This is a genomic window from Enterobacter sp. C3_dUdeg (genome assembly GCF_057536195.1).
Window position 1 is genome coordinate 57,062 of sequence record NZ_BAAKFX010000014.1, and the last position, 44,383, is coordinate 101,444.

At 57.0% G+C, this 44,383-nt stretch carries 38 protein-coding genes and 1 riboswitch (1 of these 39 only partly in view); of the genes, 17 read left to right on the forward strand and 21 right to left on the reverse strand.

The genetic code is table 11. The annotated features are described in order from the left end of the window. A protein-coding gene (locus AC27FC_RS20870) for a CDP-diacylglycerol diphosphatase (RefSeq protein WP_058841956.1) crosses the window boundary here: on the forward strand, positions 1-682 show its 3' portion. 62 nt of this gene lie to the left of the window's left edge; only the last 682 of its 744 coding nucleotides appear in the window; its start codon lies beyond the left edge, outside the window; the stop codon is at positions 680-682. 73 nt (positions 683-755) lie between these two features. After that, positions 756-2,060: an SLC13 family permease gene (locus AC27FC_RS20875; RefSeq protein ID WP_039264211.1), complete on the forward strand. Its 1,305-nt coding sequence runs from the start codon at positions 756-758 to the stop codon at positions 2,058-2,060. A gap of 99 nt (positions 2,061-2,159) precedes the next feature. Here AC27FC_RS20875 and tpiA read toward each other — a convergent pair whose 3' ends face one another. Beyond that, on the reverse strand, positions 2,160-2,927 hold the full coding sequence (gene tpiA, locus AC27FC_RS20880) for a triose-phosphate isomerase (RefSeq protein WP_014172206.1): 768 nt from the start codon (positions 2,925-2,927) through the stop codon (positions 2,160-2,162). Positions 2,928-3,038: 111 nt separating this feature from the next. Next, complete coding sequence (locus AC27FC_RS20885) at positions 3,039-3,635, reverse strand: DUF1454 family protein (RefSeq protein ID WP_023309692.1); 597 nt, start codon at positions 3,633-3,635, stop codon at positions 3,039-3,041. A 112-nt stretch (positions 3,636-3,747) separates the two neighbouring features. Between AC27FC_RS20885 and AC27FC_RS20890 the strand changes: the two genes are divergently transcribed. Beyond that, entirely contained in the window at positions 3,748-4,167 is a 420-nt protein-coding gene (locus AC27FC_RS20890) for a DUF805 domain-containing protein (RefSeq protein ID WP_023293600.1), read from the forward strand. Here the strand turns inward: AC27FC_RS20890 and fpr are convergent, their stop codons facing one another. The 4 genes from fpr to AC27FC_RS20910 form a co-directional block, all read right to left on the reverse strand. Further along, positions 4,168-4,914, reverse strand: a complete 747-nt coding sequence (fpr, locus tag AC27FC_RS20895; protein ID WP_029739198.1) for a ferredoxin--NADP(+) reductase — start codon at positions 4,912-4,914, stop codon at positions 4,168-4,170. It abuts the gene before it with no gap. 96 nt (positions 4,915-5,010) lie between these two features. Beyond that, complete coding sequence (gene glpX, locus AC27FC_RS20900; RefSeq protein WP_032662725.1) at positions 5,011-6,021, reverse strand: class II fructose-bisphosphatase; 1,011 nt, start codon at positions 6,019-6,021, stop codon at positions 5,011-5,013. Between the two features lie 153 nt (positions 6,022-6,174). After that, entirely contained in the window at positions 6,175-7,683 is a 1,509-nt protein-coding gene (gene glpK, locus AC27FC_RS20905) for a glycerol kinase GlpK (protein WP_023309688.1), read from the reverse strand. Between the two features lie 21 nt (positions 7,684-7,704). Next, positions 7,705-8,550, reverse strand: coding sequence for an MIP/aquaporin family protein (locus AC27FC_RS20910; protein ID WP_087822921.1), 846 nt, complete (start codon positions 8,548-8,550; stop codon positions 7,705-7,707). Positions 8,551-8,960: 410 nt separating this feature from the next. On the opposite strand from AC27FC_RS20910, the gene zapB reads away from it, so the two are divergent. Beyond that, positions 8,961-9,200, forward strand: coding sequence for a septal ring assembly protein ZapB (zapB, locus tag AC27FC_RS20915; RefSeq protein WP_010436935.1), 240 nt, complete (start codon positions 8,961-8,963; stop codon positions 9,198-9,200). A gap of 585 nt (positions 9,201-9,785) precedes the next feature. Here the strand turns inward: zapB and rraA are convergent. The 7 genes from rraA to priA all read right to left on the reverse strand — a co-directional run bounded on the left by rraA (position 9,786) and on the right by priA (position 17,754). Then, complete coding sequence (gene rraA / locus AC27FC_RS20920) at positions 9,786-10,271, reverse strand: ribonuclease E activity regulator RraA (RefSeq protein WP_032662736.1); 486 nt, start codon at positions 10,269-10,271, stop codon at positions 9,786-9,788. A gap of 92 nt (positions 10,272-10,363) precedes the next feature. Continuing rightward, complete coding sequence (gene menA, locus AC27FC_RS20925; RefSeq protein ID WP_069303426.1) at positions 10,364-11,284, reverse strand: 1,4-dihydroxy-2-naphthoate polyprenyltransferase; 921 nt, start codon at positions 11,282-11,284, stop codon at positions 10,364-10,366. Positions 11,285-11,352: 68 nt separating this feature from the next. After that, positions 11,353-12,687 (reverse strand): ATP-dependent protease ATPase subunit HslU, encoded by a 1,335-nt coding sequence (hslU, locus tag AC27FC_RS20930; RefSeq protein WP_023309685.1) that lies wholly within the window; start codon positions 12,685-12,687, stop codon positions 11,353-11,355. Between the two features lie 9 nt (positions 12,688-12,696). Then, a complete protein-coding gene (hslV, locus tag AC27FC_RS20935; protein ID WP_008501802.1) occupies positions 12,697-13,227 on the reverse strand; it encodes an ATP-dependent protease subunit HslV in 531 nt (176 codons plus the stop codon). 94 nt (positions 13,228-13,321) lie between these two features. After that, on the reverse strand, positions 13,322-14,320 hold the full coding sequence (gene ftsN / locus AC27FC_RS20940; protein WP_058841957.1) for a cell division protein FtsN: 999 nt from the start codon (positions 14,318-14,320) through the stop codon (positions 13,322-13,324). A 93-nt stretch (positions 14,321-14,413) separates the two neighbouring features. Then, on the reverse strand, positions 14,414-15,439 hold the full coding sequence (gene cytR / locus AC27FC_RS20945; RefSeq protein WP_023309683.1) for a DNA-binding transcriptional regulator CytR: 1,026 nt from the start codon (positions 15,437-15,439) through the stop codon (positions 14,414-14,416). 119 nt (positions 15,440-15,558) lie between these two features. After that, the gene (gene priA / locus AC27FC_RS20950) at positions 15,559-17,754 is read right to left on the reverse strand and encodes a primosomal protein N' (RefSeq protein ID WP_112778132.1); all 2,196 of its coding nucleotides are present in this window, start codon (positions 17,752-17,754) and stop codon (positions 15,559-15,561) included. 200 nt (positions 17,755-17,954) lie between these two features. Between priA and rpmE the strand changes: the two genes are divergently transcribed. Then, entirely contained in the window at positions 17,955-18,167 is a 213-nt protein-coding gene (gene rpmE, locus AC27FC_RS20955; protein ID WP_003862040.1) for a 50S ribosomal protein L31, read from the forward strand. 48 nt (positions 18,168-18,215) lie between these two features. Here the strand turns inward: rpmE and metJ are convergent, their stop codons facing one another. Next, entirely contained in the window at positions 18,216-18,533 is a 318-nt protein-coding gene (metJ, locus tag AC27FC_RS20960; RefSeq protein WP_007369220.1) for a met regulon transcriptional regulator MetJ, read from the reverse strand. Positions 18,534-18,809: 276 nt separating this feature from the next. On the opposite strand from metJ, the gene metB reads away from it, so the two are divergent. The 4 genes from metB (at position 18,810) to katG (ending at position 25,847) form a co-directional block, all read left to right on the forward strand. Next, the gene (gene metB / locus AC27FC_RS20965; protein ID WP_196355206.1) at positions 18,810-19,970 is read left to right on the forward strand and encodes a cystathionine gamma-synthase; all 1,161 of its coding nucleotides are present in this window, start codon (positions 18,810-18,812) and stop codon (positions 19,968-19,970) included. A 2-nt stretch (positions 19,971-19,972) separates the two neighbouring features. Further along, the gene (locus AC27FC_RS20970; protein WP_032662744.1) at positions 19,973-22,405 is read left to right on the forward strand and encodes a bifunctional aspartate kinase/homoserine dehydrogenase II; all 2,433 of its coding nucleotides are present in this window, start codon (positions 19,973-19,975) and stop codon (positions 22,403-22,405) included. 226 nt (positions 22,406-22,631) lie between these two features. After that, a complete protein-coding gene (gene metF / locus AC27FC_RS20975; protein WP_033146931.1) occupies positions 22,632-23,519 on the forward strand; it encodes a methylenetetrahydrofolate reductase in 888 nt (295 codons plus the stop codon). Between the two features lie 147 nt (positions 23,520-23,666). Continuing rightward, the gene (gene katG, locus AC27FC_RS20980; protein WP_232960312.1) at positions 23,667-25,847 is read left to right on the forward strand and encodes a catalase/peroxidase HPI; all 2,181 of its coding nucleotides are present in this window, start codon (positions 23,667-23,669) and stop codon (positions 25,845-25,847) included. An 83-nt stretch (positions 25,848-25,930) separates the two neighbouring features. Here the strand turns inward: katG and gldA are convergent, their stop codons facing one another. The 5 genes from gldA to argE form a co-directional block, all read right to left on the reverse strand. Further along, positions 25,931-27,034: a bifunctional L-1,2-propanediol dehydrogenase/glycerol dehydrogenase gene (gldA, locus tag AC27FC_RS20985; RefSeq protein ID WP_039264224.1), complete on the reverse strand. Its 1,104-nt coding sequence runs from the start codon at positions 27,032-27,034 to the stop codon at positions 25,931-25,933. 12 nt (positions 27,035-27,046) lie between these two features. Then, the gene (gene fsa / locus AC27FC_RS20990; RefSeq protein ID WP_196355204.1) at positions 27,047-27,709 is read right to left on the reverse strand and encodes a fructose-6-phosphate aldolase; all 663 of its coding nucleotides are present in this window, start codon (positions 27,707-27,709) and stop codon (positions 27,047-27,049) included. A gap of 128 nt (positions 27,710-27,837) precedes the next feature. Then, positions 27,838-28,602 carry a helix-turn-helix transcriptional regulator gene (locus tag AC27FC_RS20995; RefSeq protein ID WP_064673070.1) on the reverse strand — a complete coding sequence of 255 codons (765 nt, stop codon included), beginning with the start codon at positions 28,600-28,602 and terminating at the stop codon, positions 27,838-27,840. A 94-nt stretch (positions 28,603-28,696) separates the two neighbouring features. Continuing rightward, complete coding sequence (gene ppc, locus AC27FC_RS21000) at positions 28,697-31,348, reverse strand: phosphoenolpyruvate carboxylase (protein ID WP_143347709.1); 2,652 nt, start codon at positions 31,346-31,348, stop codon at positions 28,697-28,699. Positions 31,349-31,619: 271 nt separating this feature from the next. Next, entirely contained in the window at positions 31,620-32,771 is a 1,152-nt protein-coding gene (gene argE, locus AC27FC_RS21005) for an acetylornithine deacetylase (protein ID WP_023309677.1), read from the reverse strand. Positions 32,772-32,859: 88 nt separating this feature from the next. Between argE and argC the strand changes: the two genes are divergently transcribed. From argC to oxyR, 4 genes are all read left to right on the forward strand, one after another. Further along, positions 32,860-33,864, forward strand: coding sequence for an N-acetyl-gamma-glutamyl-phosphate reductase (argC, locus tag AC27FC_RS21010; RefSeq protein WP_032662767.1), 1,005 nt, complete (start codon positions 32,860-32,862; stop codon positions 33,862-33,864). Between the two features lie 6 nt (positions 33,865-33,870). After that, on the forward strand, positions 33,871-34,647 hold the full coding sequence (gene argB / locus AC27FC_RS21015) for an acetylglutamate kinase (RefSeq protein ID WP_090420882.1): 777 nt from the start codon (positions 33,871-33,873) through the stop codon (positions 34,645-34,647). A 78-nt stretch (positions 34,648-34,725) separates the two neighbouring features. Continuing rightward, entirely contained in the window at positions 34,726-36,099 is a 1,374-nt protein-coding gene (gene argH, locus AC27FC_RS21020) for an argininosuccinate lyase (protein WP_033146923.1), read from the forward strand. Between the two features lie 327 nt (positions 36,100-36,426). Beyond that, positions 36,427-37,344, forward strand: coding sequence for a DNA-binding transcriptional regulator OxyR (oxyR, locus tag AC27FC_RS21025; protein WP_023309664.1), 918 nt, complete (start codon positions 36,427-36,429; stop codon positions 37,342-37,344). Here the strand turns inward: oxyR and sthA are convergent. Continuing rightward, a complete protein-coding gene (gene sthA / locus AC27FC_RS21030) occupies positions 37,327-38,727 on the reverse strand; it encodes a Si-specific NAD(P)(+) transhydrogenase (RefSeq protein ID WP_008501785.1) in 1,401 nt (466 codons plus the stop codon). The genes oxyR and sthA overlap by 18 nt on opposite strands. 196 nt (positions 38,728-38,923) lie before the next feature. Here sthA and fabR point away from each other — a divergent pair, with 196 nt between their 5' ends. Both fabR and AC27FC_RS21040 read left to right on the forward strand, forming a co-directional pair. Continuing rightward, entirely contained in the window at positions 38,924-39,562 is a 639-nt protein-coding gene (fabR, locus tag AC27FC_RS21035; protein ID WP_008501784.1) for an HTH-type transcriptional repressor FabR, read from the forward strand. Between the two features lie 9 nt (positions 39,563-39,571). Beyond that, on the forward strand, positions 39,572-39,931 hold the full coding sequence (locus tag AC27FC_RS21040) for a YijD family membrane protein (RefSeq protein ID WP_008501783.1): 360 nt from the start codon (positions 39,572-39,574) through the stop codon (positions 39,929-39,931). An 80-nt stretch (positions 39,932-40,011) separates the two neighbouring features. Here the strand turns inward: AC27FC_RS21040 and trmA are convergent, their stop codons facing one another. Then, positions 40,012-41,112: a tRNA (uridine(54)-C5)-methyltransferase TrmA gene (gene trmA, locus AC27FC_RS21045; RefSeq protein ID WP_094935297.1), complete on the reverse strand. Its 1,101-nt coding sequence runs from the start codon at positions 41,110-41,112 to the stop codon at positions 40,012-40,014. A gap of 104 nt (positions 41,113-41,216) precedes the next feature. Continuing rightward, positions 41,217-41,392: riboswitch (cobalamin riboswitch) on the forward strand. A gap of 66 nt (positions 41,393-41,458) precedes the next feature. Here trmA and btuB point away from each other — a divergent pair. Together btuB and murI are read left to right on the forward strand one after the other, a co-directional pair. Beyond that, on the forward strand, positions 41,459-43,306 hold the full coding sequence (btuB, locus tag AC27FC_RS21050) for a TonB-dependent vitamin B12 receptor BtuB (protein ID WP_094935298.1): 1,848 nt from the start codon (positions 41,459-41,461) through the stop codon (positions 43,304-43,306). Next, the gene (gene murI, locus AC27FC_RS21055) at positions 43,251-44,102 is read left to right on the forward strand and encodes a glutamate racemase (protein WP_023309660.1); all 852 of its coding nucleotides are present in this window, start codon (positions 43,251-43,253) and stop codon (positions 44,100-44,102) included. The genes btuB and murI overlap by 56 nt, the downstream gene beginning before the upstream one ends. Positions 44,103-44,383 lie beyond the last annotated feature (281 nt).

Consider the following 44,383-nt stretch of genomic DNA (forward strand, 5'->3'; position numbering starts at 1 on the left):
GATGAAGGCGGGTAATCCGAATGCGTTGCGACATATCGTTCTCGACCAGTGCGTGCCGAATCAGATCCAGAACCGTAACCCGGCACCGTGTGCGCAGGTGAAAACGGATGCAGGCTATGTGGTATTTAAAGATCGCAACGGGCCGCTGCAATACCTGCTGATGCCGACATATCGCATCAACGGCACCGAGAGCCCGCTGCTGACCGAAGCTCATACGCCGAACTTTTTCTGGCTGGCGTGGCAGTCGCGCAGCTTTATGACCCTGAAGCGTGGATCCGAGGTGCCTGACAGCGCCATTTCGCTGACGATTAACTCCCCGACAGGGCGTACGCAGAACCATTTCCATATTCATATCTCCTGCCTGCGCCCGGACGTGCGCGAGAAGCTCAACGCGGCACAGGGAGAAATCAGCACCCAGTGGCTGCCTCTTCCGGGGGGGCTGGAAGGACATGAATATCTTGCTCGCCGCGTGACGGAGAATGAACTGGTCCAGCGCAGCCCGTTTATGATGCTGGCTGAAGAGTTGCCGGAAGCGCGCGACCATATGGGGCGCTTTGCCCTGGCGATGGCGCAGCAGTCGGACGGCTCTTTTGTTTTGCTGGCGACCGAGCGTAACCTGCTCACGTTTAACCGCGCGTCCGCGGAGGAACTGCAGGATCATCAATGCACTATCCTGAAGTAACCCCACCATAAATCGCGTTTACTCGGGCTGCCTGTCACCGTAGACTTGCTGAAAAATTCTACAGGAGACAGGTATGTCGCTCTGGTTAACGTATCCTTTGCTGCTGCCCTCACTGATCGTTGGCGTCACCATCGTGCTGTGGGCGACGTCGCTATTGCCGGAATTTATCACCGCGCTGCTGTTCTTCACGGCGGCGATGACCGCCAGAATCGCCCCGCCGGAGGTCATCTTCGGCGGTTTTGCCTCGTCGGCTTTCTGGCTGGTATTCAGCGGCTTTGTGCTCGGCGTGGCGATCCGTAAAACCGGACTGGCGGACAGGGCCGCCCGGGCGCTGTCGGCAAAGCTCACCGACTCCTGGGTGTTGATGGTGGCGAGCGTGGTGCTGCTGAGCTACGCGCTGGCGTTTGTGATGCCGTCGAACATGGGACGTATTGCGCTGCTGATGCCGATTGTCGCGGCGATGGCAAAACGCGCCGGTATCGCCGACGGCTCCCGCGCCTGGTTCGGGCTGGCGCTGGCGGTGGGGTTCGGGACTTTCCAGCTTTCGGCGACGATCCTGCCTGCTAACGTCCCTAACCTGGTGATGAGCGGTGCGGCGGAAGGCTCGTACGGCATCCATCTGAACTATGTCCCGTATCTGCTGCTGCACACGCCGGTGCTCGGTATCCTCAAAGGCCTGATTCTGATTGGCCTCATCTGCTGGCTATTTCCCGGCAGCCCAAAACCGCCGAAGGAACAGGCGCCGTCTGATCCTATGGGGCGGGATGAAAAGCGTCTTGCCTGGCTGCTGGCGGTGGTGCTGGGGATGTGGGTCACGGAGAGCTGGCACGGCGTAGGGCCCGCGTGGACGGGGCTGGCGGCGTCGGTCATCGTTATGCTGCCGCGCATTGGGTTCATTACCGGGGAAGAGTTTTCTGCGGGGGTGAATATGCGTACCTGTATTTACGTTGCGGGCATTCTTGGGCTTGCGATCGTGGTGACGCAAACCGGTATCGGAACGGCCGTGGGCGAGGCATTGCTTCGCATTATGCCGCTGGATGCAGACAGACCGTTCACCAGCTTCCTGGCGCTTACCGGTATTACCACGGCGCTCAACTTCATTATGACCGCCAACGGCGTGCCGGCGCTTTACACCACGCTGGCGCAGAGCTTCTCGGACGCGACCGGTTTCCCGCTGCTGTCGGTGATCATGATTCAGGTGCTGGGCTATTCCACGCCGCTGCTGCCGTATCAGGCGTCGCCGATTGTGGTAGCAATGGGGCTCGGGAAGGTGCCTGCAAGGGCGGGGATGGTGCTCTGTCTGGCGCTGGCTATCGCAACGTATCTGGTACTGCTGCCGCTGGATTATCTGTGGTTTAGTTTGCTGGGGAAAGTGTAGTTCGGTGCGAGCGGTTTCCCCTCACCCCACCCCTCTCCCTAAGGGAGAGGGAGGAGAAGAGCGGCGGGTAAGCGCAAGCGCCACCCGCCACAAAGGCAATTACGCCTGTTTAGCCGCTTCTGCTGCCTTAACGATCACCGCGAAAGCGTCAGCTTTCAGGGATGCACCGCCAACCAGCGCGCCATCGATGTCTGGCTGGGTGAACAGCTCAGCAGCGTTGGAGGCGTTTACGGAACCGCCGTACTGGATAATCACTTGCTCAGCGACCTTCGCGTCGGCTTTAGCAATGTGGTCACGAATGAATTTGTGAACCGCCTGAGCCTGCGCAGGGGTTGCAGATTTGCCGGTACCGATCGCCCAGACTGGCTCGTATGCGATTACTGCGCCTTCGAACGCTGCCGCGCCCTGGGTTTTCAGCACTGCGTCGATCTGACGTGCGCACACTTCTTCGGTTTTGCCCGCTTCGTTTTCCGCTTCGGTTTCACCGATGCACAGAACCGGGATCAGACCCTGCTCTTTCAGCACGGCAAATTTCTTCGCGATGAACTCGTCGGATTCTTTGTGATAGGTGCGACGCTCGGAGTGGCCGATGATGATGTATTTCGCGCCGATATCTTTCAGCATTTCAGCGGAGGTTTCACCGGTGAACGCGCCAGACAGGTTAACGTCAACGTTCTGCGCGCCCAGAATGATGTGGCTGCCGTCAGCGGCGTGTTTAGCCAGATCCAGGTACATATCCGGCGGAGCGATAGCAACCGCGCAGCCCGTCACGCCAGCCAGCTCTTTACGCAGGTTCGCAACCAGTTCGTTTACCATGTGGCGGCTGCCGTTCAGTTTCCAGTTACCCATCACTAAAGGATGTCGCATTTCAATTCTCCACGCTAAATAAGCGAATTAAGGAATATGGCCACCCTGTCGGGCAGCATGGTCTGTGAATCAGTATAGAGATTTTCCCTCGAAAGGCTTTGCTTTTTGTCATTAATTCGCCCCGCCGAGGGTGTCAGATAGTGCCAGCTTAATCGGTTCAACAGCGAAGGTCAGTCCTTTTTCGCCGTTGTCCGCCACAACATAGCGGATCGCGCCTTCGGTATCGGCGTAATAACGCTTGTTTTTCCCGGCGGTAAGGAGTTTTTGCAGCTTTTGCTGGCTTTGCTTTTTCGTCAGCGCAGGGGTAAAGGCCTGCAGTACCGCGCTCATGTACTCCAGCGCTTTCGCCTTAGCGGCTTTCTGCTCTGGCCCCTGTATCGGCAGCCAGGTGATTTGCATGCTTTTGATTTTTAACGTACCGCGCTCCAGCGCCGTGGAAGCATACAAATTCTCGTTAATCTTGCTTGCCGCACGGGTCAATGTGGGGGTATCGCGTGAGCCATCAATGGCGCGAAACTCATCCAGCGGCAGCGTGGGGTTGGTCTGATTAAAGGTTTCACGAAACTGGCTGATGGACTGATCGAAGGACGGTGCGCCCGCCAGCAGATAGGGTGCTGTGGTCGGGGCTGTGGTTTCGGCGGCGTGCAGGGGATAACCCGCGCTGAGCAGCGCTAAACACAGGAAAAGAGAACGTGCCGAACTTTTCATCAACATTGCCCCTGGCCGTAAGTGCTCATGATTAAAACGATATCTGGTCGGCTTGTCAAAAGGTCACAACTCCAGGGTAAAATACGCGCTATACGATAATAAGGAACCTTACATGACCATACAGCAGTGGCTGTTTTCATTCAAAGGGCGTATTGGACGCCGTGATTTCTGGATCTGGATGGTGACGTGGGTTGTCGCCATGCTGCTTCTGTTTTTCGTGGCTTACAACGCCTGGCTGAGCACGCAAACGGCGGCCTTCGCGCTGGTCTGCCTGCTATGGCCAACGGCGGCGGTTGTCGTAAAACGGCTGCACGATCGCGGGCGTTCCGGCGCGTGGGCATTTCTGATTATTCTGGCGTGGATGCTGGTGGCGGGAAACTGGGCGATGCTGCCGTCCATCCTGCCATGGGTTGTGGGCAGGCTGCTGCCGTCGGTCATCTTCGTGATGATGATTGTCGATCTGGGCGCGTTTATTGGCACCCAGAGCGAAAACAAATACGGTAAAGATACCGTTGAGGTGAAATACCGCTGATCACCAGTAGTGTTCGGCGGTCATATGGCCCGGTCGGCGGCGAAGATGTTTCGTCATCTGCCGGGTATCCTTCAGAAGCTGCTGCGTGTCACGTACCATCTGCGGGTTGCCGCACAGCATGACGTGGCTGGTTTCAGCGTTCAGCGGCAAACCCACCGCATCTTCCAGGGCTCCACTCTCAATTAACGCCGGCACGCGGCCGGTAAGCGCTCCTGCTACGGTTTCGCGGCTGACCACCGTCTGAATCTTTAGCTTTCCGCCGTACTGCTGCTCCAGCGCCTGCATTTGCGGCAAATAGCTCAGGTCTGCGGCGTAGCGCGCAGCGTGAACCAGCACGATGTTTTTAAAGCGCTCCAGATCTTTGCCGTACTGCAAAATAGAGAGATAAGGGCCGATGGCCGTACCGGTTGCCAGCATCCAGAGCGTGTCACAGTCAGGGATCTCTTCGAGCACAAAGAAGCCTGCCGCTTCACTCACAATTTGCACCTCGTCGCCGGGCTTAAGAGCGGCAAGGCGCGGGCTGAGCTTACCGTCAGGAACGGTGACCAGATAGAACTCGAGATCCGGGTTATCAGGTGCGTTAACGTAAGAGTAGGCGCGCTGCACGCGCTCGCCGTCGACATCCAGTCCCAGCTTCGCAAATTGCCCGGCTTTAAACGGGTGAACGGGAGCATGTACGGTGAGACTAAATAGCGCATCGGTCCAGAACTGTACCTTTGTGACTTTACCTGTTACCCAGTCCGCCATGATCTTCTCCTGTGCTGTTTCTCTGTTCTATCTTCCGTACTTGTGGTGATAATTTCCAGCCCGTCAGGGCCGGAAAGCTCTATCGATCAAACGGTTTTACAGAATGTGCGTCTGCACGTCCGGGTCTTTGCGGTCGAGATAGTGGATAGACTGGATGCGGCGAATGGTGCGTGATTTACCGCGAATCAGCAGTGTTTCAGTGGTGGCCATATTGCCCTTGCGGGTGATGCCGTCCAGCAGATCGCCTTTGGTGATGCCGGTCGCCGAGAAGACAACGTTATCGCTACGCGCCATCTCGTCCAGAGCCAGCACTTTATTGGCCTCGATGCCCATCGCTTCGCAGCGCGCCAGCTCGTTTTCCCCGATACGGCGGTTCTCTTCGCTGTCGCCTTTCACCTCATGGCGGGGCAGTAGACGGGCCTGCATATCGCCATCCAGCGCGCGGATCACTGCCGCGGAGACCACACCTTCCGGCGCGCCACCGATGCCGTACAGCACGTCGACTTCGCTGTCCGGCATGCAGGTCAGGATCGAGGCGGCAACGTCACCGTCAGGGATAGCAAACACGCGCACGCCGAGCTTTTGCATTTGCGCGATAGTGGCGTCGTGGCGCGGTTTCGCCAGAATGGTGACGGTGAGTTCGCTAAGGGGTTTGCCCAGGGCTTTGGCGATGTTGTGCAGGTTCTCTTCCAGCGGCAGGCTAAGGTCGATTGCGCCTTTTGCGCCAGGACCGACAATCAGCTTTTCCATGTACATATCCGGCGCGTTGAGGAAGCAACCCTTATCGCCCACGGCCAGCACCGCTAACGCATTGGCCTGACCCATCGCCGTCATGCGGGTGCCTTCGATCGGGTCAACCGCGATATCCACGGCATCGCCTTTGCCGGTACCGACTTTTTCACCGATGTAGAGCATCGGCGCTTCGTCGATCTCGCCTTCGCCGATCACGATGGTGCCGTCAATGTTGACCTGGTTAAGTACAATACGCATGGCATGGACGGCTGCGCCGTCTGCGGTATTTTTGTCGCCACGGCCCAGCCATTTATAGCCTGCAAGTGCGGCCGCTTCGGTGACGCGGGAAAACTCGATAGCAAGTTCACGTTTCATGAGGTACTCGTGCAATCAAAAGGAATTGCACGAAGTTTATCACAGAGTGGGGAGGGGTGAGGGGGCCGGTGCGGTTGGAGCCCCTCTCCCCAAAGGGGCGAGGGGACTTAAAACACCCTCTCCCCTTTGGGGAGAGGGCCGGGGTGAGGGGAATTACTCTTCGTGCTCTTCCCACGCCAGGGCGCGTTTCACCGCTTTTTTCCAGCCGCTGTAGCGGAAGTTACGCTCGGTGGTTTCGATGCCCGGACGGAATTCGCGTTCGATAACCGCTTTTTCCTGCAGCTCGTCCAGGTTCTGCCAGAAGCCTACCGCCAGACCGGCAAGGTATGCCGCGCCCAGCGCCGTGACTTCACGCACTTCAGGGCGTTCAACGCGGGTGCCCAGAATGTCGGACTGGAACTGCATCAGGAAGTTATTCGCTACCGCACCGCCGTCCACGCGCAGGGCGTGCAGACGAATGCCGGAGTCAGCCTGCATCGCTTCCAGCACGTCGCGCGTCTGGTAGGCGATGGATTCGAGAGTAGCGCGAATAATGTGGTTAGAGTTCACACCGCGCGTCAGGCCGAAAATTGCGCCGCGTGCATACGGGTCCCAGTACGGTGCGCCCAGACCGGTGAACGCAGGCACCACGTACACGCCGTTGGTGTCTTTCACTTTGGTCGCGAAGTACTCGGAGTCGAACGCATCGCTGATCAGCTTCATCTCGTCGCGCAGCCACTGAATGGATGCACCCGCCATGAACACCGCACCTTCCAGCGCATAGTTCACTTCGCCGCGCGGGCCGCAGGCGATGGTGGTCAGCAGGCCGTTTTCTGATTTCACCGCCTTCTCGCCGGTGTTCATCAGCATAAAGCAGCCGGTGCCGTAGGTGTTCTTCGCCATCCCTTCCTTGACGCACAGCTGGCCGAACAGCGCCGCCTGCTGGTCGCCGGCGATACCGGCGATAGGAATACGGGTGCCGCCTTTACCGCCGATGTTGGTCTGGCCGTATACTTCTGAAGACTTACGCACTTCAGGAAGCATCGCGCGCGGAATGTCCAGCGCGTCCAGCATCTTGTCATCCCACTCAAGGGTGTTGATGTTGAACAGCATGGTACGCGAGGCGTTGGTGTAGTCGGTCACGTGAACGCGTCCCTGGGTCATCTTCCAGATAAGCCAGGTATCGACGGTACCGAACAGCAGCTCGCCGCGTTTAGCACGCTCGCGTGAACCTTCTACGTGGTCGAGGATCCATTTCACTTTGGTGCCGGAGAAATACGGGTCAACCACCAGACCGGTGGCGCTGCGCACATACTCTTCCATACCGTCGCGCTTCAGCTGTTCGCAGATCTCGGATGTACGGCGGCACTGCCAGACGATAGCGTTGTAAATGGGCTTACCGGTTTCACGTTCCCAGACAATCGTCGTTTCACGCTGGTTGGTAATACCAATCGCGGCAATCTCGTCGGAACTGATATCGGCTTTCGCCAGCACTTCGACCAGCGTGGAGCTTTGTGACGCCCAAATCTCCATTGGGTCATGTTCTACCCAGCCTGGACGAGGATAAATTTGCTCAAATTCGCGCTGTGACACGCTGACGATGTTCGCGTCATGATCCATTACGACAGCGCGGGAGCTGGTAGTGCCCTGGTCGAGCGCAACGATATATTTTTTTTCGGTCATGGTATGTGTCCCGTAGTCAGATTACAGCGAAGCTTTTTGTTGTGCGGTAGAAGTCGTTTCCTTCTCCTCTTCCACACAGGTGTCGCACGGTAAGTGGCGACCAATTAATTTGCGGTAGCTAAACGCACCCAGCGCAGCCCCGACAACCGGCGCAAACAGCGGTACCAGGAAGTAAGGAATGTCTTTGCCACCGGTGAAGGCGACGTCGCCCCAGCCAGCGATAAAGGCGAAGGTTTTTGGTCCGATATCACGTGCCGGGTTCATCGCGAATCCGGTCAGCGGGCCCATGGATGCACCAATCACCGCAATCAGCAAACCAATCAGCAGGGGTGCCAGCGGGCCGCGCGGAATGCCGTTTCCGTCGTCGGTCAGCGCCAGGATAACGCCCATCAGAATAGCGGTAATCACCATTTCAACTGCGAACGCCTGCACAAAATTGATATGCGGGTTAGGGTAGGTTGAGAAGATGCCTGCCAGATCCAGACTTTCGACGCTGCCGCGTACCATATGATGCGTCTGTTCGAAGTCGATGAAAAGATTGTAATAAAGCCCGTAAACTAACGCCGCTGCGCAAAACGCGCCGGCAAACTGAGAAAGAATGAAAGGAACAACTTTGCGTCCGTCGAAGCACGCGAACAGCCACAGTGCGATTGTCACCGCCGGGTTAAGATGTGCACCAGAAACCCCTGCAGTCAGGTAGATGGCCATCGCCACGCCCAGACCCCAGATGATACTGATTTCCCACTGACCAAAACTGGCACCCGCCACTTTCAGTGCAGCGACACAGCCCACTCCGAAGAATATCAACAACCCGGTACCAAGGAACTCGGCAATGCACTGGCCTTTTAAGGTTGATGTCTGACTCATAATCGGAATCCTGAAGAAATTGATGTTTATTGTTAGCATGGCCGCCCGTGACAGCCACGATGCCCTGTAGACATAGTGTTAATTTATCGTTAACGAGCAAAAACGAGAAATATCGAAATCAAAATGTGTGGTCTGTGTCAATAAAATGAGCGTTTTCGCGCCATAAAGCACATTTTTGCATCAGTACAGGATCAGTACAGGAATGTGAGCTGAATCATTTCATTAACGAATCAGTTAACAATTTAGGGGTATATGATGCGAACACACCAGGACCAGACCTAAAAGTGTTGCAAACCGCGATCTGCGCGGTGTGTCGCTGGACACAGAGCGCCGCGCTCCATACAATCGACGGTATATGTCGTGCGCGTTTATGTTAAAGCGTCGCCTTGCAATTCAGGAGAGGTAGCATCATGTCTTTAGAAGTGTTTGAGAAACTGGAATCGAAAGTACAGCAGGCGATTGACACCATCACCCTGCTGCAGATGGAAATTGAAGAGCTGAAAGAAAAGAACAACAGCCTGGCGCAGGAAGTTCAGAACGCTCAGCACGGCCGCGAAGAACTGGAGCGCGAAAACAACCAGCTGCGCGAACAGCAGAACGGCTGGCAGGATCGCCTGCAGGCGCTGCTGGGACGTATGGAAGAGGTCTAATTCCCTACGGGATGAATTGAACAGGCCGGGTAAGGCGAAGCCGCCACCCGGCTTTTTTATGATTTGATGTCAGCCGGGGCTCACCATAAAAAAGGCCGCCAAAGGCGGCCTTAACGCTACTTGTCCTGCGCTGTCATAGCAAAAGCAACGAACACATTCGGTTCATCACTCTTTACAACGAGTACGCTGGCGACAATGAACGCGATACATAAATAGCGTTTCATTATGCGGTCCCTGCAGCTAACCGCTCCACCGTTCACCACCGGTGATAAGTCGGTGGACACAAGCCCTGGTATTAGCCTGCTTTACGGTAGTGAATACACCTTTCCCTGGACCGATGCCCATTTGCGAGATGGCGGAAAGGGACGCTTCATCATAATGAGCATCAACCGTGGAGTTAAGGTATTCATAGACAATTAGGATTTTATAAAGGTTCTGAGGGGTTGCCCAAGGTTTGGACGAGAGTATGATGAAACTCCCTGGTGTTAGTCTGCAAAACTTCCCAACGGACCGCGAATCCTGAGGGGACAAAAAAACCGCCACATTGCTGTTGGCGGTTTTTTTATGGTTCTCGCTGACTTTTAACTACTCGATATCCAGCGCATCTTCCGACAGGATAATGCCGGTATTATCGGCGTAGAGATGGTCCCCGGAGAAGAAGGTCACGCCGCCGAAATTGACGCGCACGTCGCTTTCGCCGATGCCGTCACCCGCCGCCCCTACCGGTATGGCAGCGATGGCCTGAATCCCGATATCCAGGTCTTCCAGATCGTCCACCTGACGTACGGAACCATACACCACAAGGCCTTCCCACTCATTCTGAACGGCAATGCCGGCCAGTTCAGCATCAATTAATGCACGGCGCACGGAACCGCCGCCGTCGACCACAAGAACGCGGCCGCGGCCATTCTGTTCGAGCAGATCGTACAGCAACCCGTTGTCCTCGAAACATTTCACCGTGACGATTTGACCGCCAAACGACGACCTCCCACCAAAGTTGGAGAACAGCGGTTCAACGACGTTGACATCTTCCTGGTAGATGTCACAAAGCTCGGAGGTATCGTATTTCATAGGTTTAACGCTCAGTTGCTGCGAATGTGTTCAGTATATCGTGCGAAATGCGTTGTTGGCAAAATCATCAATTGTTAATTGATATTTGTCAGCTAACGCAGCGTCTGGCTTAAAACAATCCCGATGACGAACAACAGGTTAGTCAGCAACGCGCCTTTTACCGTGCGTTCCAGCATCGGCGGCATGGCGGACGGGCTGAGTTCACGCATCACAAAGCGGGCCTGCTTAATCAGCAGCGGCGCGGCAAGCACAAACAGCCAGCCCCACAGGCTCTGCAAGGAAATCAGGTTAAACAGCGCCAGGCAAACCAGCGCGCCAATGAGCAGACAGGCGTGATAGCGGCGCGCATTGACCGGCCCCAGACGAACCGCCAGAGTGTTTTTGCCGTTCTCGCGATCGCTGTCGATATCGCGCAGGTTGTTGATGTTGAGCACCGCCGTCGCCAGCAGACCGCAGGCGGTCGCGGGCAGGAACAGGGCAGGGATCACCGTATGCGCCTGCAGGTACCAGCTTCCCATCACGCTCAGCCAGCCGAAGAACACCAGTACGGAGATATCCCCGAGCCCAATATAACCGTAAGGACGCGTGCCGACGGTGTAGGTGATGGCCGCGATAATGGCCAGTAAACCCAGCACCAGGAAGCCAATGAAATCGCTGGTGGTCTTAGACGCCACCGTCACCAGCGCAAGGCCGGATACGCAGATCAGCGCTACGGTGATAATCAGCGCGCGTTTCATCTGCGCCTGGGTAATCACCCCTTTCTGCATTCCGCGCAGTGGACCTATGCGGTCCGGCTTGTCGCTGCCTTTTACCGCGTCGCCGTAGTCGTTGGCGAGATTAGAGAGAATTTGCAGCAGGCCGGCGGTAATCAGTGCCAGCGCGGCGACCAGCGGCTCAAAATAACCCTGCCACCAGGCAAGGGCGGTACCGACGATAATCGCGGCAAAGGCCAGAGGAAGCGTTTTAGGGCGCAGACTTTCGAGCCACGCCTGAGTACGGCTGATGTCAGTCATAAGTATTTAGCCAATAAAAATGGGGGCATTAGCCCCCATTAAACGTGATGAGAATCCAGTAACCGCGATTATAGGATAAAACGGCTCAGATCTTCATCTGCCACTAACGCATCCAGATGTTTACTCACATATTCTGCGTCAATGGTAACGGTTTGGCCGTTAAGGTCGCTCGCGTCATAAGAGATATCTTCTACCAGGCGTTCAAGCACGGTATGCAGGCGACGCGCACCGATGTTCTCGGTGGTTTCGTTGACCTGCCATGCGGCTTGGGCAATACGCTTGATACCGTCTTCGGTGAACTCGAGGTTCACGCCTTCGGTCGCCATCAGCGCTTTGTACTGTACGGTAGCAGAGGCGTTTGGCTCGGTCAGGATACGTTCGAAATCTTCGGTAGTAAGCGCCTGCAGCTCAACGCGGATAGGCAGACGCCCCTGCAGTTCGGGGATCAGATCCGACGGGCTGGCAACCTGGAACGCCCCTGAAGCGATAAACAGGATGTGGTCCGTTTTCACCATGCCGTGCTTGGTGGAGACTGTGCAGCCTTCAACCAGCGGCAGCAGGTCGCGCTGAACGCCTTCGCGGGACACGTCCGGGCCGGAGCTGTTGCCGCCGCGCTTACAAATTTTGTCGATTTCGTCGATAAACACGATACCGTGCTGCTCAACCGCGTCGATAGCGTCCTGCTTCAGCTCTTCCGGGTTTACCAGCTTCGCCGCTTCTTCTTCAATCAGCAGCTTCATCGCGTCTTTGATTTTCAGCTTACGCGCTTTCTGCTTCTGGCCGCCCAGGTTCTGGAACATGGACTGGAGCTGGCTGGTCATCTCTTCCATGCCCGGAGGCGCCATGATTTCCACACCCATTGGCGCGGCAGCGAGATCGATCTCAATCTCTTTGTCGTCCAGCTGGCCTTCACGCAGTTTTTTGCGGAATGCCTGGCGCGCCGCGGAAGGTTCCGCCTGCTGCTCTGCCTGGCCCCAGTTGTTTTTTGCCGGTGGGATCAGCACGTCGAGAATGCGCTCTTCGGCCATCTCTTCCGCGCGATAGCGGTTTTTCTCGATCGCCTGGACGCGCACCATCTTGATCGCCGAGTCGGTCAGATCGCGGATGATGGAGTCCACTTCTTTACCCACATAGCCCACTTCGGTGAACTTGGTGGCTTCCACTTTGATGAACGGCGCGTTAGCCAGCTTCGCCAGACGACGGGCGATTTCGGTTTTACCGACGCCGGTCGGGCCGATCATCAGAATGTTTTTCGGCGTCACTTCGTGGCGCAGCTCTTCATCAAGCTGCATACGACGCCAGCGGTTACGCAGGGCGATAGCCACGGAACGCTTGGCGTTATCCTGGCCGATAATGTGTTTGTTCAGTTCGCTGACAATTTCGCGTGGGGTCATTTCAGACATGGGAGATCCTTACGCTTTGGAGGTCAATTCTTCGATGGTGTGGTTGTGGTTGGTATAAATGCAGATATCACCTGCAATATCCAACGCCTTCACCGCGATATCACGCGCGTTCATGTCGGTATTTTCCAACAGCGCGCGGGCTGCAGCCTGGGCATAAGGGCCGCCAGAGCCGATGGCAATAAGATCATTTTCCGGCTGAATGACGTCACCGTTACCGGTGATGATCAGCGAGGCGGTTTCATCGGCCACGGCCAGCAGCGCTTCGAGCTTGCGCAGCATGCGGTCGGTACGCCAGTCTTTCGCCAGCTCAACGGCAGCTTTCACCAGATGACCCTGGTGCATTTCCAGTTTGCGTTCAAACAGTTCAAACAGCGTGAAGGCGTCCGCCGTGCCGCCAGCAAAACCGGCGATCACTTTGTCGTTGTAGAGGCGGCGCACTTTCTTCACGTTGCCTTTCATGACGGTATTACCCAGCGTGGCCTGGCCATCACCGGCGATTACCACATGGCCGTTACGGCGTACACTTACTATTGTTGTCACGAGCAGACCCCCTGGTTACAGAATCGGGAAACAGAAGCCCTGAGCCTGTGCTCAGGGCTGAATTAAATGATAGATGGGGGGGATTTTGGGGGTTTCAACCCCCGGAGGCGAGTCGAATGCAGTTTGTGTGGCCAGCGATTTTCAACCGCGAAATGGTGCCATCGGCATTTTCTTTGCCTTTGACCGGACCAATCACCACGCGATTCCAGCCGTTATTGGTGGTAATACGCGAATCAAACCCTTCAAAGGCCAGCTGAGCACGTACCGTTTCCGCCTGCTCTGCGCCTTTGAACGAACCGCACTGTACCATCCAGCGGCGCTCGTCTTTTTTCTCAGCCGTCTGCTTCGGCGCTTCGGTCTCTTTGGTCACCGGCGCGGCCTGCTGCGTTTTCGGCTGCTGCGCGGTGGTATGCGCTGGCGTCTGGAGCAGATCCTGATACGGCTGAGCCGCCTGTTTCTGCGGCTGCGTTTTCGGCTGCTGCTGGACAGGCTGAGACTGCGCCGTACGCGTCGGCTGCTGGTATGGCTGTTCCGTTACCCGCGGCTGTGCTTTCGGCTGCTGCACCGGCTGGGTTTGCGCCCACTGCTGCTGTTGTTGCTGCTGCTGGATCTGCTGTTGCGCCTGACGTCGCTGCAGCGTTTGCTGGCGCTGTGCCGGCGTCTGCTCATTCCACGGTACTTCGTTCAGCTGCGTAGGCTGCTGGCGCATATCGGCCTGCATTTGGGCCAGCAGCTGACGCTGTTCATCCGTCAGCTGATTCGCATTCTGCACTTCACCACCCGCAGAAGGTTCGGTTGGCGCACGCACCCCGGGCTGACGGCTTTCCAGCTCTTTGATATAGCGCCAGCGCTCTTCAGGCTTCGGAGGAAGGCCATTTCCGGCAACTTTACTGGCCTGAAGCGCCTCAGACTCTTCTTTTTTATGGTGCGTGATGAAGTACAGGCCACCAATAAAGGCGACGACTACAGCCGCAGCAATAGCGACCATTGCTGGCGAGACAGCAGGCAGGTTACGTTGCTTTTTCCTTGAGCTACTCTTTTTGCGTCGCGAAGGTGCCGGCTGGCCGCGACGTACATAATCTCGTTGTGCCACTATCGTTTCGCTGTATTTATTCGTTCGTCAGTCCGCCATGTTACTTAAGCGGCGGGGCTTTGACCAGATAAGGGTATCCGAAAGACGTTTACTTTAAGTCAATGCCTGGGTAGTGCCGCGGACAATCAGTTCGCAGTCCAGCAACCGCGAGCCGCTGCTAACTGTTTGACCGTGAAGCTGATCCAGCAGAAGGAGCATCGCTTCGCGGCCGATTTGGTAGCGCGGCTGAGCGACCGTTGAGAGTGGCGGATCGCAAAATTCTGAAAGCGAAATATTGTCGAATCCGATGATCGATAAATCTTTCGGTATGCGAAGGCCGCGGCGTTTGGCGTACGACAATGCGCCCAGCGCCATCACGTCGCTGTGACAAAATACGGCGGTTGGCGGTTCAGGCAGGTCCAGAAGTTTCTCAAGCGCTTGTCCACCCGCGGCGAAGGTAAAGTCACCGCGCGCAATGTAGTGCGGATCGACGGTGACGCCGGTACGGCGCAGCGCCTGAACGTAGCCCTGCAAGCGATAGTGACACAGCGGCATCTCTTCAGGCCCGGCAATACAGCCAATGCGCTTATGCCCCAGCTCCTGGAGATAGTTTACGGCGTTGAACGCGGCGGTGAGGTTATCAATGTGGACCGTCGGCAGCTCCAGCTCCGGCGCAAACTCGTTGGCCATCACCATCGGCGGTAAATTACGCTGCTCTTCAATGCTGGCATCAAACGGCAGGCGGGAGCCAAGCAGCAGCATGCCGTCGATCTGCTTGGTGATAATGAGATCGATGAAGGTTTTTTCCTGCTGGTTCTGATGAGCGCAGTCGCCAATCAGCACCAGGTAACCCTGTTCCGCTGCGGTGACTTCAATACCGCGGATAATCTCGCTGAAGAAGGGGTCGCAGATATCCGGCACAATCACCAGAATGGTGCGCGACTCATTGCGTTTAACGTTACGCCCCATCGCCTGTGGGAAATAACCCACTTCAAGCGCAGCCTGCTCTACCCGGTTACGGGTCGCCTGGGAGACTTTATCCGGGTTCATTAATGCGCGGGATACCGTTGCCGTAGAGACTTGTGCTTTCTGGGCAACGTCTTTCATGGTCGCCGGTGCAACCTCTTTCCTGGACTTCAACGTCTTCTCCTCGCCTGAACACCGAACTTCTGACATCACCATTTTTACAGATAGTTAATGGAATCGGTTACAGAATTTTCATAAAAAGTGTGAGGAGCGTTAAATTTTTCGATCCGTCTTCAGCCTTCAATGGGATCGACGTCCAGTATCCACTTCACTTTTCGCGCTTCCGGCAGCGTGTTGATGAGCGCCAGCGTGCCGCTGACGATATGCTGCAGGCGAACGCGTGAAGGGTGCTGAAGTAAGATTTGCCAGCGGAAACGTCCGCCGCGTTTTGGTGCGAGTGCCGGCACCGGGCCCAGGATCCACAGCTGATTATCCACCAGCGGGCTGGCCTGCAGGAGGTTTCTCAGCTGCTGCAGGAAAAGCGGTGCCTGCTGGTTGTTGTGATCTTCCGCGCGGATGATGACGTGGCTGGTCCACGGCGGCAGCTGCATGGTCTGGCGTTCGGCCAGCGCCTGCTCGGCAAAGGCGTCATAGCCTTTATGCAGCAGGGTTTGCAGCAGCGGGTGCTCAGGATGGTGCGTTTGCAACACCACTTCGCCCTGTTTACCGGCGCGACCGGCACGCCCTGCCACCTGGGTATATAGCTGGGCGAAGCGCTCGGCTGAGCGGAAATCTGCCGAGAACAGCGCGCCGTCCACGTCCAGTAGGGCGACAAGCGTCACGTCCGGGAAGTGGTGGCCTTTGGCCAGCATCTGGGTGCCAATCAGGATGCGCGCGCCGCCGCGATGCACTTCCGCCAGCTGCTGTTCCAGCGCGCCCTTGCGGCTGGTGGTGTCCCGGTCGATACGCGAAATAGGCACGTCCGGGAAGAAGGGGCCAAGCGCCTGTTCCAGCTGTTCCGTCCCCAGACCGACCGGCACGATATGCGTTGAGCCACACGACGGGCACTGGCGCGGCACCGGGCGCTGGCTGTCGCAGTGGTGGCAGCGCAAATGCCGCTGGGCCTGGTGGAAGGTATAGTAGTGGTCGCAGCGCGGGCACTCGGCAATCCAGCCGCAGTCGTGGCAAAGCAGGGCGGGGGCGAATCCGCGGCGGTTCAGAAACAGAATGACCTGGTTCCCCGCCTGCAGGTGCTGGCGCATGCGGGTAATCAATGCAGGCGCAAGCCCGGCCTGAACCTGCTGACCTTTCAGATCCAGCACGTGCTGAATGGCCGGACGGGCATTCCCCGCCCGACGCGTCAGGCGCAGCATGTGGTACTTACGCTGGCGCACGTTGTGCAGCGTTTCGAGCGCAGGCGTGGCGGAGCCGAGAATAATGGGAATCTGCTCACTGTGCGCGCGATAGACCGCCAGATCGCGGGCGTGATAGCGCCAGCCTTCCTGCTGTTTATAGGAGCTGTCGTGCTCTTCGTCGATCACGATAACGCCAAGATTTTTAAACGGCGTAAACAGCGACGAGCGGGTGCCGATCACAATCGCCGCTTCGCCGTTTTTGGCTTTCAGCCAGGCGCTGAGGCGTTCGCTGTCGTTCAGGCCGGAGTGCAGCACCTCAACCGGCGCGTTAAAGCGCTCGCGGAATCGGGCGATGGTTTGCGGCGTCAGGCCAATTTCCGGCACCATCACCAGCGCCTGTTTGCCCTGCGCGAGCACGTTTTCCAGCACGCTCAGGTAGACCTCGGTCTTGCCGGAACCGGTGACTCCCGCCAGCAGCCAGGCAGAGAAATGATCGGAGGCGCTATGAATCGCGCCCACGGCGGTGGCCTGCTCGGTATTCAGACGCAGGCGATCCCCTGAAACGGAGAAACTCTCCCGCCAGTCGTAAAGAGCGGGGGCTTCGCTGGCCAGTTCGCTCAGCCCTTTCTTTCTTAAGGCCTGTAGCGCCGTTTCGCTGACCTCAAGCTCGTCGACCTGATGTCGCCAGATTTTTCCCTGACGCAGCGCCGCCAGCGCCTGCTGCTGTTTCTGCGATCGCTTCAGGCTGTTGATGTCCACCGCCTGGCCCTGCTCGGTGGCAAACCAGTACCACATCGGCGCATGGCTGGCGCTTTTGCCCTGGCGCAGCATGATTGGCAGGGCATGGAACAGGACGTCGCCAATCGGGTGATGATAATAATCTGCCGCCCACAGCAGCAGTCGCCAGGTGCTGGTGGAGTAAACGGGCTCGCTGTCCAGCACCTCAACGACCGACTTCAGTTCATTGAGCGGCAGTTCACTTTGATCGCTGACGGAGACAACAATCCCCACGCGCTGCTGTTTGCCAAACGGCACGGTCACGCGGCAACCCGCTTTGGCGCTCATGCTGTCGGGCAGCAGGTAGTCAAAGGTGCGGGGAAGCGGAACGGGCAGGGCAACGTGAGCGACGGGCATCGAATCTTCCTGACTTGAAAAGTGGCGCGTTAGTATACACATTAGTAAAAGCGGCGTGCGGATCAGTTTGCATACGTTGGTCAAATTCTGTATGATTCGCCGCCTTTGGTGTACTTTACGCCAAAGAACTTACAATCAACATCGCGTGGTGTCTGGCGTTAGGGCTGGAAGAGCGACGCGGCCTTAACTGAGGTTCTCCCATGAAAAAAGATATTCACCCGAAATACGAAATGATTACTGCAAACTGTTCTTGCGGTAACTCTATCCAGATCCGCTCTACCGTGGGTCACGATCTGAACCTGGACGTGTGCGGCAAATGCCACCCGTTCTACACTGGTAAGCAGCGTGACGTTGCAACCGGTGGCCGTGTTGACCGCTTCAACAAGCGTTTCAGCATCCCGGGCGCTAAATAAGTTTCCCGAAAAAAAGGCACCGCAAGGTGCCTTTTTTGTATCCGCTTCTCAGTATTCCCACGTATCCGGGTCAATACCCAGTTCACGCATGATCACCTTCGCCTCTTCCGGGATTTCATCACTGCGCTCTTTGCGCAGATCTTCATCGTTCGGCAACGGTTGACCGGTAAACGCATGCAGAAACGCTTCGCACAGCAGTTCGCTGTTGGTCGCGTGGCGCAGGTTGTTCACCTGACGACGCGTACGTTCATCGGTGAGGATCTTCAACACCTTCAGAGGAATGGAAACCGTAATTTTCTTTACTTGCTCACTCTTCTTACCGTGCTCAGCGTATGGGCTGATATATTCGCCGCTCCATTCAGCCATGAGATACCTTTAATCCTCTCAGTCATTTATTTAAAGGTGCAAAACCTGTAACCACCCGTTTTGAACCGCAATCTTGTCTAGTTTACCGTAGAGACGATACCGTGGCACGGATATTGCCGCTGCAGCGTGCACTAAAGCATATAATTTTAACGGCTATTTGCGCATTGCTCAATCTATACGCAAAGAAGTTTAGATGTCCAGATGTATTGACGTCCATACTTTCAGTGTTTACTCTGGTGCCTGACTTTTCACCTCATTCGCCAGGAAGCCCTCACCATGACGCGTAAACAGGCCACTATTGCAGTGCGTAGCGGATTAAATGATGACGAGCAGTACGGCTGCGTTGTCCCGCCGATTCATCTTTCCAGTACCTATAATTTCACCGGATTTAATGAACCCCGCGCGCATGATTATTCGCGTCGTGGCAACCCTACGCGTGACGTGACCCAGCGCGCGCTGGCCGAGCTGGAAGGTGGCGCAGGTGCAGTATTAACCAATACGGGGATGTCCGCCATTCACCTGGTGACCACGGTGTTCCTGAAACCGGGCGATTTGCTGGTTGCGCCGCACGACTGCTACGGCGGCAGCTATCGCCTGTTTGACAGCCTGGCGAAACGCGGCTGCTATCGCGTCCTGTTTGTCGATCAAAACGACGAACAGGCGCTGAAACAGGCCCTGGCAGAGAAACCGAAGCTGGTTCTGGTGGAAAGTCCAAGCAATCCATTGTTGCGCGTTGTCGATATTGCGAAAATTTGTCAGCTCGCAAGGGATGCGGGAGCGATAAGTGTAGTGGATAATACGTTCCTCAGTCCGGCCCTTCAGAACCCACTCGTACTGGGTGCCGATCTGGTATTGCATTCATGCACTAAATATCTGAACGGCCATTCTGATGTGGTGGCGGGCGTGGTGATTGCCAAAGATCCCGACGTTGTCACCGAACTGGCATGGTGGGCCAATAATATTGGCGTCACCGCGGGGGCCTTCGACAGCTATCTGCTGTTGCGCGGCATCCGCACGCTGTCGCCGCGCATGGACGTGGCGCAGCGCAATGCCCAGGCGATTGTCGATTTCCTGAAAACCCAGCCGCTGGTGAAAAAGCTTTATCACCCGTCGCTGCCGGAAAATCAGGGGCACGAGATTGCCGCGCGTCAGCAGAAAGGGTTTGGCGCGATGTTAAGTTTTGAACTGGACGGTGACGAGCAAACGCTGCGTCGCTTCCTGAGCGGGCTGTCATTGTTTACGCTGGCGGAATCCTTAGGTGGGGTTGAAAGCTTGATCTCCCACGCCGCGACCATGACGCACGCAGGTATGGCACCGGAAGCTCGTGCCGCCGCCGGAATTTCTGAGACGCTGCTGCGTATCTCAACCGGCATTGAAGATTCTGAAGATTTAATTGCCGATCTGGAAAATGCCTTCCGGATCGCAGCCAAGGGGTAATCATGAGTGTGATAGCGCAGGCAGGGGCGAAGGGTCGTCAACTGCACAAGTTTGGTGGTAGTAGTCTTGCTGATGTGAAATGTTACCTGCGCGTTGCAGGGATCATGACGGAATATTCACAGCCGGGTGACATGATGGTTGTCTCGGCGGCGGGCAGCACCACCAACCAGTTGATTAGCTGGCTGAAACTGAGCCAGACCGATCGCCTTTCTGCGCATCAGGTGCAACAGTCCTTACGCCGTTACCAGAGCGAGCTGATTGCCGGCCTGCTGCCTGCGGACGTGGCGGACGGGCTGATCAGCGCCTTTACGCATGACCTTGAGCGTCTGGCTGCCCTGCTGGACAGCGGAATTACCGACGCGGTGTATGCCGAAGTGGTGGGCCACGGTGAAGTGTGGTCCGCGCGCCTGATGGCCGCCGTGCTGCAACACCTGGGTGTGGAAGCGGCCTGGCTCGACGCGCGTGATTTCCTGCGTGCCGAACGCGCCGCGCAGCCGCAGGTGGATGAAGGGTTGTCCTACCCGCTGCTGCAACAGCTGCTGGTGCAGCACCCGGGCAAACGTATTGTCGTCACCGGCTTTATCAGCCGCAGCAACGCGGGCGAAACCGTGCTGCTGGGCCGTAACGGTTCGGACTACTCGGCAACGCAGATTGGTGCCCTGGCGGGCGTGTCCCGCGTCACCATCTGGAGCGACGTGGCCGGTGTGTACAGCGCGGACCCGCGTAAAGTAAAAGATGCCTGCCTGCTGCCGCTGCTGCGTCTCGACGAAGCCAGCGAGCTGGCGCGTCTGGCCGCGCCGGTACTGCACGCGCGCACGCTGCAGCCGGTTTCCGGCAGCGATATCGACCTCCAGCTGCGCTGCAGTTACACCCCGGATCAAGGCTCCACGCGCATTGAGCGCGTACTGGCGTCCGGTACCGGGGCGCGTATTGTCACCAGCCACGACGACATCTGCCTGATTGAGTTCCAGGTGCCTGCAGGCCAGGACTTCAAGCTGGCGCATAAAGATATCGACACGATCCTGAAACGCGCCCAGGTGCGTCCGCTGGCCGTTGGCGTGCATAACGATCGCCAGCTGCTGCAGTTCTGCTATACCGCGGAAGTGGCGGACAGCGCGCTGAAAATTCTGGATGAAGCGGGCCTGCCGGGCGAGCTTCGCCTGCGTCAGGGGCTGGCGCTGGTGGCGATGGTGGGCGCGGGCGTCACCCGTAACCCGCTGCATTGCCACCGCTTCTGGCAGCAGCTGAAAGGCCAGCCGGTGGAGTTCACCTGGCAGTCGGAAGAGGGCATCAGCCTGGTCGCCGTCCTGCGCAAAGGGCCAACCGAGAGCCTGATTCAGGGTCTGCACACCTCCCTGTTCCGCGCGGAAAAGCGCATCGGCCTGGTGCTGTTCGGGAAAGGCAACATCGGTTCCCGCTGGCTGGAACTGTTTGCCCGCGAACAGGTGACGCTCTCGGCGCGTACCGGATTCGAATTCATTCTCGCGGGCGTGGTGGACAGCCGCCGCAGCCTCCTGAACTACGAAGGGCTGGACGCCAGCCGCGCGCTTGCGTTCTTTAATGATGAAGCGGTAGAGCAGGATGAAGAGTCGCTGTTCCTCTGGATGCGCGCACACCCGTATGACGATCTGGTGGTGCTGGACGTTACCGCCAGCGAACAGCTTGCGGATCAGTATCTGGATTTCGCCAGCCACGGTTTCCACGTCATCAGTGCGAACAAGCTGGCGGGGGCAAGCAGCACCGATAAATACCGCCAGATCCACGATGCGTTTGAAAAAACAGGGCGCCACTGGCTCTATAACGCCACCGTTGGGGCTGGCCTGCCGGTTAACCACACCGTGCGTGACCTGATTGAAAGCGGCGACAGCATTCTGGCGCTGAGCGGTATCTTCTCCGGCACGCTCTCCTGGCTGTTCCTGCAGTTTGACGGCACCGTACCGTTCACTGACCTGGTGGATCAGGCGTGGCAGCAGGGCTTAACCGAGCCCGATCCGCGCGTTGACCTTTCCGGCAAAGACGTGATGCGTAAGCTGGTGATCCTGGCGCGTGAAGCCGGTTATGACATCGAACCGGACGCCGTACGCGTCGAATCGCTGGTGCCTGCCGGCTGTGAAGAAGGTTCTGTGGATCATTTCTTTGAAAATGGTGAAGAGCTTAACGAGCAGATGGTACAGCGTCTGGAAGCGGCGAACGAGATGGGGCTGGTACTGCGCTATGTGGCGCGTTTCGAGGCCAACGGAAAAGCGCGAGTCGGCGTCGAGGCGGTGCGTCCTGAACATCCGCTGGCGGCGCTGCTGCCGTGCGATAACGTCTTCGCCATCGAAAGCCGCTGGTATCGCGATAACCCGCTGGTGATCCGCGGCCCTGGCGCGGGACGCGATGTCACCGCTGGAGCCATTCAGTCCGACATCAACCGTCTGGCTAAGCTGCTGTAAAGCCTGATTTTCCCTCTTCCTGTGGGAGAGGGTTAGGGTGAGGGCCTCAGACCGCACTCACCCTCATCCTGAATTTCCCTCATATTCCCTGAGCAAACCTCACCGTTATTGTTGATTATTTATGTTGACGTCCCTCCGCTTTTCCGTCATTTTTACATCTGGACGTCTAAACGTATAGAAGTTCACAACACAACAAATAACGACATGCGATTGATAGAGGTAAGGTATGAGCTTTTTTCACGCCAACCAGCGGGAAGCACTGAATCAGAGCCTGGCCGAAGTAAACGGCCAGATTAACGTCTCTTTTGAATTTTTCCCGCCGCGCACCAGTGAAATGGAGCAAACTCTGTGGAGCTCTATCGATCGTCTCAGCAGCCTGAAGCCGAAGTTCGTCTCCGTGACTTACGGTGCTAACTCCGGCGAGCGTGACCGTACGCACAGCATCATTAAAGGCATCAAAGATCGTACCGGTCTGGAAGCGGCGCCGCATCTCACCTGTATCGACGCCACCCGCGACGAGCTGCGGGCCATCGCTCAGGATTACTGGAATAACGGCATTCGTCATATCGTCGCTCTGCGCGGTGACCTGCCGCCGGGCAGCGGTAAGCCGGACATGTATGCCGCCGATCTGGTCGCGCTGCTGAAAGAGGTGGCTGATTTTGATATCTCCGTTGCCGCTTATCCTGAGGTGCATCCGGAAGCGAAAAGCGCCCAGGCCGATCTGCTGAACCTCAGGCGTAAAGTGGACGCCGGCGCGAACCGCGCCATTACCCAGTTCTTCTTTGATGTGGAAAGCTACCTGCGTTTCCGTGACCGCTGCGTCTCCGCGGGCATCGACGTTGAAATTATCCCGGGTATTCTGCCGGTCTCTAACTTCAAACAGGCGAAGAAGTTCGCCGATATGACCAATGTCCGCATTCCGCTGTGGATGTCCAAAATGTACGAAGGGCTGGACGACGACCCGGAAACCCGCAAGCTGGTGGGGGCCAATATCGCGATGGACATGGTGAAAATTTTAAGCCGTGAAGGGGTGAAAGATTTCCACTTCTATACGCTGAACCGCGCGGAGATGAGCTACGCCATTTGCCATACGCTGGGTGTTCGTCCGGCGTAATAAGCACAAAGCCCTCGTATTACGAGGGCTTTTTAGTTACGCGAATAGTTAAAAGGTATTAGCTATCGAATCTGTGGATTAATTCAACTATAACTTATTGCTAGTGGTGTATATCGTAACGGTAACACTGTAAAAGGGAGCATAGCGATGAGCACGTCAGACGAGACCAATAAAGCGGCATCGGTCGGCAAATGCCCGTTCCACCAGGGCGGCGTCGATCACAGCGCGGGGGCAGGTACAGGCAGCCGCGACTGGTGGCCAAAACAACTCCGCATCGATCTTCTTAACCAACATTCCAATCGTTCTAACCCGCTGGGTGAAGACTTCGACTACCGCAAAGAATTCAGCAAACTTGATTACTCCGCCCTTAAAAGCGACCTCAAAGCCCTTTTAACCGACTCTCAACCGTGGTGGCCTGCCGACTGGGGCAGCTATGCGGGCCTGTTTATCCGTATGGCCTGGCACGGCGCGGGGACCTATCGCTCCGTTGACGGGCGCGGTGGCGCAGGCCGCGGTCAACAGCGCTTTGCGCCGCTGAACTCCTGGCCGGATAACGTGAGCCTGGATAAGGCGCGCCGTCTGCTGTGGCCCATCAAGCAAAAATACGGACAAAAAATTTCCTGGGCCGACCTGTTTATCCTCGCTGGTAACGTGGCGCTGGAGAACTCCGGCTTCCGTACCTTTGGTTTCGGTGCCGGGCGTGAAGACGTCTGGGAACCAGACCTGGACGTGAACTGGGGTGATGAAAAAGCCTGGCTGACCCACCGTGACCCGGAGGCGCTGGCGAAGCGACCGCTGGCCGCCACCGAAATGGGCCTGATTTATGTGAACCCGGAAGGGCCAAACGCCAGCGGTGAACCTCTGTCTGCTGCGGCGGCCATTCGCGCCACCTTCGGCAACATGGGGATGAACGACGAAGAGACCGTTGCGCTGATCGCGGGCGGCCACACCCTTGGCAAAACCCACGGCGCGGGTGAAGCCACGCACGTCGGCACCGACCCGGAAGCCTCGCCGATTGAAGCGCAGGGCCTGGGCTGGGCCAGCACGCACGGCACGGGAATTGGCGCAGATGCCATTACCTCCGGTCTGGAAGTCATCTGGTCGCAAACCCCGACCCAGTGGAGCAACTACTTCTTCGAGAACCTGTTCAAATACGAATGGGTGCAGACCCGCAGCCCGGCGGGGGCGATTCAGTTTGAAGCCGTGGATGCTCCGGAAATCATGCCTGACCCGTTCGACCCGTCGAAAAAACGCAAACCTACTATGCTGGTCACCGACCTGACGCTGCGTTTTGATCCGGAATTCGAGAAAATTTCCCGCCGCTTCCTGAACGATCCGCAGGCCTTCAACGAAGCCTTCGCGCGCGCGTGGTACAAGCTGACCCACCGCGATATGGGGCCAAAATCGCGTTACCTTGGCCCGGAAGTGCCGAAAGAAGATCTGATTTGGCAGGACCCGCTGCCGCAGGCGGTGTTCAATCCGTCGAAAGAAGACATTGAAAGCCTGAAGGCGGAAATCGCTGCCTCTGGCCTCTCGGTGAGCGAACTGGTTTCCGTTGCGTGGGCGTCAGCGTCGACCTTCCGCGGCGGCGACAAGCGCGGCGGCGCCAACGGCGCGCGTCTGGCGCTGGCTCCTCAGCGCGACTGGGATGTGAACGCCGCAGCGGTTCGCGCGTTGCCGGCTCTGGAAGCTATCCAGCGCACCACCAACAAAGCTTCACTGGCCGATATCATCGTGCTGGCGGGCGTCGTGGGCGTTGAGCAGGCGGCGAAAGCGGCAGGCGTTTACGTCAACGTTCCGTTTACGCCAGGGCGCGTGGATGCGCGTCAGGATCAGACGGATATCGAGATGTTTAACCTGCTCGAACCCATTGCCGACGGCTTCCGCAACTACCGTGCGCAGGTGGATGTGTCCACCACTGAGTCACTGCTGATCGACAAAGCCCAGCAGCTGACGCTGACCGCGCCTGAGCTGACGGTGCTGATCGGTGGCCTGCGCGTGCTGGGTGCAAACTTTGATGGCGGCAAGAATGGCGTGTTTACCGACCGCGAGGGCGTGCTGAGCAACGATTTCTTCGTGAATCTGCTGGACATGAACACCCAGTGGAAGGCAACCGACGAATCTAATGAACTGTTTGCCGGAAGCGATCGCGCCAGCGGTGAAGTGAAATACACCGCCACCCGCGCCGATCTGGTCTTCGGTTCTAACGCCGTCCTGCGCGCGCTGGCAGAGGTTTATGCCAGCAGCGATGCCAGCGAGAAGTTCGTCCGCGACTTCGTTGCCGCATGGGCGAAGGTGATGGATCTGGACCGGTTTGACCTGCAGTAACCGTTGTGCCGGGTGGCGTTAACGCTTACCCGGCCTACGGGCAAAAAAATCCCCGCTGTTGCGGGGATTTTTATTCACGCTATTTACTCCCACTCCTGCAGGAACCGCTGCCCATACTGGTCGGCCACCAGCAGCGCCGCATATACCTGATCCGGCGTTACGCCGCCGGGCATGTTGTGGATAGTTTCCCCTTCGGCACAGGAGGCTTCCGCGATCAAACGCATTTTGGCCGGAATATCCTCTTTGATATTTAGCTGTGCCAGCGTGATCGGCAGCCCAACGCTGTGACAAAGCGCGGCGACGGTCTCTATTTCTTCTACCGGCGCGTTTTCCAGCACCAGCTGTGTGAGCGTGCCAAACGCCACTTTTTCACCGTGATAGAAGTGGTGCGCGTCCGGTACCGCCGTCATTCCGTTATGAATAGCGTGTGCCGCCGCCAGCCCGCCGCTTTCAAAGCCTACGCCGCTGAGATAGGTGTTGGCTTCGATAATGCGTTCCAGCGCCGGTGTAACCACATGCTGTTCCGCGGCCAGCATGGCTTTTTCACCCTCTTCAACCAGCGTGTTGTAGCACAGCTCGGCCAGCGCGAGTGCAGCCTGCGTACATTTGCCGCCCGCCATGGTGCTCGCGCCGCTGCGCGAGCAGGCGCGTGCTTCAAACCAGGTTGCCAGCGCATCGCCAATCCCGGCGGCCAGCAGGCGTGCCGGCGCGCCCGCGACCACTTTGGTATCGACGATTACCATGTTCGGGTTGTGCGGCAGCATCAGGTAGCGATCGAACTCACCGCTGTCGGTGTAAATGACGGAAAGGGCGCTGCACGGCGCATCGGTGGAGGCGATGGTTGGCGCAATGGCGACGGGTACGTCCATAAAATGGGCCAGCGCTTTGGCGGTATCCAGCGTTTTACCGCCGCCGATACCCAGCACTGCCAGGCAGTCGGCGCTGTCGGCCAGTTTTTTCAGGCGATCGATTTCATTTTGTGAACATTCGCCGCCAAACGGCGCTATTTCGGCGTGCAGTTCGGCTTTTTTAAAACTCTGGCGCAGGGTCTCTTCGGCAAAACCCAGCACAAATTTATCGCCGACAACCAGCCAGCGATTGGCCAGGGGTTTCAGATAGTCGCCGAGACGGGTAAGCACATCAGCGCCCTGGATATATTTTCCCGGCGATTGAATGATACGGTCCATAACAGTTCTCCCTTAGAGGTTGAGGTTACCAAACGCGTTTTTCCAGTCCTGCTCGAACTTCTCTATGGCTGACTCTACCGCTGGCGTGCCGAGCATTTGTTGCGCTACGTCTAAGGGAAGCGTGATTGCCTCGCATCCCGCCAGCAGGCAGTCCAGCGCCTGCCGCGGCGTTTTGAAGCTGGCGGCCAGCACTCTGCTTTCCGGCGCGTGCATTTCCAGCAGGGATTGCAGCTCCTGGACCATGCGAATGCCGTCACCGCCCTGCGCGTCAACGCGGTTTACGTACGGCGCGACATATTTCGCGCCTGCCAGCGCGGCGAGCAGGCCCTGTGCCGCGCCGTAAACGGCGGTCCCCAGCGTGGCTATCCCTTCTTTTTTCAACGCCTTAATCGCGATGAGCCCCTGAGCCGTCACCGGGATTTTCACCACGATGCCCGGGACGGCGTTTCTCAGACGTTTGGCCTCCGCCACCATCCCTTCGGCATCGCGGCTCATGGTTTGAGCAAACAGCGTGCCTTCCGGTCCGATGGCTTTTTGCAGACGCGGCAGCACGTCCCAGATGGATTCACGGCTGGCGGCAACGATGCTCGGGTTGGTGGTGACGCCCGCAATGGGGAAAACGCGCGCCAGGCGTTCAACTTCCGCCACGTTGGCGGTATCCAGGTACAGTTCCATTATTTTTCCTTAAGTCAGAAAGGTTGAACAAAGGATAAGGCGCGGGCAGGCAGGGCGGATACAGGCCAATTTTGCCAAATACTGGACAAATGTAATGTCCTTAGCGAAGTGCGAGAGCGATCACAATGCTATTTTTTGGCGGTCAGCTCGCTGTGATACTGGCGACGATATTCGGAAGGAGAGCGTTCGGTGTGCTTGCGAAAGAGACGGCAGAAGTAATTGCTGTCTGTAAACCCACAGCGTGCGGCGATATCTTTGATTTTAAGATCGTAGCCTTTCAGCAGCTGGCGCGCGTGTTCGAGTCGCGTTTGGGTCAGGTATTCGTTGAAACCCACGTTGCCAATCTTCTGAAAGAGGTGGGAAAGGTAGTTCGGCGAGACGTAGAACGCCTGCGCGACGGATTCACGGGTTAACGCCGAAGCATGATGTTCTTCGATGAAGCGGCGAATGGCCTCAAACAGGGCGCGGCTGCGGCTGGCGGTGTGGATATCGCTGCCAAGCAGATCCCGGCAGTGGCTGAGCAAGCTTAATACCACCAGTATCGCGGTCTCTTGCTCATCCGGCTGCATCTGTAATTCGGCTAGCGTCTGCAGAAGAAAAGCACCCGTTCGCGGACCGCGGCGGGCAACCTGGAGCTGCTGCACAAGCGTATTGTCATGCTGTAACTCGATAGTCAGCAGCTGCTTACCGAAATGTATGCTCAGGGCGTTAGACGATGGATGCGTTAAGTGTCCAAAGGATGAAAATATCGCCTCACAGGGGGCATCAAGGGTAATGACGAGGCAGGGAGATGTTCGGGAATGCTGTTCAGACAGCGCTGAGAAATGAATCTGGCCCAGCGGTAGCGTACGGTTTACCAGGTCTGCCAGGATTCGGGTGATATCGGAATGCATGAGAAGACTACCGAAATGTGCCGGGTGGCGCTAACGCTTACCCGGCCTACCAGTCACAGGTCCGGGCAAGCGCGGCGCCGCCGGGCATAGAGTATTAGCCGGTGTTACGCATTCCCGCAGCAACGCCCGCAATCGTCACCATCAGCGCCTGTTCAACGCGCGGATCCGGCTCTTTACCTTCTTCTTCCGCCAGACGCGAACGGTGCAGCAGCTCTGCCTGCAGGACGTTCAGCGGGTCGGTGTAGATGTTACGCAGCTGAATAGACTCGGCAATCCACGGCAGGTCCGCCATCAGATGTGAGTCGTTGGCGATGTCCAGTACCACTTTGATGTCGCCTTCCAGCAGTTCGCGCAGCTCTTTACCCAGCGCCCACAGCTCTGGTTTCACCAGACGCTGGTCGTAGTATTCCGCCAGCCACAGGTCAGCTTTCGAGAAGACCATCTCCAGCATGCCCAGACGGGTAGAGAAGAACGGCCAGTCGCGGCACATGGTTTCCAGTTCGTTCTGTTTACCGTCTTCCACCACTTTTTGCAGCGCGGCACCGGCACCCAGCCAGGCGGGCAGCATCAAACGGTTCTGCGTCCAGGCGAAGATCCACGGGATCGCGCGCAGAGACTCTACGCCACCGGTCGGGCGACGCTTCGCAGGACGTGAGCCCAGCGGCAGTTTACCCAGCTCCTGCTCAGGCGTGGCCGAGCGGAAGTAAGGAACGAAATCTTTGTTTTCACGCACGTAGCCGCGGTACAGATCGCAGGAGATATCAGACAGCTCGTCCATGATATGGCACCAGGATGCTTTCGGCTCCGGCGGTGGCAGCAGGTTTGCTTCCAGGATAGCGCTGGTGTAGAGCGACAGGCTGCTGATGGTCACTTCCGGCAGACCGTACTTGAAGCGGATCATCTCGCCCTGCTCGGTGACTCGCAGGCCGCCTTTCAGGCTTCCCGGCGGCTGTGAAAGCAGCGCTGCGTGTGCTGGTGCGCCGCCACGGCCAATCGAGCCACCGCGTCCGTGGAACAGGGTCAGCTCAATTCCGGCTTTCTCGCAGGTTTTGATCAGTGCGTCCTGCGCCTGATACTGCGCCCAGGATGCCGCCATCACGCCCGCATCTTTCGCGGAGTCGGAATAGCCAATCATCACCATCTGTTTACCCTGAATAAAGCCGCGGTACCAGTCGATATTCAGCAGCTGGGTCATGACGTCGTTGGCGTTGTTCAGGTCGTCGAGGGTCTCAAACAGCGGGGCGACCGGCAGGGCGTAGTCGATTCCCGCTTCTTTCAGCAGAAGGTGAACGCCCAGCACGTCGGACGGGGTCTTCGCCATGGAGATCACATAGGCGGCCACCGATCCTTTCGGTGCATCCACGATCGCTTTACAGGTGTTGAGCACTTCGCGGGTTTCGTTGCTTGGCTCCCAGTTGCGCGGCAGCAGAGGGCGCTTCGAGTTCAGCTCGCGGATCAGGAAGGCCTGTTTGTCGGCTTCGGACCAGCTTTCATAGTCGCCGATGCCGAGATAGCGGGTCAGTTCGCCCAGCGCTTCGGTATGACGGGTACTTTCCTGACGTACGTCGATACGCACCAGCGGCACGCCGAAACACTTCACGCGGCGCAGGGTGTCGAGCAGTTCGCCGTTAGCGATGATGCCCATCCCGCAGGCCTGCAGTGATTTATAACAGGCATACAGCGGCTCCCAGAGCTGTTCGTTCTGGCTGAGCAGACCCTCTGGTTTTGGCAGGCGCTGACCTTTCAGACGTGCTTCCAGCCAGGCCTGAGTGGCTATCAGCTGACCACGCAGTTTCTTCATCAGGAAACGGTACGGCTCGCTGGCGCCTTCTTCTCCGGCCAGCGCGCGCAGTTCCGGCGTCGCTTCAACCATCGACAGCTCGGAGATCAGCACCTGAATGTCTTTCAGGAACAGGTCGGTCGCTTTCCAGCGGCTCAGCAGCAGGACGTGACGGGTGATTTCTGCGGTCACGTTCGGGTTGCCGTCGCGGTCGCCGCCCATCCAGGAGGTAAAGCGGACCGGAACGAAGTCGACCGGCAGGCGGTAGCCGAGGTTCTCTTCCAGCTGTTCGTTCAGCTCGCGCAGGTAGTTAGGCACCCCTTCCCACAGGCTGTTTTCCACCACCGCAAAGCCCCATTTGGCTTCGTCGACCGGGCTTGGACGATGCTTACGAATTTCATCGGTGTGCCAGGACTGGGCAATCAGCTGGCGCAGACGGCGCATCAGCTGGTTGCGTTCGTAGTCGGCAATATCTTTATTATCCAACTGCTTCAGACAGTTGTTCACTTCCACCATTTTGTGGATCAGGGTGCGACGGGTAATTTCAGTGGGGTGTGCGGTCAGCACCAGCTCCAGCGAAAGCGATTCCACCGCTTTTTTGATGGTGGCTTCGTTGAGGTCTGGCTGGTCTTTCAGTTTACGCAGGGTGCGGGCAATGACTTCCGGGTTGCTTGCCGCTTCGCCGTTTGGCGAAATGCTGTGGTATTGCTCAGCGGTGTTAGCCAGGTTCAGAAACTGGCTGAATGCGCGTGCAACGGGCAGCAGCTCATCGTTTGAGAGGTTCTGCAAGGTGGTGAGCAGCTCCTGACGACTGGCCTCGTTACCAGCACGGGAAGATTTAGACAGCTTGCGGATGGTTTCAACGCGGTCGAGGATGTTCTCCCCCAACGCGTCTTTGATGGTATCTCCAAGCACTTTGCCGAGCATACTGACATTACTACGCAACGCGGAATATTGTTCGTTCATAAAAACCCAGTCACCCCATCATTTTTGTTTATGCCCAGGCGAAAATCATCTGGACATTATTTTGTCATCTCCCTTTATAAAGCCACGTAAAACCCCCGTCGTCAATTGCTGCGAAAACGGTTCAGCAAACGAATAAATGCGGGCAATTTACGAAATTTAATTCGCATTGCGTCAGATAAGAGATGCTTATGGGAATGTGACGGAGATCATGCGATTTGTTGGCCTCACCCTGACCCTCTCCCACTGGGAGAGGGGACTCTTCGGTGCGGTTTTAATGCCAGCAGAAGTGATGCACAACCTGGGTAATCAGTTCGCGGGTTGGCTTGATGAAGCGGGTTTCCAGATATTCATCCGGCTGGTGGGCCTGGTTGATGGAGCCGGGGCCCAGGACCAGCGTAGGGCAAAGCGTCTGAATAAACGGCGCTTCGGTGCAGTAGTTCACCACGTCGGTTTTCTCACCGAGCAGCTTTTCCACCACTTCAACCAGCTGATGATCCGGCGGGCATTCGTAACCCGGGATCGGCGGATGCAGTTCGGAGACCGTCAGGCGGCCCGGCCAGCGCTCGCTCACCGGAGCCAGCGCTTCATTCAGCAGGCCGTCGAGATCGCTCAGCGTCATGCCCGGCAGCGGGCGGATGTCCATATGCAGTTCGCAGCAGGCGCAGATACGGTTGGAGGCATCGCCGCCATGCAGGCTGCCGAGGTTCAGCGTCGGATACGGCACGGTGAACGCGTCGTAGTGGTAGCGCTCTTTCAGATCGTCGCGCAGGGTCATGATGCGGCCGATGGCGTCATGCATCAGCTCGATGGCGTTCACGCCGCGCGCCGGGTCGCTGGAGTGGCCGGACTGACCCAGCACGCGCACGGCCGTAGAGATATGGCCTTTATGCGCGCGGATCGGCTGCAGAGACGTCGGCTCGCCGATGATCGCGCAATCCGGGCGAATCGACGTGTTTTCAGAGAAGTAGCGCGCGCCCGCCATGCTGGTTTCTTCGTCGGCGGTCGCCAGGATGTAGAGCGGTTTTTTCAGCTTCGTCACGTCCACGTCACGCAGCGCGTCGAGGATAAAGGCGAAGAAGCCTTTCATGTCGGCGGTGCCCAGACCATAGAGCTTGTTGTCGTGCTCGGTCAGGGTGAACGGATCGCGCGTCCAGCGGCCATCGTCAAACGGCACGGTGTCGGTATGGCCGGCCAGCAGCAGGCCGCCCGCACCGGTTCCGGTGCTGGCGAGCAGGTTAAATTTGTGGCGTGTTCCGGGAACGGGCTGAACCTCAACGTTAAACCCAAGATCGCTAAACCAACCCGCCAGCAGATTGATTAAAGACTCATTGCTCTGATCCAGCGCTTCTTCCGTTGCGCTGATGGACGGAGTGGCAATCAGGGCGCGGTAGATCTCGATAAATGGCGGTAAGTTCATTTTCATTGTTGACACACCTTAGGTCGTGATAGTATCAATATTCATGCAATAAATGTGAATAAAAATACATTAACGTTGAGCATAAAGGAACCCGATGTTGAATACGCTGATTGTAGGCGCTAGCGGTTATGCGGGCGCAGAGCTTGTAAGCTACGTGAATCGCCATCCACATATGACCATAACCGCTTTGACCGTGTCAGCGCAAAGCAATGATGCAGGAAAGTTAATTTCCGATTTGCATCCGCAGCTTAAGGGTCTTGTCGATCTGCCGCTGCAGCCCATGTCTGACATCAGCGAGTTTACCGACGGCGTCGACGTGGTGTTTTTAGCCACCGCGCACGAGGTCAGCCACGACCTGGCGCCGCAGTTCCTGGCGGCTGGCTGCGTGGTCTTCGACCTTTCCGGCGCGTTCCGCGTGAACGACGGTGCGTTTTACGAAAAATATTACGGTTTCACCCATCAGCATCCGGATCTGCTGGAAAAAGCGGTGTACGGCCTGGCGGAGTGGAGCGCAGATAAACTGAAAGAAGCGGACCTGATTGCCGTTCCGGGCTGCTACCCGACGGCGGCGCAGCTTTCCCTGAAGCCGCTGATCGACGCAGGCCTGCTGGATCTGAGCCAGTGGCCGGTGATCAACGCCACTAGCGGCGTGAGCGGTGCAGGACGCAAGGCCGCTATCTCCAACAGCTTCTGCGAAGTGAGCCTTCAGCCGTATGGCGTGTTTAATCACCGTCATCACCCTGAAATCACGACGCATCTGGGCGCGGACGTCATTTTCACGCCGCATCTGGGCAGCTTCCCGCGCGGGATCCTCGAAACCATTACCTGCCGCCTGAAGCCGGGCGTGACCAAAGAGCAGGTGAACGAGGCCTTCACGCAGGCGTATGCGGATAAACCGCTGGTGCGCCTGTACGATAAAGGCGTGCCGGCGCTGAAAAACGTGGTCGGCCTGCCGTTCTGCGACATCGGCTTTGCCGTGCAGGGCGAGCATCTCATCGTTGTCGCCGCAGAAGATAACTTACTCAAAGGCGCTGCCGCACAGGCAATGCAGTGTGCAAATATTCGTTTCGGTTTCCCGGAAACGCAGGCTCTTATTTAAGGTGTGATGATGAACCCATTAATTATCAAACTCGGTGGTGTACTGCTGGACAGCGAAGAAGCGCTGGAGCGTCTGTTTACCGCGCTGGTGAACTATCGCGAATCACACCAGCGTCCGCTGGTGATTGTCCACGGCGGCGGCTGCGTGGTGGATGAGCTGATGAAAGGGCTCAACCTGCCGGTGAAAAAGAAGAACGGCCTGCGCGTCACGCCTGCTGACCAGATTGACATCATTACCGGTGCGCTGGCGGGTACGGCGAACAAAACGCTGCTGGCGTGGGCGAAGAAACACCACATCGCGTCCGTCGGCCTCTATCTGGGCGATGGCGACAGCGTAAAAGTGACCCAGCTCGACGAAGAGCTCGGCCACGTTGGACTGGCGCAGCCGGGTTCGCCTAAGCTGATTAACACGCTGCTGGAAGGAGGTTTCCTGCCGGTGGTGAGCTCTATCGGCGTGACCGAAGAGGGCGAGCTGATGAACGTCAACGCTGACCAGGCGGCGACGGCACTGGCGGCAACGCTGGGTGCGGATCTGATCCTGCTCTCCGACGTGAGCGGCATTCTGGACGGCAAAGGCCAGCGCATTGCGGAAATGACGGCTGAGAAAGCCGAGCAGCTGATTGCCCAGGGCATTATTACCGACGGCATGATCGTCAAAGTGAACGCCGCGCTGGATGCCGCACGCACGCTGGGCCGCCCGGTGGATATCGCCTCCTGGCGTCACGCGGAACAACTGCCGGCGCTGTTTAACGGCACGCCGATTGGCACGCGTATTCTGGCGTAATCGATTTAATGTTTTGTAGGCCCGGTAAGCGCAGCGCCACCGGGCAATGAAATTCAAAGATATTTAAGGAAGCATGTTATGGCACTTTGGGGTGGGCGTTTTACACAGGCAGCGGATCAGCGGTTCAAACAGTTCAACGACTCTTTGCGCTTCGACTACCGCCTGGCCGAACAGGATATTGTCGGCTCTGTGGCCTGGTCCAGGGCGCTGGTGACGGTGGGCGTACTGACCGCAGATGAACAATTACAGCTGGAAGAAGCGCTGAACAATCTGCTGGAAGAGGTGCGTCTTAACCCGCAGCAGATCCTCGAAAGCGATGCTGAAGATATTCACAGCTGGGTGGAAGGTAAACTTATCGACAAAGTCGGCCAGCTGGGTAAAAAGCTGCATACCGGCCGCAGCCGTAACGACCAGGTTGCCACCGATCTTAAGCTGTGGTGCAAAGATACCGTTGGCGAACTGCTGGCGGCTAACCGTCAGCTGCAGAGCGCGCTGGTAGAGACCGCGCAGAACAACCAGGACGCGGTGATGCCGGGTTATACCCACCTGCAGCGCGCCCAACCGGTGACCTTCGCTCACTGGTGTCTGGCCTACGTCGAGATGCTGGCGCGTGACGAAAGCCGTCTGCAGGATACCCTGAAGCGTCTGGACGTCAGCCCGCTGGGCAGCGGCGCGCTGGCCGGTACGGCGTATGAAATCGACCGTGAACAGCTGGCAGGCTGGCTGGGCTTTGCTTCCGCCACCCGTAACAGCCTGGACAGCGTGTCCGACCGCGACCACGTGCTGGAGCTGCTCTCCAATGCGTCTATCGGAATGGTGCATCTGTCGCGCTTTGCCGAAGACCTGATCTTCTTTAACTCTGGCGAAGCGGGCTTCGTCGAGCTCTCCGACCGCGTGACCTCAGGCTCCTCCCTGATGCCGCAGAAGAAAAACCCGGACGCGCTGGAGCTGATCCGCGGCAAATGTGGCCGCGTGCAGGGCGCGCTGACCGGCATGATGATGACCCTGAAAGGGTTGCCGCTGGCGTATAACAAAGACATGCAGGAAGACAAAGAAGGGCTGTTCGACGCGCTCGACACCTGGCTGGACTGTCTGCATATGGGCGCCCTGGTGCTGGACGGCATTCAGGTGAAACGTCCGCGCTGCCAGGAAGCGGCGCAGCAGGGCTATGCGAACTCTACCGAACTGGCGGATTATCTGGTGGCGAAAGGCGTACCTTTCCGTGAAGCGCACCACATTGTGGGTGAAGCGGTGGTGGAAGCCATTCGTCAGGGTAAACCACTGGAAGATCTGGCGCTGGCCGACCTGCAGAAGTTCAGCGCGGTTATCGGGGATGATGTGTATCCGATCCTTGCGCTGCAGTCTTGCCTGGATAAACGTGCCGCGAAAGGCGGCGTGTCGCCGAAGCAGGTGGCGCAGGCGATAGCGGATGCGAAAAACCGGTTGGTTTGAACCGTGCGGGCTGGTGTCCTCACCCCGGCCCTCTCCCACGGGGAGAGGGAGCAAACACTAAAAATGGCAACTTCGGTTGCCATTTTGCTTTTATCCCCGGGCTTTTTTACGCAAAAAAAAAGCGGACCACGGGGTCCGCAAAAGTTCACGTTGGCTTTAGTTGTTCGAGTTTTGAGAGAAACTCGCTGACGGTGCGGGGACGTCAAGGGTCAAACACGTGCCGCCTCGTCTATGTGGTGTATTATTCAACAGAATGCTTGATAGGGATAATCGTTCGTTGCTATGCTATCTATCGCCATGAACTATCGTGGCGACGGAGGATGAATAATGAATATTCGTGATCTTGAATACCTGGTAGCGTTAGCCGAGCATCGTCACTTTCGCCGCGCGGCAGATTCCTGCCACGTCAGCCAGCCCACGCTGAGCGGTCAGATCCGCAAGCTGGAAGACGAGCTGGGCGTGATGCTGCTGGAGCGCACCAGTCGTAAGGTTCTGTTCACACAGGCAGGTCTTCTGCTGGTGGATCAGGCGCGCACCGTGCTGCGCGAGGTCAAAGTGCTCAAGGAAATGGCAAGCCAGCAGGGGGAGGCGATGTCCGGCCCGCTGCATATCGGCCTGATCCCAACCGTTGGCCCGTACCTGTTGCCGCACATCATTCCGATGCTGCACCAGACGTTCCCGAAACTCGAAATGTACCTGCATGAAGCGCAAACCCATCAGCTGCTGGCGCAGTTAGACAGCGGCAAGCTCGACTGCGCCATTCTGGCGCTGGTGAAAGAGAGTGAAGCCTTTATTGAAGTGCCGCTGTTCGATGAGCCGATGATGCTGGCGATCTATGAAGATCACCCGTGGGCGAACCGCGATCGCGTACCGATGGCCGATCTGGCCGGTGAAAAGCTGCTGATGCTGGAAGATGGCCACTGCCTGCGCGATCAGGCGATGGGCTTTTGCTTCGAAGCGGGTGCGGATGAGGATACCCATTTCCGCGCAACCAGCCTGGAAACGCTGCGTAATATGGTCGCGGCGGGAAGCGGTATTACGCTGCTGCCTGCGCTGGCCGTGCCGCGCGAGCGTAAGCGTGATGGCGTGGTTTATCTGCCGTGCATTAAGCCGGAGCCGCGTCGCACTATCGGCCTGGTGTATCGTCCGGGTTCACCGCTGCGCAGCCGCTATGAGCAGCTGGCAGAGGCCATCCGTGGTTCGATGGATGGCCATTTTGACAGCGCGTTAAAACAGGCGGTTTAAGCCGTTCAGCGCGGCTACCCGATAGGCTTCCGCCATGGTCGGGTAGTTAAAGGTGGTGTTAACGAAGTACTCAATGGTGTTACCACCGCCTTTCTGCTCCATTATCGCCTGGCCGATATGAATGATTTCCGCCGCGCGTTCACCAAAGCAGTGAATGCCGAGGATCTCTTTCGTTTCGCGATGGAACAGGATCTTCAGCGTTCCCACGCTCATCCCCACGATTTGCGCCCGCGCCAGATGTTTAAACTGGGCACGTCCCACCTCGTAAGGCACCTTCATTGACGTCAGCTGCTGCTCGGTTTTCCCGACTGAACTGATTTCCGGGATGGTATAGATCCCCGTCGGAATATCTTCGATCAGGTGCGCCGTCGCTTCGCCTTTTACCAGCGCCTGTGCGGCGATGCGTCCCTGGTCGTAAGCGGCTGAGGCCAGGCTTGGGTAGCCAATCACGTCGCCGACCGCGTAAACGTGCGGCAGGGCGGTCTGATACATGCTGTTGACCTTCAGCTGACCGCGGCTGTCGGTTTCAAGCCCGATATTTTCCAGCTGCAGTGAATCGGTGTTGCCGGTACGACCGTTGGCGTACAGCAGACAGTCTGCTTTCAGCTTCTTACCGGACTTCAGGTGCATGATCACCCCGTCGTCGCAGCCTTCGATCTTCTCGTACTCTTCGTTGTGGCGAATCACCACGCCGCTGTTCCAGAAGTGGTAGGAGAGAGAGTCCGACATCTCCTGATCCAGGAACGCCAGCAGGCGGTCACGAGTGTTGATCAGGTCAACTTTGACGTCCATTCCGCGGAAGATCGACGCATATTCGCAACCAATGACCCCTGCGCCATAGATAATGACGTGGCGAGGCTCATGGTGCAGGCTCAGAATCGAGTCGCTGTCGTAAACGCGCGGATGCGAGAAGTCCACGTCGGCCGGATGGTAAGGGCGTGAGCCGCAGGCGATCACAAATTTTTCAGCCGTGATGGTTTCAACCGAACCGTCGTGGCATTCGAGTGCCAGGGTGTGTTCATCCACAAAATGCGCGTTGCCCTGCAAAATTTCACAGTGATTACGCTCATAAAATCCCTGACGCATGCGTGTCTGCTGGTTAATAACGGTATCCGCGTGATTCAGGATGTCAGCAAAGGATGAACGAAGAAGTCGGGAGTGGTCGCTGTAAAGAGGGTTCTGGTTAAATTCGATAATGCGGCTAACGGCGTGGCGGAGGGCTTTCGAAGGGATGGTGCCCCAGTGGGTGCAACCGCCGCCGACATTATGGTAGCGCTCGATGACCGCTACTCTGGCTCCCTGTTTCACCAGACCCATAGCAGCACCTTCGCCGCCGGGGCCGGAACCAATAACTATTGCGTCGTAATCGTAGGAATGTGGCATGGTAAGGCTTACCTGTTCTTATACATAAAAGCAACAGAATCATAACATCATTGCCAGAGTAACCCAATTATCGTTGTGCTTTTTTCGGGCAGTGGAGCACAAACCGCACGTAAACAATCATTCACAAAGCCAGGCAAACAGATTAATTTTATTCTCTGGTATAGTGCCATCAGGCCTTTGGAAGGATTCAACTATCGTGATGGGCGTAAGAGCACAACAAAAAGAGAAAACCCGGCGTTCGCTGGTGGAAGCCGCATTCAGTCAACTGAGTGCTGAGCGGAGTTTTGCCAGTTTGAGCCTGCGCGAAGTCGCACGCGAGGCCGGGATTGCGCCAACGTCCTTCTATCGTCATTTCCGTGATGTGGATGAACTGGGCCTGACCATGGTCGACGAGAGCGGTCTGATGCTGCGCCAGCTGATGCGCCAGGCGCGTCAGCGTATCGCCAAAGGGGGTAGCGTGATCCGCACCTCCGTATCGACCTTTATGGAATTTATCGGCAATAACCCCAACGCGTTTCGTCTGCTTCTGCGCGAGCGTTCGGGCACATCGGCGGCGTTTCGTGCCGCCGTCGCGCGTGAAATTCAGCACTTCATCGCGGAACTTGCCGACTATCTTGAACTCGAAAACCATATGCCGCGTGCGTTTACTGAAGCACAGGCCGAGGCAATGGTGACGATTGTTTTCAGCGCGGGTGCCGAAGCGCTGGATGTCAGCATTGAACAACGCAAGCAGCTCGAAGAGCGACTGGTATTGCAGCTCAGGATGATCTCCAAAGGCGCGTACTACTGGTATCGCCGTGAACAAGAGAAACTGGCACATCAAACCGAAGAGTGAAGGTGAGTAATGAAACAGTCAGGTCAGGATAAAGGGACGCTGTTGCTGGCATTGATCGCTGGCTTATCCATTAATGGTACGTTTGCCGCTATTTTTAGCTCAATTGTTCCATTTTCGATTTTCCCGCTTATTGCGCTGGTGCTGACGGTTTACTGCCTGCATCAACGTTACCTGAACCGCACCATGCCGGTGGGGTTACCGGGGCTGGCCGCTGCCTGCTTTATTCTGGGCGTATTGCTGTATAGCACGGTGGTTCGCGCGGAGTATCCGGATATCGGCTCTAACTTCTTCCCTGCGGTACTGTCTGTGGCGCTGGTGTTCTGGATTGGCTCGCGCATGCGTAGCCGTAAGAGCCAGTTACCGGAGTAATGAATTTATTTGTAGGGCAGGTAAGCGAAGCGCCACCTGCCAAAAACGCCGGATGGCGCTACGCTTATCCGGCCTACAGATCACCGTGCGGTAAGTAAAACGCCGCACTCCATATGGTGCGTATACGGGAACTGATCGAACAGCGCCAGACGTTCAACCTTGTGCGTCTGGCCTAATGTTTCGAGGTTCTTGCACAGCGTCTCCGGGTTACAGGAGATGTACAAAATACGCGGGTACGCCTGCACCATCTTCTCGGTTTCGCTGTCCAGTCCACTGCGCGGCGGGTCGACAAAAATCGTCTCACACTGGTAGCTTTTCAAATCGATCCCTTCCAGGCGGTTAAACTGGCGTACGCCGTTCATGGCCTGCGTGAACTCTTCCGCGGCCATACGAACGATCTGCACGTTATCGATATGGTTAGCGGCGATGTTGTACTGCGCGGCAGCCACCGACGGCTTGGCGATTTCCGTTGCCAGAACGCGATCGAAATTACGCGCCAGCGCCAGCGAGAAGTTGCCGTTACCGCAGTAGAGCTCAAGCAGATCGCCCGTTGACCCTTCCGTCGCCTTCAGCGCCCACTCCAGCATCTGCACGTTCATCGCAGCGTTTGGCTGGGTAAAGCTGTTCTCGACCTGACGATACACCATCTCTTTACCTGCCACCGGCAGGCGCTCGTCGATGTAGTCCTGATCCAGCATGATTTTGGTTTTTGTCGCGCGGCCAATCAGGTGAACGTTGATGTTCTGCGCGCGCAGCGCATCGCGCAGCGCTTCTGCCTGCTCGCGCCACTCGTCATTGAGCGCTTTGTGGTACAGCAGGGAGACAATCGCCTGATTGCTTTGCGTGGTCAGGTAGTCAATCTGGAACAGCTTGTTACGCAGTACCGGATTGTTGCGCACGCCGTCCATTATCAGCGTCATCAACTGGTTAATGAGCTCGCTCGCCGCCGGAAAGCTGTCCACGCGAATACGGGACTTCGTCTGCTGATCGAAAATGATGTGGTACAGGTCGTCGCCGTCGTGCCAGATGCGGAACTCGGCGCGCATGCGGTAGTGGCTGACGGGAGAGCGGAACACCTCGGGAACGAGCGCGTTGAAAGGCGTCATCATACTTTGCAGGCGGACGACTTTCTCTGCCAGCTGCGCGTCGTACTGTTCTGTCGGGAGGTGTTCTGGGGTCATGATGCGTCCTGAATGATAAAGAATTACGCGGGGATTGTAGGCATTGTTCAGGGGATGTCCAGATTTAATGGGCAATAGCTGTCTGGACATCCATACGTGTCTAATTGTAGCATTCTGTTTCCGGTCTCCTGAGAGTGAAAAGGGAATCCAGTGTAAATCTGGAGCTGACGCGCAGCGGTAAAGTCTGGCGGGATGAGTGTTGTAGACACTGTGAAAATGGGAAGTCTTCATCCTTATATAGCCACCTAGCCCGAAGACCTGCCGGGATCACGTCGCATTTGGTTTCATCATCGCGTGCTATCGATGAGGCCTGCGGCATCCTTCTTATATTGTGGATGCTTTAACAATGATTAAAAAAGTATCGCTGTTGACGGCGTTGTCCGTCACGGCATTTTCGGGCTGGGCGCAGGATAGCGCCGACTCGTTGGTGGTGACGGCAAATCGTTTTGAACAACCTGAAAAAACTATTCTGGCTGCAACCTCCGTTGTTACGCGTGCCGATATTGACCGTTGGCAATCAACCTCAGTCCTTGATGTTATGCGTCGCCTGCCCGGCGTGGATACGGCGCAAAATGGCGGGATGGGGCAACTCTCTTCTCTCTTTATACGTGGCACCAACTCCAGCCATGTCCTGATCCTTGTTGATGGGATCCGCCTTAACCAGGCGGGCGTTACGGGGTCGTCCGATCTCAGCCAGTTCCCGATCTCCCTGGTGCAGCGTATCGAATATGTTCGTGGACCGCGTTCGGCGGTATACGGCTCGGACGCGATTGGCGGAGTCGTAAACATTATTACCACTCGCGCGAAGGACGGTACCACGCTGAATGCAGGTGTAGGGTCGCATGGTTACCAGAATTATGGCGGCAGTACTCAGCAAACATTGGGCGACAGCACGCGCGTCACGCTTGCGGGTGATTACACCTATACCAAAGGGTTTGATGTGGTTGCGGACGGCAACAATGGTGGCCTTGCCCAGACCGATCGCGACGGCTTTATGAATAAAACGCTCTATGGTGCAGTGGATCACGCATTCTCGGAGCAGTGGAGCGGATTTGTTCGCGGCTTTGGCTATAGCAACCGTACTGCCTACGACGGTTACTACAGTTCATTTACCCCTGACGTACTGGTCGATACCCGCCAGCTCTATAGTCAGACCTGGGATGCAGGATTGCGCTTCAACGATGACATCTTCCATTCACAGCTGCTCACCAGCTATAGTCACAGCAAGGACTATAACTACGACCCAAATTTGGGCCGCTACGATTCGACAGCCACACTGGATGAAATCAAGCAGTACAACGTCCAGTGGCTGAACTCCGTTGATGTTGGCCATGGAAACATTGGCGCGGGCGTTGACTGGCAGAAGCAGAGCACCGAGCCGGGTACAAACTACGTGACCAACGGCTACGACCTGCGTAACACCGGCGTTTACCTGACCGGGTTGCAGCAGTTTGGTGACTTCACTCTGGAAGGAGCGGTTCGCAGCGATGACAACTCTCAGTTCGGTCGCCATGGCACCTGGCAAAGTAGTGCGGCCTGGGAGTTCGTGGAGGGTTACCGCTTCGTTGCTTCTTATGGTACGGCCTATAAAGCACCGAATCTGGGTCAACTCTATGGTTTCTATGGCAATGACCATCTTGATCCCGAAGAGAGCAAGCAGTGGGAAGGTGCGTTTGAAGGCCTGACGGCCGGCGTGAGCTGGCGCGTCTCCGGCTACCGTAATGACGTCAATAATCTCATCGACTTCGATAATAACCTTCAGCAATATTACAACGTCGGTAAAGCGCGCATTAAAGGTGTGGAAGCGACAGCATCGTTTGATACGGGTCCGTTGACGCATACTGTTGGCTACGATTATGTGGATGCCCGCAATGCCGCAACCAACGAACTTCTGGACCGTCGTGCTAAACAGCAGGTGAAATATCAGCTCGACACGCAGATCTATGATTTCGACTGGAGCCTGACTTATCACTATCTCGGTACGCGTTACGACACTGACTTTGGTGCTTATCCGTCTGAGAAAGTAAAAATGGGCGGTGTCAGCCTGTGGGATGTCGCAGTTTCGTATCCTGTCACCTCACATCTCACAGTTCGTGGTAAAATAGCCAACCTGTTCGATAAAGATTACGAGACAGTTTATGGCTACCAAACTGCAGGACGGGAATACACCTTGTCTGGCAGCTACACCTTCTAATCCGCGTCCCACCGTGCTGGTGTTTGATTCCGGCGTCGGTGGGCTTTCGGTCTATGATGAGATTCGGCATCTCCTGCCGGATCTCCATTACATCTACGCCTTCGATAACGTCGCTTTCCCGTATGGGGAAAAGAGCGAAGATTTTATTGTTGAGCGTGTGGTTGAAATCGTCACCGCGGTACAAAAGCGCTATCCCCTTGCGCTGGCCGTCATCGCCTGTAATACGGCGAGCACCGTTTCTCTTCCCGCCCTGCGTGAAAAATTCCAGTTCCCGGTTGTGGGCGTCGTTCCTGCAATAAAGCCAGCCGCGCGCCTGACGGCGAACGGCATTGTGGGTCTGCTGGCAACGCGAGGCACGGTAAAGCGTCCTTATACCCGCGAACTGATCGACCGTTTTGCCAACGAATGCCAGATTGCGATGCTGGGTTCGGCTGAGCTGGTGGAGATGGCTGAAGCGAAGCTGCATGGAAAGGCGGTATCACTCGACGAGCTGCGTCGTATTCTTCGTCCGTGGCTGCGGATGCCAGAGCCTCCGGATACCGTTGTGCTGGGCTGTACTCACTTCCCGCTATTACAGGAAGAGCTATTAGAGGTATTGCCGGAGGGGACGCGCCTGGTGGATTCCGGTGCGGCTATCGCCCGTCGTACGGCCTGGCTGCTGGAGCATGAAGCGCCGGATGCGAAATCTACCGATGCGAATATCGCGTTTTGTATGGCCATCACGAAAGAGACTGAGCAACTTTTACCCGTTTTACGCCGTTATGGCTTTGAAACGCTCGAAAAACTGGCGCTGTAGCACGGTTTTGAGCAAAAAAGAGACGGTTGAAAGTTTTTTTTAAAAGAGGGGTTGTCAACGTCTGAGAACTCCCTATAATGCGCCTCCACTGACACGGAACAACGGCTTACAGGCCGCCGGGTTAGCGGGGTTCAGAGATGAACGCCGGCAGAGAAAAGCAAAAATAATCGCTTGACTCTGAATGAGGAAAACGTAATATACGGGACCTCGCAACGGTGAGCGAAAGCCGCGTTGCACTGCTCTTTAACAATTTATCAGACAATCTGTGTGGGCACTCAAAG

Bases quoted from the DNA above. Each gene is read 5' to 3' on its own strand.
- AC27FC_RS20875 (WP_039264211.1), top strand. From the start codon at position 756: ATGTCGCTCTGGTTAACGTATCCTTTGCTGCTGCCCTCACTGATCGTT.
- tpiA (WP_014172206.1), bottom strand. From the start codon at position 2,927: ATGCGACATCCTTTAGTGATGGGTAACTGGAAACTGAACGGCAGCCGC.
- AC27FC_RS20885 (WP_023309692.1), bottom strand. From the start codon at position 3,635: ATGAAAAGTTCGGCACGTTCTCTTTTCCTGTGTTTAGCGCTGCTCAGC.
- AC27FC_RS20890 (WP_023293600.1), top strand. From the start codon at position 3,748: ATGACCATACAGCAGTGGCTGTTTTCATTCAAAGGGCGTATTGGACGC.
- fpr (WP_029739198.1), bottom strand. From the start codon at position 4,914: ATGGCGGACTGGGTAACAGGTAAAGTCACAAAGGTACAGTTCTGGACC.
- glpX (WP_032662725.1), bottom strand. From the start codon at position 6,021: ATGAAACGTGAACTTGCTATCGAGTTTTCCCGCGTCACCGAAGCGGCC.
- glpK (WP_023309688.1), bottom strand. From the start codon at position 7,683: ATGACCGAAAAAAAATATATCGTTGCGCTCGACCAGGGCACTACCAGC.
- AC27FC_RS20910 (WP_087822921.1), bottom strand. From the start codon at position 8,550: ATGAGTCAGACATCAACCTTAAAAGGCCAGTGCATTGCCGAGTTCCTT.
- zapB (WP_010436935.1), top strand. From the start codon at position 8,961: ATGTCTTTAGAAGTGTTTGAGAAACTGGAATCGAAAGTACAGCAGGCG.
- rraA (WP_032662736.1), bottom strand. From the start codon at position 10,271: ATGAAATACGATACCTCCGAGCTTTGTGACATCTACCAGGAAGATGTC.
- menA (WP_069303426.1), bottom strand. From the start codon at position 11,284: ATGACTGACATCAGCCGTACTCAGGCGTGGCTCGAAAGTCTGCGCCCT.
- hslU (WP_023309685.1), bottom strand. From the start codon at position 12,687: ATGTCTGAAATGACCCCACGCGAAATTGTCAGCGAACTGAACAAACAC.
- priA (WP_112778132.1), bottom strand. From the start codon at position 17,754: ATGCCCGTCGCTCACGTTGCCCTGCCCGTTCCGCTTCCCCGCACCTTT.
- rpmE (WP_003862040.1), top strand. From the start codon at position 17,955: ATGAAAAAAGATATTCACCCGAAATACGAAATGATTACTGCAAACTGT.
- metJ (WP_007369220.1), bottom strand. From the start codon at position 18,533: ATGGCTGAATGGAGCGGCGAATATATCAGCCCATACGCTGAGCACGGT.
- metB (WP_196355206.1), top strand. From the start codon at position 18,810: ATGACGCGTAAACAGGCCACTATTGCAGTGCGTAGCGGATTAAATGAT.
- AC27FC_RS20970 (WP_032662744.1), top strand. From the start codon at position 19,973: ATGAGTGTGATAGCGCAGGCAGGGGCGAAGGGTCGTCAACTGCACAAG.
- metF (WP_033146931.1), top strand. From the start codon at position 22,632: ATGAGCTTTTTTCACGCCAACCAGCGGGAAGCACTGAATCAGAGCCTG.
- katG (WP_232960312.1), top strand. From the start codon at position 23,667: ATGAGCACGTCAGACGAGACCAATAAAGCGGCATCGGTCGGCAAATGC.
- gldA (WP_039264224.1), bottom strand. From the start codon at position 27,034: ATGGACCGTATCATTCAATCGCCGGGAAAATATATCCAGGGCGCTGAT.
- fsa (WP_196355204.1), bottom strand. From the start codon at position 27,709: ATGGAACTGTACCTGGATACCGCCAACGTGGCGGAAGTTGAACGCCTG.
- AC27FC_RS20995 (WP_064673070.1), bottom strand. From the start codon at position 28,602: ATGCATTCCGATATCACCCGAATCCTGGCAGACCTGGTAAACCGTACG.
- ppc (WP_143347709.1), bottom strand. From the start codon at position 31,348: ATGAACGAACAATATTCCGCGTTGCGTAGTAATGTCAGTATGCTCGGC.
- argE (WP_023309677.1), bottom strand. From the start codon at position 32,771: ATGAAAATGAACTTACCGCCATTTATCGAGATCTACCGCGCCCTGATT.
- argC (WP_032662767.1), top strand. From the start codon at position 32,860: ATGTTGAATACGCTGATTGTAGGCGCTAGCGGTTATGCGGGCGCAGAG.
- argB (WP_090420882.1), top strand. From the start codon at position 33,871: ATGATGAACCCATTAATTATCAAACTCGGTGGTGTACTGCTGGACAGC.
- argH (WP_033146923.1), top strand. From the start codon at position 34,726: ATGGCACTTTGGGGTGGGCGTTTTACACAGGCAGCGGATCAGCGGTTC.
- oxyR (WP_023309664.1), top strand. From the start codon at position 36,427: ATGAATATTCGTGATCTTGAATACCTGGTAGCGTTAGCCGAGCATCGT.
- sthA (WP_008501785.1), bottom strand. From the start codon at position 38,727: ATGCCACATTCCTACGATTACGACGCAATAGTTATTGGTTCCGGCCCC.
- AC27FC_RS21040 (WP_008501783.1), top strand. From the start codon at position 39,572: ATGAAACAGTCAGGTCAGGATAAAGGGACGCTGTTGCTGGCATTGATC.
- trmA (WP_094935297.1), bottom strand. From the start codon at position 41,112: ATGACCCCAGAACACCTCCCGACAGAACAGTACGACGCGCAGCTGGCA.
- btuB (WP_094935298.1), top strand. From the start codon at position 41,459: ATGATTAAAAAAGTATCGCTGTTGACGGCGTTGTCCGTCACGGCATTT.
- murI (WP_023309660.1), top strand. From the start codon at position 43,251: ATGGCTACCAAACTGCAGGACGGGAATACACCTTGTCTGGCAGCTACA.